This window comes from Kocuria sp. (assembly GCF_030536815.1).
In the GTDB taxonomy this organism is placed as follows: Bacteria; Actinomycetota; Actinomycetes; order Actinomycetales; family Micrococcaceae; genus Kocuria; species Kocuria gwangalliensis.
Window position 1 is genome coordinate 1 of record NZ_JAUNPE010000001.1, and the last position, 55,926, is coordinate 55,926.

Sequence of the window (55,926 nt, forward strand, 5' to 3'; positions counted from 1 at the left end):
TGGACACGTAGAAGTACGTGAACGCCACGATCATCAGGAAGTACGTGACCATGTACACCGGGTGATCACCCGATGTCAGGTACGTGTTAATCCAGGTGACCCAACCCGGCACCGGTGAGCCGTCGCTGGGCATTCCGAACTGCGCGATCATGGACGGCAGCATCAGCATGGACGACGCGAAAATGATGGGGATCACCCCGGCCATGTTGACCTTGAGCGGAATGTACGTGCTGGTGCCACCGATCGTGCGGCGACCCACCATGCGCTTGGCGTACTGCACGGGAATGCGGCGTTGTGACTGCTCCACGAACACCACGCACGTGATGACCACCAGCCCCACGGCACACACCGCCAGGAACAAGCCCCAACCGCGGGTGCGGAGAATGTCACCGAGCGCGGAGGGGAAGGTTGCGGCGATAGACGTGAAGATCAACAAGGACATGCCGTTACCGACGCCCCTGTCGGTGATGCGCTCACCGAGCCACATGATCAAGGTGGTGCCGGCGGTCATCGTGAGGATCATGATGACCAGGATCATCAGCGAGTCGTCGGGAATGATCGGCAGGGGGCAGTCACCCAGCAGAGCACCGGAGCGAGCCAGCGACACCACCGTGGTGGCGTTGAGTGCGGCCAGACCAATGGTCAGATAGCGGGTGTACTGCGTGAGCTTGGTCTGCCCTTGGGCGCCCTCTTCGTGGAGTTCCTGGAAACGAGGAATGACCACGCGCAGCAACTGCACGATGATACTGGCCGTGATGTAAGGCATCACGCCCAACGCGAAGATGGACAGTTGCAGGAGCGCACCGCCGCTGAACAGGTTGACCAGGTCGTACACGCCGCCGCTGGTGTTACCCAAGGCCAGACACTGCTGCACGTTGCCGTAGTCCACGCCAGGCGCGGGGATGAAAGTGCCCAACCTGTAGATCACGATGATCCCGAGGGTGAACAGCAGCTTATTGCGCAGTTCCGGCGTTGTGAACGCCCGTGCGAAAGCACTGAGCACAGGTCCTCCTCCAAAAACTTCAGTGTTGGCCCGGCCGGTCCCGACCCCGGGCAAGTCTAGCGAAGGATGCCGCGCGCTCACGATGGGAGGTGAGCGCCGACACCCCGGTAAAAAGTAGCGGGCCCCGCGCCGACAATACGGCACGGGGCCCGCTTCAGTTCAGGGTTACACCCTACAACCGATTACTGCGTTCGGTCTCACGCGGTCTGCGTGGAACCGCCGGCAGCGGCGATCTTCTCAGCCGCGGAGGCGGAGAACTTGTCCGCGGTGATGTTCAGTGCAACGGAGATCTCTCCGGTGCCCAGAACCTTGACCGGCTGGTTCTTGCGGACTGCACCCTTGGCGACCAGATCGGAGATACCGATCGTGCCTCCTTCGGGGAACAGCTCGCCCAGACGGTCCAGGTTCACGACCTGGTACTCCACCCGGAACGGGTTGGTGAACCCACGCAGCTTGGGCAGACGCATCTGCAACGGCAGCTGACCGCCGGCAAAGCCGGCTTTCACCTGGTAACGCGCCTTGGTGCCCTTGGTACCACGACCGGCAGTCTTACCCTTCGAAGCCTCACCACGACCCACACGGGTCTTGGACTGGTGAGATCCGGGGGCCGGACGCAGGTGGTGAACCTTCAGGGCGTGCTGCTTCTTGCTCCCAATGTTTTCAGCCATGCTCACTCGGCCTCCTCAACCTCTACGAGATGCGACACGGTATTGATCATGCCCGCGGTCGCTGCATCGGCCTTGCGTACCACCACGTTGCCCGGCTTCTTCAAGCCCAGGGAACGCAGGGTGTCACGCATGTTCTGCTTCTGACCGACCATGGAGCGGATCTGCTTGATACGCAGGTTGGCACCGTCGGCCTGAATGCGCTTTCCGTTCATCAGGCACCTGCCTTCTGGATATCGCGCAGCAGCGGAGCCGGAACAACCTCGTCCATGGGCAAGCCACGACGGGCAGCCACGGAAGCGGGCTCTTCGAGCATCCGCAGGGCCTCGATGGTTGCCTGCACGATGTTGATCTGGTTGGACGAACCCAAGGACTTGGACAGCACGTCGTGGATACCCGCGCACTCGAGTACGGCACGCACCGGACCGCCGGCGATAACACCGGTACCCGGGGTGGCCGGACGCAACATCACGACACCGGCAGCGGCTTCGCCCTGCACGCGGTGCGGAATGGTGCGATCTTCCACGCGAGGAACCCGGAAGAAGTTCTTCTTGGCTTCCTCCACGCCCTTGGAAATAGCGGCGGGAACTTCCTTGGCCTTGCCGTAACCCACGCCGACCATGCCGTTGCCATCGCCAACCACCACGAGGGCGGTGAAGCTGAAGCGGCGGCCACCCTTGACCACCTTGGACACACGGTTGATGGTCACGACGCGCTCGAGGAACTTGTCCTTCTCCTCGTCACGACCGCCACGGCCACCACGGCCGCCGCGTTCGTTACGACCGCCGCGTTCGCCACGGCCACCACGCTCGTTGCGGTTGCCGCGACCGCCGCGGCCACCGCGGTTGTCGTCAGCTCCCTGCTGAGCCTCGGTAGCTTCGTTGGAAGCGTTGGTGGCTTCGCTCACCTTGGTTTCCTTCTCATTGTTCTGCTCGCTCACAGCGCCAGACCTCCTTCACGGGCACCATCGGCCACCGCGGCCACACGGCCGTGGTACTTGTTACCGCCACGGTCGAAAACCACAGTTTCGATTCCGGCAGCCTTGGCGCGTTCGGCAACGAGCTCGCCCACGCGCTTGGCCTTGGCGGTCTTGTCGTCCGAGGCGGACCGCAGGTCAGCTTCCATGGTGGAAGCGGACGCCAGGGTGACACCCTTGTCGTCGTCGATCACCTGAGCGACCATGTGACGCGCGGAACGGGTCACTACGAGACGGGGACGCACAGCGCTGCCGGCAACGTACTTGCGTACGCGGCGGTGACGGCGTGCACGCTGAGCGGACTTCGACTTGCCCTTGATTACGAGAGCCATGATTACTTACCAGCCTTTCCGGCCTTGCGGCGGATCTGCTCGCCGGCGTAACGCACGCCCTTGCCCTTGTAGGGGTCGGGCAGACGCAGCTTGCGGATCTTCGCGGCAACCTGGCCAACCTGCTGCTTGTCGATGCCGGCGACGGTGACCTTGTTCGAGCCTTCGACGGACAGCGTGATGCCGTCCGGAGCCTCGAACGGGACAGGGTGGCTGTAGCCCAGAGCGAACTCCAGGTTGGCGCCCTTGGCCTGCACACGGTAACCGGTTCCGACGATTTCCAGCTGCTTGCTGTAACCCTCGGAGACACCCTGGACCATGTTGGCGATCAGGGTACGAGTCAAACCGTGCAGAGCGCGGGATTCACGCTCGTCGTTGGGGCGGGACACCTGAACGGTGCCGTCTTCCACAACCACGGTGATGGGAGCGGCCACGGTTTGAGTCAATGCGCCCTTGGGGCCATTGACCTTCACCACGGAACCGTCCACAGCGACCTCCACACCGGCGGGCACAGAGATCGGGAGACGTCCAATACGTGACATGTTCTCTTCCTTTCTTGTTCTGTGCTACCGATTACCAGACGTACGCGAGGACTTCCCCGCCCACGCCCTTCTTGCCGGCCTGCTTGTCAGTCAGCAGACCCGAAGAGGTGGAGAGGATCGCGATGCCCATACCGCCGAGAACCTTCGGCAAGTTGGTGGACTTCGCGTACACGCGCAAACCCGGCTTGGAGATGCGGCGAACGCCCGCAATGGAGCGCTCACGGTTGGGGCCGAACTTCAGGGACAGAACGAGGGTTTTTCCGACCTTGGCCGGCTCCTCGTTCCAGTCCGCAATGTAACCCTCGGCCTTAAGGATGTCCGCAACCCGAGCCTTCAGCTTGGAGTACGGCATGCTCACGGTGTCGTGGTATGCGGAGTTCGCATTACGCAGACGCGTCAGCATGTCTGCGACAGGATCTGTCATTGTCATGTTTGGGCACATGCCCTTCCTCGTCACGGTTTCCCGGCCGGTTACAGCCAGTCGGGACCTCTGACGTCGCGGGAATTAGTTGGTCTTGAACGGGAAGCCGAGCGCCTTGAGCAGCGCGCGACCTTCGTCGTCAGTCTTGGCGGAGGTCACCACGGTGATATCCATACCGCGCACGCGGTCGATCCGGTCCTGGTCGATTTCGTGGAACATGGACTGTTCCGTCAAACCGAAGGTGTAGTTGCCGTTACCGTCGAAGTGACGATCGGACAAACCACGGAAGTCACGGATACGCGGCAGGGCCAGGGTCACCAGACGGTCCAGGAATTCCCACATGCGATCGCCACGCATGGTGACGTGAGCGCCAATGGGCATACCTTCGCGCAGCTTGAACTGTGCAATGGACTTCTTGGCGCGGTTGACCACGGGCTTCTGGCCGGTGATGGCCGTCAGGTCCTTGATGGCGGAATCCACCAGCTTGGAGTCCTTGGCTGCCTCGCCCAGACCCATGTTCACGACGACCTTGGTGATGCGGGGCAGCTGCATGACGTTCGTGAAACCGAACTCTTCCTGCAGTGCCGGCGCAACGGTCTCGTGGTACTTGGTCTTGAACCGCGGTGTCATCTTGGTTTCGGTCGTTTCGCTCATCACAGATCCTTGCCGGTGCTCTTGGACACGCGAACGCGGACGGTCTTCTGCTTGCCGTCACGCTCCACGGTCTCGGTGCGGTAGCCCACGCGGGTCGGCTTGCCGGTCTCCGGGTCCACGAGCATCACGTTGGAGATGTGAATGGGAGCCTCGGTCTTGACGATGCCACCGGCTTCGCCCTGGGCGCTGGCACGCTTGTGCTTGGTCATCACGTTGACACCCTCGACCACCACGCGGGAGGTTTCGGTGTTCACGCGCAGGACCTTGCCCTGCTTGCCCTTGTTCTGCTTGCTGCCGGAAATGACCTGAACCAGGTCTCCGGTCTTAATCTTGAATTTCGCCATGTCAGAGCACCTCCGGAGCCAGCGAGATGATCTTCATGAACTTCTTGTCGCGCAGCTCGCGACCCACGGGGCCGAAGATGCGCGTGCCACGGGGATCCCCGTCGGTCTTCAAGATCACTGCGGCGTTCTCGTCGAAACGAATGTAGGAGCCGTCGGAACGGCGCCTCTGCTTCTTGGTACGGACCACAACGGCCTTGACAACGTCGCCCTTCTTGACGTTGCCACCGGGGATTGCGTCCTTTACGGTGGCGACAATAACGTCGCCAATGCCTGCGTAACGGCGTCCGGATCCACCGAGTACACGGATGGTGAGGATTTCCTTCGCACCCGTGTTATCGGCGACCCTAAGCCGCGACTCCTGCTGAATCACTGATTTCTCCTGTCGTCGCGCCGGTTCTCATCCATATCTGGACGATGTCGAGCCTTGCGGAACGGTAGATATTTGAACGCTTCGCTGCACGGTGCTCCCCGTGACCGTAGGAGGGGTCCGAGGCGTTTTCACAAAGCACGTACGCGCTGGGTTTGTGGCGTGAGTGGTTCGAAGTGACTCAGACGAACGGGTCATCTGCTTCGCTGCCCCACTGAGGATCGGTCTGCGCAACCAGAATCCGTGAACGGGCAGCGGAGGCGCGGTGATCATCGCTTGACGATGCCGCGCGCTGTTTCGCGTGTCGGAACGCGCGAATACGCTGGTTCGTGCCCCGCTTTCTCTTCCGAGAATGTGGACCGCCAGGCGGTTCCAGGGGCATTGAGGATTCTGACTCAGCAGTGTCGAAGTCAGTGATGTGGGCACACGTGTGCCACACGCGTACTGACCCACTCTACAGCTCAGGCACCCTCGGGTCCAACTGACCACTGCGGCACAGCAACGGGCCCCCATCCGAGGATGGGGGCCCGTTGGTCGGCTCGAAGCCGGCCTGCTGTATTGCTCGAAAGGACCTTACTTGGCCTTCTCGATGATCTCCACGATGCGCCAGTTCTTGCTGGCGGACAGCGGACGGGTCTCGGCGATCCGGACAAGGTCACCGATACCGGCGGCGTTCTCCTCGTCGTGAGCCTTGACGCGCTTGGACTTGCGCATGACCTTGCCGTAGAGGGCGTGCTTCACACGATCCTCGACCTGCACGACCACGGTCTTGTCCATCTTGTCGGAGACTACGTAGCCGCGACGGGTCTTACGGTCACCGCGCTCGGCCGTGGCCTCGTTGTTAACCTGCTCGCTCACTTGGCATCATCCTCAGACTTGGCGGCCTTCTTGCTTGCCTTGGCTGCCTTCTTGTCGGTCTCTACAGCAGTCGCCTCGACCTCTTCGCGGATGCCCAGCTCGCGCTCACGGAGCACGGTGTAGATGCGGGCGATGTCACGCTTGACGGACTTCAGGCGACCGTTGCTCTCGAGCTGACCGGTTGCGGACTGGAAGCGCAGATTGAACAGCTCTTCCTTGGACTTGCGCAACTGCTCGGTCAGAGCACCGTTGTCGAGTGCCGCGAGGTTTTCCATGTTCAGATCCTTAGATCCAATAGCCATTGATCATTCACCACCTTCGCGACGCACGATACGTGCCTTCATCGGGAGCTTGTGGATTGCCAAACGAAGCGCCTCGCGGGCGACTTCCTCGGTCACACCGGAGATCTCGAACATGATGCGTCCGGGCTTGACGTTGGCGACCCACCATTCGGGCGAACCCTTACCGGAACCCATGCGGGTTTCGGCAGGCTTCTTGGTCAGGGGACGGTCCGGATAAATGTTGATCCAGACCTTACCGCCACGCTTGATGTGACGGGTCATTGCGATACGCGCGGCTTCGATCTGACGGTTGGTGACATAGGCCGGGCTCAATGCCTGGATGCCCCACTCGCCGAACGATACCTGGGTTCCGCCCTTGGCCTGACCCCGTCGCTTGGGGTGGTGCTGCTTGCGGAACTTCACACGACGTGGGATAAGCATTACTTACCACCCTCTGCGTTGGACGCCTCCGCAGCGTTGTTCTGCTGCGGGGCTGCGGCGGAGTCGTTACGCTCACGGCGTCCGCCACGGTCGTTACGGTCATTGCCACCACGACGACGACGCTCGCCGCCACCGGCACCACCGGCGCCACCGCGACGGTCGTTGCGTCCGCGCGAAGACGGAGCAGCGGCCTGCTGTGCTGCCAGTTCCTTGGAGGTCAGGTCGCCCTTGTAGATCCAGACCTTCACGCCGATGCGGCCGAAGGTGGTCTTGGCCTCGAAGAAGCCGTAGTCGATGTTCGCGCGCAGGGTGTGCAGGGGCACACGGCCTTCGCGGTAGAACTCCGAGCGGGACATTTCAGCACCACCGAGGCGGCCGGCGCACTGGATACGAATACCCTTGGCGCCCGCACGCTGTGCGGACTGAATGGCCTTCTTCATGGCGCGGCGGAAAGCCACGCGAGAAGCGAGCTGCTCGGCGACACCCTGAGCGACCAACTGCGCGTCGATCTCGGGGTTCTTGACTTCCAGGATGTTCAGCTGGATCTGCTTGCCGGTCAGCTTCTCGAGCTCACCGCGAATGCGGTCAGCTTCGGCGCCGCGGCGGCCGATCACGATACCCGGGCGAGCGGTGTGGATGTCCACACGCACACGGTCACGGGTACGTTCGATCTCGACCTTGGAGATACCTGCCCGCTCCATGCCCTTGGACATCAGCTCGCGGATCTTCACATCCTCGCGGATGTAGTCCTTGTAGCGCTGACCCGGCTGGTTGGAGTCGGCGTACCAGTGCGAGATGTGGTCGGTGGTGATACCCAGACGGAATCCGTTGGGGTTAATTTTCTGTCCCACTTAGCGGACCTCCTCCTTCTCCGGGGTCGCCACGACCACGGTCACGTGGCTCGTGCGCTTGTTGATGCGGTACGCACGGCCCTGGGCGCGCGGCTGGAACCGCTTCATGGTGGGTCCCTCATCCACGTAAGCAGCGGAGACAACGAGGTCTTCCTGCTTGAACGCGAGGCCATCACGCTCGGCCGTCTGCCGGGCGTTGGCCACGGCGGATTCGAGAACCTTGAACACCGGCTCGGAAGCTGCCTGGGGGGCAAACTTCAGAATCGCCAATGCCTCATTCGCCTGCTGGCCACGAATCAGGTTGACGACGCGCCGGGCCTTCATAGGCGTCACGCGGATATAGCGCGCAGATGCCTTGGCTTCCATTGCTTTCCTTCTCTCGTCTTGTCGAAGAAGTGCTACGTGCTAACCCGTAGGTCAGCGACGCTTGCCCTTCTTGTCGTCCTTCACATGGCCGCGGAACGTGCGGGTGGGAGCGAATTCGCCGAGCTTGTGCCCGACCATCGACTCCGTGATGAACACCGGGATGTGCTTGCGTCCGTCGTGCACGGCAATCGTGTGTCCGAGCATGTCGGGCACGATCATCGAGCGGCGGGACCACGTCTTGATGACGTTCTTGGTACCCTTCTCGTTCTCCTTGGCGACCTTCAGGTAGAGGTGCTGATCAACGAAAGGGCCCTTCTTGAGGCTGCGTGGCATTAGTCAGGCTCCTTAGCGCTTGTTCTTGCCGGTACGACGACGACGGACGATGAGCTTGTCGCTTTCCTTGTTGGGGCGACGGGTGCGTCCCTCGGGCTTGCCGTTCGGGTTGACCGGGTGGCGTCCACCGGAGGTCTTGCCCTCACCACCACCGTGCGGGTGGTCAACGGGGTTCATGACGACACCGCGGACGGTCGGGCGGATGCCCTTCCAGCGGTTACGTCCGGCCTTGCCCCAGTTGATGTTGGACTGCTCGGCGTTGCCGACCTCGCCCACGGTTGCGCGGCAGCGAACGTCGACGTTGCGGATTTCACCGGAGGGCAGACGGAGCTGGCCGTACTTGCCTTCCTTGGCGACGAGCTGCACGGACGCACCGGCCGAACGGGCCAGCTTGGCACCGCCGCCCGGACGCAGCTCCACGGCGTGGAGCACGGTGCCCACGGGGATGTTGCGCAGCGGCAGGTTGTTACCGGGCTTGATATCGGCGGACGGACCGGACTCGACAACATCGCCCTGCTTGAGCTTGTTGGGGGCCACGATGTAGCGCTTGGTGCCGTCGACGTAATGCAGCAGCGCAATGCGCGCCGTGCGGTTGGGGTCGTACTCGATGTGAGCGACCTTGGCGTCGACGCCGTCCTTGTCGTGACGACGGAAGTCGATGACACGGTACTGGCGCTTGTGCCCACCGCCCTTGTGACGGGTGGTGATACGACCGGTGTTGTTGCGACCGCCCTTCTTGGGCAGCGGACGCACCAGCGACTTTTCGGGCGTATTACGCGTGATTTCTACGAAGTCGGCAACCGACGAGCCACGACGGCCCGGGGTTGTCGGCTTGTGCTTACGGATAGCCATAATTGATATTCCTCGTTAAAGTGGTCTCCGCTCAGGCGAGCGGACCGCCGAAGATGTCGATGGAACCTTCCCGAAGGGACACGATGGCACGCTTGGTGGCCTTACGCTGTCCCCAGCCGAAGCGAGTGCGCTTGCGCTTACCGGGACGATTGAGGGTGTTGACGGACTCGACCTTGACGCCGAAGATCGTCTCCACGGCGTACTTGATTTCGGTCTTGTTGGCCGAGGGGGCCACCTGGAAGGTGTACTTACCCTCGTCGATCAGTCCGTAGGACTTCTCGGAGACGACCGGGCGAATGATCACATCGCGCGGGTCCTTGTTGTAGATCGCGCTCACTTGGCGTCCTCCTGGTTCTTACCCGTAGCGGACGCAGCAGCAACGAACGACTCGTAAGCGGCCTTGGTGAAGATCACGTCGTCCGAGACGAGCACGTCGTACGTGTTGAGCTGGTCTGCGTACACGGCGTGCGTGTTGACCAGGTTGCGCACGGACAATGCAGTGACATCATCACGGCGGTCCAGAACAACCAGCACGTTCTTGCGCTCGGTGATCGAACGCAGTGCAACCTTGGCGGCCTTGGTGGACGGCTCAGCGCCGGTCACCAGATCGGCAACCACGTGGATGCGGTTGTTGCGAGCCCGGTCCGAGAGGGCACCGCGCAGGGCGGCTGCCTTCATCTTCTTGGGCGTGCGCTGCGAGTAGTCACGCGGAGTCGGACCGTGGACAACGCCACCGCCGGTCATGTGAGGTGCGCGGATGGAGCCCTGACGGGCGCGACCCGTGCCCTTCTGCTTGAACGGCTTGCGACCTGCGCCAGAAACTTCGGCGCGGGTCTTGGTCTTGTGCGTGCCCTGGCGTGCTGCGGCCAACTGAGCGACGACGACCTGGTGAAGCAGTGCCACGTTGGTCTGCGCGTCGAAGATCTCAGCGGGCAGCTCGACGTTTACGGTTTCAGTTGCCATGGCTTATCAGGCTCCCTTCACTGCGGTTCGGACGAGGACGACCGATCCCTTGGGGCCCGGCAGGGCGCCCTTGATGAGCAGCAGGGAGTTGTCGGCGTCGACAGCGTGAACGGTCAGGTTCATGGTGGTGTGACGGACGTTGCCCATCCGGCCGGCCATCTTCATGCCCTTGAAAACACGTGCGGGGTAAGACGCGCCGCCGATGGATCCCGGCTTGCGGTGGTTCTTGTGTGCACCGTGGGAGGCGCCGACGCCGGAGAAGCCGTGACGCTTCATAACACCGGCGGTGCCCTTGCCCTTGGTGGTGCCGACGACATCGACCTTGGTCCCGGCGTCGAAGATTTCGACGGACAGTTCCTGGCCGAGCTCGTAGTCAGCGGAATCGGAAGTACGAAGTTCGACGACGTGGCGGCGCGGGGTTACTCCGGCGGCGGCGAAGTGGCCAGCCAGCGGCTTAGAAACCTTGCGGGGATCGATCGCACCGAAGCCGATCTGAACGGCGTTGTAACCGTCGTTGTCCTCGTTGCGCAGCTGCGTCACGACGTTGGAGTCGGCCTTGACCACGGTCACCGGCACGAACTTCCCGTTCTCGTCCCAGACCTGGGTCATGCCGAGCTTGGTGCCCAGCAGGCCCTTAACCTGGCGTTCGAAAGTGGTAGTCATTGGGGTGCGATCCTTTTTACAGCTTGATTTCGATGTTCACGTCAGCCGGCAGGTCGAGACGCATGAGCGAGTCGACAGCCTTGGGCGTGGGGTCGATGATGTCGATCAGCCGCTTGTGTGTGCGCATTTCGAAGTGCTCACGGCTGTCCTTGTACTTGTGCGGCGAGCGGATCACGCAGTAGACGTTCTTCTCCGTGGGCAGCGGGACGGGTCCCACCACCGTGGCGCCTGCGCGCGTAACCGTCTCAACGATTTTCCGGGCCGAGACGTCAATGACCTCGTGGTCATAGGACTTCAGCCGGATGCGGATTTTTTGTCCCGCCATGGCGTCGTGACTCTCTTTCTTCAAGTACTTCCCTGTGTGGAGCGTCAGCTCCTTGTGTTCGGCGTTTTTAACGCCACTTCACACAGACTGAATCCGGTGTAACCGGGTTCCTCACCCTGCTGAAGCACCGACACCCGAACTCGGGCGTGTCGCATAAAACGCAAACACGAGTTCGCACAAATAATTTCTATGGTGCCGGTTGGATGGTTGTTCACGTGGTCCCATGGAAACCATGGCTCGTTGCGGCTGCTTCGGTGTACCGGTTCGCCCGACGCGGTCGGGACCTTTTTACGGGCACACGCCGACACGTGAACAACAGCGACCATTCTGCCAGAAATTTGCACACCTTTGCAAACGCGGGGCGCTCTTGCGTTGCCGAGCGGCCCGAAAGGCCTGCCGACGCCGTGTGGTTGGCTCGGCGCGGCGTCGTCGTAGCGTCGGTGCGGGAACGCGTAAGACCCCGCCGGTACGAAACTGGCGGGGTCTTACGTGGCATGCCGGACTAGCCGGCGATCAGCCGAGTAACCGAATGATTACTTGTTGATCTTGGTCACCTTACCGGAACCAACGGTGCGGCCACCCTCACGGATAGCGAAGCCGAGGCCGTCCTCCATGGCGATGGGCTGGATCAGCTCAACGCTCATTTCGGTGTTGTCGCCGGGCATGACCATCTCGGTGCCCTCGGGCAGCGTGATGACGCCGGTGACGTCGGTGGTGCGGAAGTAGAACTGCGGACGGTAGTTCGAGTAGAACGGGTTGTGACGGCCACCCTCGTCCTTGGACAGGATGTAGACGTTGGCCTCGAAGTCGGTGTGCGGGGTGATGGAACCCGGCTTGCACACGACCTGGCCACGCTCGACATCGTCGCGCTTGAGGCCACGCAGCAGCAGACCACAGTTCTCGCCCGCGAGGGCTTCGTCCATCTGCTTGTGGAACATCTCGATACCGGTCACGGTGGTCTTCTGGATCGGGCGGATGCCGACGATCTCGATTTCCGAGTTGATCGGCAGGGTGCCACGCTCGGCACGGCCGGTCACCACGGTGCCACGACCGGTGATCGTGAAGACGTCCTCAACGGGCATCAGGAACGGCTTGTCGGTGTCGCGCACCGGCTCGGGGACGTTCTCGTCCACGGCCTCCATGAGCTCCTCGACGGACTTGACCCACTGGGCGTCGCCCTCGAGAGCCTTCAGAGCGGACACGCGCACCACGGGTGCGTTGTCGCCGTCGAAGCCCTGGTCGGACAGCAGTTCGCGAACTTCCATCTCGACGAGGTCCAACAGTTCCTCGTCGTCGACCATGTCGGACTTGTTCAGCGCGACCAACAGGTAGGGAACGCCCACCTGGCGGGCGAGCAGAACGTGCTCGCGGGTCTGAGCCATGGGGCCGTCAGTAGCGGCAACCACGAGGATTGCGCCGTCCATCTGAGCAGCACCGGTGATCATGTTCTTCACGTAGTCCGCGTGACCGGGGGCGTCAACGTGTGCGTAGTGACGCTTCTCGGTCTGGTACTCGATGTGAGAGATGTTGATGGTGATGCCGCGCTGCTTCTCCTCCGGAGCGGAGTCGATGGCACCGAAGTCGCGCTGCTCGTTGATGTCCGGGTACTTGTCAGCAAGCACCTTGGAGATAGCAGCGGTGAGCGTGGTCTTGCCGTGGTCAACGTGGCCGATGGTGCCGATGTTGAGGTGCGGCTTGGTGCGCTCGAACTTGGCCTTCGCCATGATGTGTTCCTCCTAGAACATTGAGGTGAGACTTACTCGACTGCTCCGAAGACTCGGAGCCTACTATCACAGCGCAGGGCACTGCTGCAGTCGAAACCTGTGCAAGTCTACTTTGGCTTTAGTGGTTTATCGAAATTCGGGGACTGGTCCCCGGTGGGCTTACTCGCCGCGATTCTTCTGGATGATCTCGTCGGCAACAGCCTTCGGAACCTCCGAGTAGCTGTCGAACTGCATCGAGTACACGGCGCGACCCTGGGTCTTGGACCGGAGGTCACCGATGTAGCCGAACATTTCGGACAGCGGCACGAGGGCCTTCACCAGCTTGACGCCGGTGACGTCCTCCATGGACTGGATCTGACCGCGACGGGAGTTCAGGTCGCCGATCACGTCGCCCATGTACTCCTCGGGGGTGCGAACCTCCACGGACATCAGCGGCTCCAGGAGCACAGGGTTGGCGCGACGAACGCCTTCCTTGAACACCATGGAACCGGCGATCTTGAATGCCATTTCGGACGAGTCGACGTCGTGGTAGGCACCGTCGAGCAGGGTGGCCTTCACGCCGACCATGGGGTAGCCGGCGAGAACACCCAACTGCATGGCGTCCTGGATACCGGAATCCACGGAAGGAATGTACTCGCGAGGAACGCGGCCACCGGTCACCTTGTTGGCGAACTCGTAGAGTTCCTCGGAGTCCAGCGGGAGCGGCTCGAAAGCAACCTGCACCTTGGCGAACTGGCCGGACCCACCGGTCTGCTTCTTGTGGGTGTAGTCGACCTTGTCCACGGCCTTCTTGATGGTCTCGCGGTAAGCCACCTGCGGCTTGCCCACGTTGGCTTCCACCTTGAATTCGCGCTTCATGCGGTCCACCAGGATGTCCAGGTGGAGCTCGCCCATGCCGCCGATTTCGGTCTGGCCGGTCTCATCGTTGAGGGACACCGTGAAGGTGGGGTCCTCAGCGGAGAGCTTCTGAATCGCGGTCGAGAGCTTTTCCTGGTCGCCCTTGGTCTTGGGCTCGATGGCCACGAAGATCACGGGCTCGGGGAAGCTCATGGACTCCAGCACGATGGGGTTCTGCGCATCGCACAGGGTGTCACCGGTGGTGGTGTCCTTGAGACCGATGGCCGCGTAGATGTGACCGGCGGAGATCTCGTCCACCGGGTTCTCCTTGTTGGAGTGCATCTGGAACAGCTTGCCGATGCGCTCCTTCTTGCCCTTGGTGGAGTTGAGCACCTGCTCGCCGGCCTTGGCCTTACCGGAGTACACGCGAATGTAGGTGAGCTGACCGTAGAACGGGTGGGAAGCGACCTTGAACGCCAGCGCGGCGAACGGTGCGTCCGCGTCTGCCGGACGGGTCATGACCTCTTCCTCGTCCTTCACGGAGTGACCCTGCACGGAGAGCACGTCCAACGGAGTGGGGAGGTAATCCACCACTGCGTCGAGCATGGGCTGCACGCCGCGGTTCTTGAACGCGGAACCACACAGCACCGGGTAGGCCTTGGAGTTGATCGTCAGTTCGCGGATACCGTGCTTGATCTCGTCCTGAGTGAGCTCTTCACCGTTGAGGTACTTCTCCATGAGTGCGTCATCGGCTTCGGCCACGGACTCGACCAGCTGGTTGCGGTACTCCTCGGCACGCTCCTGCAGATCCTCGGGGATCTCGCGGATCTCGTACTTGGCACCCAGGGACACGTCACCCTTGGAGTCGCCTTCCCAGACGAATGCCTTCATGGTGAGCAGGTCGACAACGCCCACGAAGTCGTTCTCGGCGCCGATGGGCAGCTGCAGAACGAGCGGGGTTGCGCCCAGACGGGACTTGATGGTGTCCACGGTGAAGTAGAAGTCCGCACCGAGCTTGTCCATCTTGTTGACAAAGCAGATACGCGGAACTTCGTACTTGTCAGCTTGACGCCACACGGTCTCGGACTGCGGCTCAACACCCTCCTTGCCATCGAAGACGGCCACGGCGCCGTCGAGCACACGCAGGGAGCGCTCGACCTCGACCGTGAAGTCCACGTGACCCGGGGTGTCGATGATGTTGATCTGGTTGTCGTGCCAGTAGCACGAGGTCGCGGCGGAGGTAATGGTGATGCCGCGTTCCTGCTCCTGCGCCATCCAGTCCATCGTGGATGCACCGTCGTGCGTCTCGCCGAGCTTGTGGTTGATGCCCGTGTAGAACAGGATTCGTTCGGTGGTCGTGGTCTTACCGGCATCGATGTGAGCCATGATGCCGATATTGCGGACCTTGTTCAGGTCGGTAAGCACGTCAAGTGCCACGATGGTTCCCTTCGTAAAGGTTGGTGCCGGGCCCATGGTCGGCCCCGCTGTTCACGGGGCCGACACGACTATCGGATTTTACCAGCGATAGTGGGCGAAGGCCTTGTTGGACTCAGCCATCTTGTGGGTATCCTCGCGGCGCTTGACAGCGGCACCCAGGCCGTTGGAGGCGTCGAGGATCTCGTTCTGGAGACGCTCAGTCATGGTGTTTTCGCGGCGGACCTTGGCGTAGCCAACGAGCCAACGCAGGGACAGCGCGGTGGCGCGGCCTGCCTTGACCTCGACCGGGACCTGGTAGGTGGCGCCACCGACACGACGGGAGCGGACCTCAAGGGCCGGCTTGACGTTGTCGAGGGCCTTCTTCAGGGTGACAACCGGGTCTGCGTTGGTCTTGTTACGAACGCCTTCAAGGGCACCGTAGACAATGCGCTCTGCGGTGGACTTCTTGCCGTCCTGCAGAACCTTGTTGATCAACTGGGTGACGACGGGAGAGCCGTAGACGGGATCTACGACGAGGGGGCGCTTGGGAGCGGGACCTTTACGAGGCATTACTTCTTCTCCTTCTTGGCGCCGTAGCGGGAACGGGCCTGCTGGCGACCCTTGACACCCTGGGTGTCGAGTGCGCCGCGCACGATCTTGTAGCGAACACCCGGCAGGTCCTTCACACGACCGCCGCGCACCAGCACGATGGAGTGTTCCTGCAGGTTGTGTCCCTCACCGGGGATGTACGCGGTAACTTCCACGCCGCCGTTGAGCTTGACACGGGCCACCTTACGCAGAGCCGAGTTCGGCTTCTTGGGGGTGGTGGTGAACACACGGGTGCACACGCCGCGCTTCATGGGGTTGCCCTTGAGCGCGGGGGCTTTGGTCTTGATGACCTTGGACGTCCGGCCCTTACGGACCAGCTGCTGAATAGTTGGCACAGTGCCTCCTGTTTGGGCAGACCTTGCGTTCATCGGATGAACGGTCTGCTGACTGCGGATTGGTGAGTCACGGAAGCAGGCACGACAAAAAATGGCATCTTGGTACAAGGTGCGTACCAATGGACAGGGTCCAATGTGCCATTGAATCGAAAATGCGCGCGCTCGTGACCGAGCAATTCCTAGCCAGTGTAGCAGTTACCGCCCACCGTCGCGAACCGCGGGGTACGGAAGCCGGCCCACCGAGGACAGGAGTTCAGCGACCCGACGCCGCGAGGTCCTGGGAAATGGCGCCCGCGCACGCGAGCAGCTCCGGAATCACCTGGGTCTCGGGGTGATCGGTGTCCACGCCGGGCATCCCCACGCGCATGGAGACGTTGATCGCGGCCACCGTGCGGCCGGTGAGGTCCCTGACCGGAACCGCGGCCGAGCGCAGCCCCACTTCCAGTTCTTGATCCACGACGGCGTAGCCCAGCTCGCGCACACGGTGCAGCTGTTGCGCCAGGGCCACGCGTTCGGTGGTGGTCCGCCGGGTCAGCGGTGACAGCTGCGCGGCGGAGAGGTACTCCCCCAGTTCTTTGTCACCGAGGCCCGCGAGCAGCACTCGACCCATGGAGGTGGCGTAGGCCGGGAAGCGGGTTCCCACGGCAATGGCCACGGTCATGATGCGGTGGGTGGCCACGCGGGCGACGTACACGATGTCCTGCCCGTCGAGCACGGACATGGAGGTGGATTCTTGCAAGGTGTCCGAGAGCCGCTTCAAATGCGGGCTCGCAATCTGCGGCAGCGACAGCGCCGAGAGATACGAGTAGCCCAGTTGCAGCACCTTGGGCGTGAGTTCGAACATCCGCCCATCGGAGCGGACGTAACCCAGTGATTCGAGAGTGAGAAGGAACCGGCGCGCGGTGGCGCGCGTCAAACCCGTGTGACGTGCAACGTCGGAGAGCGTCATGACGGGCTGAGCGGCGTCGAAAGCGGCAATCACGGACAGTCCGCGCGCGAGCGACTGAACGTACTGGCTCTTGTCGGCAGAGTCTGCTTCAGCGCTCACGGGGGGCTCCACATCACACGGGTCGAATACTGGGTTTGCCGAGAGGCGGGGGTGGAACCGGGTCGACTCCACCCCCGCGCCCACGTCAGCCTGCGGGCTTGAGTTCGATGTCGATCAACTCGGCGAGTTCATCGAAACCGATACCGAAGGTCTCTCTCACACGGACGCCGTCCTCCTCGATGAGGAACACGGCCTTGTCCGTGTAGATGCGGGACACGCAACCCACACCGGTCAGCGGCATGTCGCACTCCGCCACCAGCTTGGACTGGCCCTTCTTGGTCTGCAGCGTCATCATAACGAACGTCTGCTTGGCGCCGGTGGCCAGGTCCATGGCACCGCCCACGGCGGGGATGGCGCCGGGTTTGCCGGTGTGCCAGTTGGCCAGGTTGCCCTTCTGGTCCACTTGGAAGGCCCCCAGGACACAGCAGTCCAGGTGACCGCCGCGCATCATTGCGAAAGAGTCCGCGTGGTGGAAGTAGGAGCAGCCCTCGGTCTCGACCACGGGAATCTTGCCCGCGTTGATGAGGTCGGGGTCGACCTCGTCGTCCTTGGCCTCCGCGCCCATGCCCAGCATGCCGTTCTCGGTGTGCAGGGTGACGTCGTCCTCGGGGGACAGGTAGTTGGAGACCAGCGTGGGTTGGCCGATGCCCAGGTTGACGTAGGCGCCCGCGGGAATGTCGCGGGCCACAACCTCTGCGAGCTCTTCGGGGCTCAGGGCGTGATCACTGTTCTGCGGGGCGCTCATGCCGCACCGTCCTCTCGCGGGTCTGCCTGCTGGGGAGCTTCGAGCTTGACCACGGTGTCCACGTAGATACCGGGGGTCACCACGACCTCGGGGTCGATCTGACCGCGCTCCACGATCTCGCTCACCTGCACGATGGAGCGCTGGGCGGCGGCCGCCATGATGGGACCGAAGTTGCGGGCGGTCTTGCGGTAGACCAGGTTGCCCGCGGTGTCCGCGGTGTGTGCCTTGGTCAGGGAGAAGTCCGCGTGAATCGGGTATTCGAGCACCTGATGCTTGCCGTCCAGTTCACGCACTTCCTTACCCTCCGCCAACGGGGTGCCGTAGCCGGTGGGAGTGTAGAACGCGCCGATACCCGCACCGGCCGCGCGGATGCGCTCGGCCAGGTTGCCCTGCGGTACGACCTCGAGTTCGATCTCGCCGGCGTGGTACTTCTCGTCGAAGTGCCACGAGTCCGCCTGGCGCGGGAAGGAGCAAATGATCTTCTTCACGCGACCGAGCTGGATGAGCTTGGCCAGTCCCACGTCTCCGTTACCGGCGTTGTTGTTGACCACGGTGAGGTCCTTGGCGCCGTTCTCGATGAGCGCGTCAATGAGCTCAACGGGCTGCCCGGCAACACCGAAGCCACCGATCATCACGCAGGCGCCGTCGTGGATGGGCTCCACGGCCGCGGCCACGCTGTCTGCAATGTTCAGCATGAGCTGTATGCCTTTCTTCGTTTGGTCTGGGGTTGGGTTACTCAGCCCTTGGCGTTCTCGTTCTCGAGCACCACGGCGAGGCCCTGGCCCACGCCGATGCACAGGCTGGCCACGCCCCAGCGTTCACCGGACTCTTCGAGACGGCGCGCCAGGGTGCCGAGTACGCGTGTACCGGAGGCACCGAGCGGGTGGCCGATCGCGATGGCACCGCCCCACGTGTTCACGATGCTCTGGTCCACGCCCCATTGGCGCAGGCACGCGAGCGACTGCGCGGCGAAAGCTTCGTTGAGTTCCACGGCGGCGATGTCGTCCCAGGTGATCCCCGCGCGTTTGAGTGCGAGGTTGGCAGCCTCAACGGGTGCCTCACCGAAGTACTGCGGCTCGTTGGCCGCGGCACCGCGGCCGGCGATGCGGGCAATGGGTGCGATACCCAGCAGGTCCGCGCCCTTCGCACTGCCCAACCACGCGGCGGAGGCGCCGTCATTCATGGGCGATGCATTACCGGCGGTCACAGAGGCGTCCTCACCCGTGCGGAACACGGTGCGCAGGCCGGAGAGGGTCTCCGCGGTGGAATCCGCACGAACCGTCTCGTCGCGGGTGAGTTCCACACCGCGCTTGGTGTTGGGTTTCACGCTCACGGTGAGGTTGTCGTACTTGCCCTCGTCCCAGGCCTTGGCGGCGAGCTGATGCGAACGAGCGGCGAACTCATCCTGATCCTCACGGGAAATGTTGTGCTTTTCGCGCAGCAGCTCGGTGGCCTCGCCCAGCGAGACGGTCCAGGCATCCGGCATTTCGGGGTTGACCAAGCGCCAACCCAGGGTGGTGTTGGCGAGCTTGAGATCCTGCATGGGGAAAGCGCGCTCGGTCTTGGGCAGCACCCAGGGGGCACGGGACATGGATTCCACGCCACCCACGAGCAGCAGGTCACCCTCGCCCACTTCGATCTGACGCGACGCCATCATGGCGGCATCCAGGGAGGAACCGCACAGGCGGTTGATCGTGGATCCGGGAACGGAGGTGGGCAGTCCCGCGAGCAGGGTGGCCATGCGGGCCACGTTGCGGTTTTCTTCGCCGGCGCCGTTGGCATTGCCGAAATAAACCTCGTCGATGGCGGAGGCGTCCAGCTGGGGAGCGCGCTCCACCATGGTCTTGACCACGAGGGCGGCCAGATCATCGGGGCGGTGGCTGGACAACGCACCACCCACCTTGCCGAACGGGGTGCGGACTGCGTCGTACACGTAAGCGTGGTTCATGTGAATCCTCACGGGTTGGGCTCACCCGGTCTCCCGGGGCGACACCGTCTCCGTTGACCGACGACGCCGCGTTGCGTGGGTCCAGAATACCCCAATGTGCGCGCCATGTGAACACTTGTACGCATAGCGAACATACTTAACGCACTGTTGCGCCGCCGAAACGTTGCGCTGCGGGCTACTCCCCCAGCGCCCCTAGATCCGACAGCACCTTTTGGGCGTGCTTGAACGCGTTGTTCGCGGAGGGCACCGACAAGTAAATGGCCGATTGGAGGAGGATCTCCTTGATCTCGTCCGGAGACAGTCCGTTGCCGATGGCCGCGCGCACGTGCATCTCGAACTCTTCCCAGTGCCCGGCCGCGATCAGTGCCGTGAGCACGCACGCGCTGCGCATGCGGCGGTCCAGTCCCGGCCGGGTCCAGATCTCACCCCACGCGTAGCGCGTGATGAAGTCCTGGAACTCCTCGGTGAACTCCGTCTTGCCGGCCTCCGCGCGATCCACGTGCGCGTCGGAAAGTACCTCGCGGCGCACGGTCATGCCGTCCTGGTGGGCCTGGGACTGGGTGCGTTCTGAACGATCGGTCATGATGTCCTTTCTGCTCAGCGGTGGGCCGAGATGAATCGGGTGATGTGTTCGGCGGTGGCTTCCGGTGCCTCCGCGGCCAACAGATGAGACGTACCCGCTATCGTTTCGTGGCGGGCGCCCAACTTGTCGGCCAGTGCCTGCACGGTCTCGGGCCCGGTAACGACGTCGCTCGGTCCGGACAGCGCCAGAACGGGCACCTTTGTTGCGGGCTGGGTTTCACGCAGGTCGAAGCCGGCCAGCGAGCGGCACGCGGCCGCGTAGCTGCCCCGATCCGCGTTCTGGAGATCGTGCAGCAGGGCGGTGCCGACCTCCGCGTGGTGTGCCAGGAAGTCCGGGGCGAACCACAACTTGGCGGAGTTGATCACCTGCGTGGGCGTTCCTGCCCGGTCCACGAGCTCCGCGCGCTCGTGCCAGCCGTGCGGGTCCGGGAAATAGTCGGTCGTGGCAATCAGTGTCAGAGAGGCCAGCCGGTCCGGGTGATCCGCAAGCAGTTGCTGCCCCACGGCGCCGCCAATGGATGTGCCCACGTAGTGGAAGGGCTCGGAGAAGAGCTGTCCGGCAACCGCATTCAGAACACCCTGAGCGAGTTCCGCCACCGTGAAGTCATGCGTTGGTCCACTCACACCGTGGCCCGGCAGGTCCCAGCCGACCACGTGCGTGTTCCCGGATAACTGCGCCGCCAGACGGCCGTAGAGATGGGTCACTGACGTGCCGATGCCGGGACCCAGCACCACCAGGGATGCGTTATCGGCAAGTTGTTCCGGGTTCGAGAGCTCCACGAGTCCAAGTTCGGGCACGCTCATGAAATCAACCTTTCTCGGTGGTTTTCCACGGCTCTGGCGCACAGGTGCGGTGTGGCTCCCAGGTAGCCGCGGGGATCCAGCAGTTGCCGTAGCCACGCGCCCACGCTGGCCCGTTCCCGCGGGTTCACACCGTCCGGCAACGACGGGGAGTCCTCGCCCTCGATCAGGTCGGTGAGGTGATCCGCGAGCGCCTCGGCGTCGAGGGGATGCTCGCGCACGGCGGCCTGCACCCGCTGTTTGGCTGTGGACCCGTCGGATCCGGCCAGCACCGGCGTCAGAGCGGCACCGAGACGTTCGGCCATCACCCCGGTGCCTGCCTGGCGCAGGTTCTCCGCCATGCGTTGCGAGTTCACCGTCAGACCTTCGGTGAGTTCCGCAGCGTGCGACGCCGCCGCGGTGGCCGCTACCGCGAGGTCGCGCAGTGCGGGCCATTCCGCATGCCACCCGCCGTCCGGGCGCTCGTCCACGGCCGCCGCAGCTCCGGAGTGGACCTGGCTCAGAAGGTGGGGCGCGGCCAACGCCGTGCGCTTGAGCAACACGCTCAACACGGGATTCTGTTTTTGTGGCATCGCGGACGAGACCCCGCGACCCTCGGCGGTGGGTTCGCGCACTTCGCCCACCTCGGGCCGGGACAGCAACAGGACGTCGTTGGCCATACGGCCCAGGGCCGCGGTCGTTTCAGCGAGCACTCCGGCAACTCGCAGGACCGGAACGCGATCGGTGTGCCACACCTGATCCGGTACCGCCAGTGCGAGTTCCTCGGCCCAGTACCCGATGAGGGTGAAAAGCCTGTCAGCGGTCTGCTCGGCGCTTCCCCCCTGATCGCACAGGGCCATGCCCGCCGCCAAGGTTCCGGCGGCTCCCCCGTAGGACACGGGAAGGTGGGCGCGATCGAGGACGTCGCGCGCGGCGTCGTCGACCCCCGCAAGCCACGACGCCGCCTTGAGGCCGAAGGACATGGGCAGCGCGTGCTGGGTGAGGGTGCGCCCGACCATCACGGTGTCCGCGTGCGTCCGCACCAGCTCCGCGAGGGCGTCACCCGTGCGGGTCAGATCCGACACCAGGCTGTCCCGGGCGGCCTTCAGCACCAGCGCGAGCGCGGTGTCCATGACGTCCTGACTCGTGAGCGATGCGTGCACCGCGCCGACCGGAGATCCGTGTATTTCGGTGACCGCCGCGCGGTAGTCGGCAAGCAAGGGAATCACCGGATTTCCGCCGCCCTCGGAAGCAACCGCCAACCGGTTCAACGCAGCCTCAGCCACGTCGACATGGTCCACGGCGTCACGAGCAATCTCAGCGATGCGTTCCGGAACCAGCCCCAGACGCGACTGGGCCGTGACCCACGCGGCCTCCGTGAGGAGGATCGCGCGGGCCACGGCACGGTCGTCGAGCAGCTCGGCTGCCCGGTGGCTTCCCGGTGTGAGAAGACCCGTGATGATCATTCAAGCCCCGGGTAGGCCAGGAACAAGGTCTCGCCGTCACCCTGCAGGTGCACGTCGAAACGCAACGAGCCGTCCGCTTCGCGGGTGGCCACCAGGGTGGCGCGCTCGCTGTCCGACAGGCCCGACAGCAGCGGGTCTTTGGCGAGCGCCTCGGTGTCCTCGGGCAGGTAAATGCGCGTGAACAGCCGATTGAGCAGGCCGCGGGCGAACACGGTCAGGCAGATGAACGGTGCCTTGCCGGCCTCGGTGGGGCCGGGGTTGACCGTGGTGAAGGTGTAGTGGCCCTCGTTGTCCACGGCCACGCGACCAAAACCGGTGAACGTGTAACCGTCCCGGACCAGCGAGCCGGTCTCCTGGGAGACGTTGCCGTCCTCGTCCGCCTGCCAGATCTCGAGCATGGAATCCGGCACGGGAACGCCGTGGCCGTCGTAGACGGTGCCGTGCAGGCGCACGGCACCGGGACGGGATCGGTCCACCAGATTCTCACCGTTCTCGTACGGCAGTGCGTACCCGTAGAACGGGCCAATGGTTTGGCCCGGGGTGGGTACCAGGCGTTGGGTGTTCTCAGACATTGCTGTCGTCCTCCGTCCAGGTCCGGTTGGAACCGCTCAACACGATGTCCCACTTGTAGCCCAGCAGCCACTCGTGCTCGGACACGTTGTGGTCGTAGTCGGCCACGAGGCGATCACGGGCCTCGGTGTCCACGATCGACTGATAAATGGGATCCAACGCGAACAGTGGATCGCCCGGGAAGTACATCTGGGTGATCATGCGCTGGGTGAAGTCCGTACCGAACAGCGAGAAATGCACGTGCGCCGGACGCCATGCGTTCTGGTGGTTCTTCCACGGATACGGTCCGGGCTTGATCGTCACGAACGAATAGGACCCGTCGTCACCGGTGAGGCAACGGCCCACGCCCGTGAAATTCGGGTCGATGGGTGCGGGGTGCTGATCGCGCTTGTGGATGTAACGACCGGCCGCGTTGGCCTGCCAGATCTCCACGAGCTGATTGCGCACGGGGCGGCCGGCACCGTCCAGCACTCGACCGTTGATACGGATGCGCTCACCGATCGGTTCGCCGCCGTCCTGAATGGTCAAGTCCGACTCGAGCTTGTGCACATCACGCTCGCCGAAGGCCGGAGCGTAGAGCTCTATGGTCTCCGGATCCGTGTGGCGCAGGTCCTTGGTCGGGTGGCGCAGGATCGAGCTGCGGTAAGGCGCGTAGTCCAGCCGTGGCTGGGTTTCCGTGCGACCGGATTCTTCGTACTGCTTGGTGATCTCGGCCATCTCGTTGTCGAGCTGGTCCTGGCTGTCAGCGGCGTCGTCGGCGCCCTTGGCCGTGAGTGGTTCGAAGGTGTCTTCTGGATTCTCAGCTGCCATGATTCATCTCCTTAGAGGACAGAGCTGCGGTGGGTAGTGCGTGGCTCATTGATCCGGCCAACCGGTGTAGCACTCGGCGAAGTAGGCGGAACCGCGGTCGGATCCGGTGATGGACGCGAACTCGCCGCGGCGACGCTTCTGGTTGAACGGGTTCTCGCCGGGTTGGATGTGCATGAGGTTGGTGGCCCAGTACGAGAAGTTCTGAGCCTTCCAAATGCGTTCCAGGGCCTTGGCCGAATACTCCGCCAGACCGCTGTCATCACCCTTGTCGAAGAAGTCGATGATGGCCGGGGCCAACACGCGGACATCGCAGAACGCCAGGTTGAGGCCCTTGGCACCGGTGGGCGGAACCGTGTGGCCGGCGTCCCCGACCAGGAACATGTTCCCGTAACGCAGCGGTTCACAAACATAGGAACGGAACGGCAGGACGGTCTTGTCGAAAATCTTGCCGCGCTGCAACTGCAGACCGTCCGGACCGTCGATGCGACGTTGCAACTCCGCCCAGATGCGCTCATCGTCCCAGTCCGCCACATTTTCATTGGGGTCGCACTGGAAATACATGCGCTGGACCGTGTCACTGCGCTGGGAGATCAGGGCAAAACCGTGCTCCGAGTTCGCGTAAATCAACTCGGGCGCGGAGGCCGGGGCCTCGCACAGGATGCCGAACCACGCGAACGGGTACTCGATGAAGTTGTCCGTGCGAACCTCCGCCGGGATCTGACGTTTGGAAATGCCCTTGGAGCCATCCGCGCCGACCAGGATGCCGCAGCGGATCTCGAGCGCTTCGCCCTCGGCCGTAGTGCTCAGGATCTTGGGCTGCTCTGAGGTGAGGTCGCTGATCTGGGTGTCGGTGACCTCGTAACGGACGTCGCCGCCGTCGCGCTTTCGCGCCGCGGCAAGATCGACGAACACCTCGTTCTGCGGGTAGAGCCACACGGACTCGCCCACGAGTTTCTGGAAATCGATGCGATGGCTGACACCTTCGAAACGCAAGGTAGTGCCTTCGTGCTCGTGACCTTCGGTCAGTACCCGACCGTCCACTCCGGATTCCGCCAACATCCTGACGGTGCCGGCCTCAAGAATGCCGGCGCGGTGGGTGTTGGCGATCTCGTTGTGGGAGCGGGCCTCCACCACAACGTTGTCGATACCCGCCTTGTACAGCAGGTGGGAGAGCATCAGTCCGGCGGGGCCTGCACCCACGATCCCCACCTGGGTCTCCACAATTGTTCGCTCTTTGACCATGTGTCCTCCTTGCGCACGTGTGACTCACATTATGCTGGGCGACCATGGCCCGCATCACAGTTGTTCCGTTCAATGGAAACCTGCGGAAGTATGACCACCGAAGACCTCCTTCAGCGCCGGGACATCGAAACAACTGATTGACGTTGTTAGAGGGCACCCAGGGCGCGAGAGATTCCATGCGAGGCAACCCGTAGGGTTTGTACAATGCCGGGCACCTCTGCGGCAGCCATGTCCTCCAGCGCCATGACCACGCCCAGGGCCACCGGGCGGTGAGCCTGCGGGACCCGAACCGGAACCGAAATACCGCCGGTACCCTCATCGATTCGACCACGTTGCAGGGCATAACCGCGCTGGGCGAAACGCCGCAGGTCGCTCATCAGGCGCTCGGCGGGGATCCCCTCGGGGAAGCTGCTGTCCCGCACTCTTTCGCAATACTCTCTGACAAATGATTCGGGGTACTGGGACAGTAGAACCAGTCCCGCCGCTGACTGGTGGAGGGGTAATCGACCGGCCACGTTGGAGCGCAGCGGCACATCCGATTTCTTGCCGAGGATGCGTTCGGCGAACAGGACATCGTCGCCTTCCACCACGCCCACGTGTACGTGCTGACGCAGCACCGCGTGCACGTCCGACATGAACGGAATGGCCACGGACGCTAGATCTTCCGCCAGTGCGGCCCTTGAGGCCAATTCCCACAATCGGGTTCCCACCCGGTAGCCCTGGCCGCCGGTGGGCTCGATCCACCCGATCTGTTTCATGTCGGCCACCAACCGATGCGCGGTGGACGTGGGGAGTCGGGCGGAACGGGCAATGTCCCTGAGCTGGAGCACCGGGGTGTCGGAACCGAACGCGGCCAGGATCCGTTCCACGCGGGCGAGGACCGAATCCCCCGACGTCGAATTTGCCACCTCAGCCTCCTCCCCTGCCACAGCCATCGATACGACCACCGGCATGCATTGTTCTCAGCGTAGTCTCCCGGGGAACGCCGAAGGCCGGCCCCCACACGTGTGGGGGCCGGCCTTCGGTCGGACGGCTACGGCAGCTCAGCTACCGAAGCAAACGATCAGTTGGTGCCGAAGTCGTAGTCATCCAACGGGATGGCCTGGAACTCCGAACCCAACGCACCCGAGTTCTCCTCGGCGTAGCTGAAGTCAGCGAACGCGGAAGGATCGGTGAACATGGAAGCCTTGGCCTCCTCGGTGGGTTCGACGTCCACGTTGTTGTAACGTGCCAGGCCGGTGCCGGCCGGGATGAGCTTACCGATGATCACGTTCTCCTTCAGACCCAGCAGCGGATCCGACTTACCTTCCATGGCCGCCTGCGTCAGGACGCGGGTGGTTTCCTGGAAGGACGCGGCGGACAGCCACGAGTCGGTTGCCAGCGAAGCCTTGGTGATACCCATCAGCTCCGGACGGCCCGCAGCGGGACGCTTACCCTCGGACACCGCACCGCGGTTGGCCTCGAGGAAGCGCACACTGTCCACCAATTCACCCGGCAGCAACGCGGTGTCGCCGGACTCGATGATGGTCACGCGACGCAGCATCTGGCGGACGATGACCTCCACGTGCTTGTCGTGGATGCCCACACCCTGGGAGCGGTACACGCGCTGAACCTCGTCCACCAGGTGCTTCTGAGCCTCACGGGGACCGCGAATACGCAGCACCTCCTTGGGATCGACCGCACCGGTCACGAGCTGCTGACCGACCACCACTGAATCGCCATCGTGCACGAGCAGCTTGGCGCGGCGCAGCACCGGGTAGGCAAATTCCTCGTCGCCGTTGTCCGGGACAATGACGATCTTGAGGGACTTGTCGGTGTCCTCGATGCGCACGCGGCCCGCCACCTCGGAGATCGGGGCGACACCCTTGGGGGTACGCGCCTCGAAGAGCTCCTGAATACGAGGCAGACCCTGGGTGATGTCACCGTCCGAGGACGCAACACCGCCGGTGTGGAAGGTACGCATGGTCAGCTGAGTACCGGGCTCACCGATGGACTGCGCAGCCACGATGCCCACGGCCTCTCCGATGTCCACCAACTGGTTGGTGGCCAGGGAGCGACCGTAGCAAGCGGCACACACACCCACGGCGGATTCACACGTGAGCACGGAGCGCACACGAACCTCGTCGATCCCGGCGGTGAACAGCTTGTTGATCAGGGCGTCGGACATGTCCTGCCCTGCATCGGCCACGATCTCGCCGTTCGCATCGACCACGTCGGTGGCGAGCACACGTCCGTGCACGGTGTTCTCGACATCCTCGTGCAACGAACGCACGCCGGACTCATCGACATCCGACACGGGCAGCACCAGACCGCGACGGGTCTGGCAGTCGGCCTCGCGAACAATGACGTCCTGGGAGACGTCCACCAGACGGCGGGTCAGGTAACCCGAGTTGGCGGTACGCAATGCGGTATCGGCCAGGCCCTTACGAGCACCGTGGGTGGCGATGAAGTACTCCAGCACCGACAGGCCCTCGCGGTAGGAGGACTTGATCGGGCGGGGCATGATCTCGCCCTTGGGGTTGGCCACCAGGCCACGGATACCCGCGATCTGACGAACCTGCATCCAGTTACCACGCGCACCGGAGGACACCATGCGGTTAATGGTGTTGCTCGCGGTCAGGTTCTTACGCATGGCCTCGGCGACCTCGTCGGTTGCCTTGGACCAGATGTCGATCAATTCGGAACGGCGCTCGTCGTCGTCGATCAGGCCCTTGTCGTACTGGCCCTGGATCTTCGCGGCCTGCGCCTCGTAACCCTCCATGATGGCGGGCTTCTCCGGCGGAGTCGCGATATCCGAGATGGCCACGGTGACACCCGAGCGGGATGCCCAGTGGAAACCGGCGTCCTTGAGCAGATCCAGGGTGTGTGCCACCTGGGTCATCGGGTAACGCTCTGCCAGATCGTTCACCAACGACGACAAGTGCTTCTTGTCGGCGACGTTCTCGTCCCACGGGTAGTCCTCGGGCAGCGTCTCGTTGAAGAGCACGCGACCCAGGGTGGTTTCCACGATGGCGGACTGGCCGGGTTCCCAACCTTCGGGAGCCTCCCAGCCGGCGTACGGCACGAAGTCGTCCAGCTCGATCTTGCACTTGGAGTTCAGGTGCAGCTCGCCGGAGTCGTGAGCCATGATGGCCTCGGCCACGGACGAGTAGCTGTTGCCCTCACCGGCAGAGCCGTCACGAACGGTGGTCAAGTGGTACAGACCGATGATCATGTCCTGCGAAGGCAGGGCAATCGGCTTACCGTCCGAGGGCTTCAAGATGTTGTTCGAGGACAACATCAGGACGCGGGCCTCGGCCTGGGCCTCCGGGGACAGCGGCAGGTGCACTGCCATCTGGTCACCGTCGAAGTCGGCGTTGAACGCACCACACACGAGCGGGTGCAGCTGAATGGCCTTACCTTCGACCAGCTGCGGCTCGAACGCCTGGATACCCAGACGGTGCAGGGTGGGAGCACGGTTCAACAGAACCGGGTGCTCGGTGATGACCTCTTCGAGGACATCCCACACCTGCGGGCGGTAACGCTCCACCATGCGCTTGGCGGACTTGATGTTCTGAGCGTGGTTGAGATCCACCAGACGCTTCATCACAAAGGGCTTGAACAGTTCCAGAGCCATCTGCTTGGGCAGGCCGCACTGGTGCAGCTTCAACTGCGGGCCCACCACGATGACCGAACGGCCCGAGTAGTCCACGCGCTTACCCAGCAGGTTCTGACGGAAACGACCCTGCTTACCCTTGAGCATGTCGGACAGCGACTTGAGTGCGCGGTTACCGGGCCCGGTGACCGGGCGGCCGCGGCGGCCGTTGTCGAACAGGGAGTCAACAGCTTCCTGGAGCATGCGCTTCTCGTTGTTCACGATGATCTCGGGAGCACCCAGATCCAGCAGACGCTTCAAGCGGTTGTTGCGGTTGATCACGCGACGGTACAGGTCGTTGAGGTCCGAGGTGGCGAAACGGCCACCGTCGAGCTGGACCATGGGGCGCAGCTCCGGCGGGATCACCGGGACGGCATCCAGAACCATACCCAGCGGCGAGTTGTCCGTGGTCAGGAACGCGTTGACGACCTTGAGGCGCTTCAGGGCGCGGGTCTTACGCTGGCCCTTGCCCGTGGCAATGGTTTCCTTGAGCGACTCGGACTCGGCCTGCAGGTCGAAGGTCTCCAAGCGCTTCTTGATCGCTTCGGCGCCCATGGAGCCCTCGAAGTACATGCCGTAGCGGTCCACCATCTGGCGGTACAGGGCCTCGTCACCCTCGAGGTCGTTGACCTTGAGGTTCTTGAAACGGTCCCACACCTTGTCGATGTGATCGATTTCGCGATCGGCGCGCTTACGCACGTTGGCCATCTGGCGATCCGCGGAGTCACGCAGCTTGCGCTTCTCAGCGGCCTTGCCGCCTTCTTCCTCCACGCGCGCCAGCTCGTTCTCGAGGTCACGAGCGATCGCAGCGATATCCGCGTCGCGGGTGTCCTCCAATTGCTTCTTCTCACGGTCGATCGCGGCCTGCAGGTTGGGCAGGTCGTCGTGACGAGCCTGCTCGTCCACGGACGTGATCATGTACGCGGCGAAGTAAATGACCTTCTCGAGGTCCTTGGGCGCCAGGTCCAGCAGGTAGCCCAGGCGTGACGGAACGCCCTTGAAGTACCAAATGTGAGTCACGGAGGCGGCCAGTTCAATGTGCCCCATCCGCTCACGACGCACCTTGGCGCGAGTCACCTCGACACCGCAGCGCTCACAAATGATGCCCTTGTAGCGCACACGCTTGTACTTACCGCAGTAGCACTCCCAGTCCCGAGTGGGGCCGAAGATCTTTTCGCAGAACAAGCCGTCCTTCTCGGGCTTGAGCGTGCGGTAGTTGATGGTTTCGGGCTTCTTGACCTCGCCGTACGACCAGCTACGAATCTGGTCCGCAGTGGCCAGGCCAATACGCATGAGGCCTAGTGAAGAATCGTTGGACATAAGGTCCTGTCCCTCTTTCTAAAAATCCTGAAGTGGTTCGTGCTTACCGGTTACGAGTTGGGAATCAGACCTCTTCGACCGAGCTGGGCTCGGAGTGCGAGAGGTCAATGCCGAGCTCGTCGGCTGCACGGAAGCTGTCATCTTCGGAGTCACGCATCTCCACCGCGTTACCGTCCGCCGAGAGAACCTCGACGTTCAGGCACAGGGACTGCATTTCCTTGATGAGCACCTTGAAGGATTCGGGTACACCCGGCTCCGGGATGTTCTCGCCCTTGACGATGGCTTCGTACACCTTCACGCGACCGTGGACGTCATCGGACTTCACGGTGAGCAGTTCCTGAAGGGTGTATGCGGCGCCGTACGCTTCCAGCGCCCACACCTCCATCTCACCGAAACGCTGACCACCGAACTGGGCCTTACCGCCCAACGGCTGCTGGGTGATCATGGAGTACGGGCCGGTGGAACGGGCGTGAATCTTGTCATCCACCAAGTGGTGGAGCTTCAAGATGTACTGGTAACCAACGGACACGGGGTCCGGGAACGGCTGACCCGAACGACCGTCGAACAACAGGGCCTTACCGCTGCGGTCGATCAGACGATCGCCGTCACGGGTGGGGTTCGTGTGGTCCAGCAGGTCGAAGATCTCGTCCTCACGAGCGCCGTCGAACACCGGGGTGGCCACGTTGGTGGGGCCGGAGCTCCTCGGGAAGTTGGACAGGCGGTCCAACCACTCGGGGTTGCCCTCGATGTTCCAACCCTGCTTGGCGAGCCAACCGGTGTGAACCTCGAGCACCTGACCCAAGTTCATCCGGCCGGGCACACCCAGCGGGTTCAGGATCACGTCCACGGGGGTACCGTCCGCGAGGAACGGCATGTCCTCCATGGGCAGGATCTTGGAAATCACGCCCTTGTTACCGTGCCGGCCCGCGAGCTTGTCACCGTCGGTGATCTTGCGCTTCTGCGCAACGTACACGCGAACCACCTGGTTCACGCCGGCGGGCAGGTCGTCGTCCTCGTCGTCGCGGTCGAACACGCGCACGCCGATCACCGTACCGGACTCGCCGTGGGGCACCTTCAGGGAGGTGTCACGCACTTCGCGGGACTTCTCACCGAAAATGGCACGCAGCAAGCGCTCCTCGGGGGTCAATTCGGTCTCACCCTTGGGGGTCACCTTGCCCACCAGGATGTCACCGGCCTGAACCTCGGCACCGATGTAGATGATGCCGCGCTCGTCCAGAGCGGAGAGCACTTCCTCGGACACGTTGGGGATGTCACGGGTGATTTCCTCGGCACCGAGCTTGGTGTCGCGGGCGTCGATCTCGTGCTCCTCGATGTGGATCGAGGTCAGGACGTCCTCGGAAACCATCCGCTGGGAAAGGATGATCGCGTCCTCGTAGTTGAGGCCTTCCCAGGACATGTAGGCAACCAGCAGGTTCTTACCCAGCGCCAGCTCACCCTGATCGGTCGACGGGCCGTCTGCGATGACCGTGCGGTCTTCGATGCGCTCACCCTCGGAGACGATCACGCGCTGATTGTAGGTGTTACCCGGGTTCGAACGAACGAACTTGTTGATCGGGTAGAGCTTGGTGGTGCCGTCGTCGTTGAGGACCTTCACCTGATCGGCGGAGACCTCCTCGACCACACCGGGCTTGATCGCCAACACGGAATCACCGGCGTCCATAGCGGCGTAGCGCTCCATGCCGGTACCGACCAGCGGTGCTTCCGAGACCAGCAGCGGCACAGCCTGACGCTGCATGTTGGCACCCATCAACGCGCGGTTGGCGTCGTCGTGCTCGAGGTACGGGATCAGGGCGGTGGCCACCGACACCATCTGGCGCGGGGACACGTCCATGAACTCGACGTCGGAGGGTTCCACCAGCACGGCTTCACCGGAACCGTCGGCGGCACGCGCCAGAACGGCGTCCTCGGCGAAGTGGCCGTCTTCGGTCAACGGGGCGTTGGCCTGCGCAATGGTTACACCGCGCTCGTCGTCCGCGGTGAGGTAGCTGACCTCGTCGGTGACGACTCCGTTGACGACCTTGCGGTACGGGGTCTCGATGAAACCGAAGGGGTTGATGCGCGCGTAGGTCGCCAACGAACCGATCAGGCCGATGTTGGAACCCTCAGGGGTTTCAATCGGGCACATGCGGCCGTAGTGCGAGGGGTGCACGTCACGGACTTCCATGCCGGCGCGGTCACGGGACAGACCACCCGGGCCCAGCGCGGAGAGACGGCGCTTGTGCGTCAAACCGGCCAGCGGGTTGTTCTGGTCCATGAACTGCGACAGCTGGGACGTTCCGAAGAACTCCTTGATCGCGGCGACCACGGGGCGGATGTTGATCAGGGTCTGCGGCGTGATGGCCTCGACGTCCTGGGTGGTCATCCGCTCACGGACCACACGCTCCATCCGGGACAGACCGGTGCGGATCTGGTTCTCGATCAGCTCGCCCACCGCGCGGATACGGCGGTTACCGAAGTGGTCGATGTCGTCGACGTCAACGTGGATCTCGCGGGGTTCACCGTCACGCACGCCCTGCATGGTGGAACCACCGGCGTGCAGGGTGACCAGGTAACGGATCATGGCCACGATGTCGTCCACGGACAGCACGGAAGCGTCCGCGTCGGTGAAGGCCTTGTCCAGACCCAGCTTGCGGTTGATCTTGTAGCGACCCACCTTGGCCAGGTCGTAACGCTTGGGGTTGAAGTACATGTTGTCCAGCAGGGACTGGGCAGCATCAACCGTGGGCGGCTCTCCCGGACGCAGCTTGCGGTAAATGTCCAGCAAGGCTTCTTCGCGGGTCTCGGTGGTGTCCTTCTCGAGGGTGGCGCGGATCGAGTCGTACTCGCCGAACTCTTCAAGAATCTTGGACTCGGTCCAGCCGAGAGCCTTGAGCAGCACGGTCACGGACTGCTTACGCTTACGGTCCAGACGGACGCCCACCTGATCGCGCTTGTCGATCTCGAGCTCGAACCAGGCACCGCGGGACGGAATGATCTTCGCGGAGAAGATGTCCTTGTCCGACGTGCGGTCCTGACCCTTCTCGAAGTAGGCACCGGGGGAACGCACCAGCTGCGAGACGACCACGCGCTCGGAACCATTGATGACAAAGGTTCCCTTTTCGGTCATGAGCGGGAAGTCGCCCATGAACACGGTCTGCTGCTTGATCTCGCCGGTGGTGTTGTTCATGAACTCGGCCTTGACGTACAACGGCGCCGAGTAAGTGGCGTCGCGGTCCTTGCACTCATCCATGGTGTATTTGGGGTCGTAGAACTCCGGTTCGGAGAACGACAGGGACATGGTCCCCTGGAAATCCTCAATGGGAGAGATTTCCTCGAAGATGTCCGACAGCCCGGACGTGGTGGCCACCCCGGTCTCGCCGGTCTCTTGGGCCTGCGCAAGGCGGGCCTGCCAACGCTCGTTGCCCACCAGACGGTCGAAGCTGTCCGTCTGGAGTGCCAGCAGGTTGGGGACGTCCAGCGGCTCATGGATCTTTGCGAAAGAAATACGACGAGGAATATTATCGCTCGTGGGGTGATTGGCGGTGACGTTCGAATCGGTGCTCGAGGCGACCAAGATGTGATCCTTCCACAGACATGCAGTGAATTCGCGAGGTTCCCGAGATGAGAATTGGGGGCTGGTGTCGGCTGTGCGCGCAACCCGCCCCGGTGGCGCCCACCGCTATATGAAGGCACGCATGTATAAGGGACAACGCAAGCTACTAGCTTAGGGTTTTTTCGGGTCGTTGTCCACACCATTAGTGGACGGACTGGACAACTCGTCGTAAGATGCCCCGCCACCGAGCCACGGGCTCGCTAAGCAGCACCCGTGCGGCGCGCCTCGTCGGCCGCCCGACCCACCCCGTGCAGCCACGGATCCCCGTGCCCCGGAAGCACCACGGTGGCGCCGGTCTGCGCCAAGGCGTGGAGGGACTCAATGGCCATGGCACTGTCCGCGGTGGCCGCCTTCGCGACGATCCGCGGTCCGGTGAGACCGGTGTACGGATCGAGCGTGACGAGTGCATCCCCGGTGATCAGGGCGTCGGATTGGGGCAGGTGCAGGGCACAGTGTCCGTATGTGTGGCCGGCCGAGAGGACCACCCTGGGGCGGCCCGGAACCGGAACCTCCTGCCCCGCCTCGAGTCGTCGGGAGACCGTCACCCCCTTCACCGCTGCGGCACCACCGAGCACCATGGACAGCAGCACCGGGATGGCCCGGGGATGCTGCACCGGGTATGCGGCGACCGGATTCTCATGCGCGTAACGGTAGGGGTGGGCGGCCAGGGTCACTTCTTCGTGGTGGGCATACACCGGAATACCGAGTTGCTCAACGAGTTTCGCGGCCACTCCCACGTGGTCGAAGTGCGCGTGGGTCAGCACCAGCGCCTTGAGGTCTGCGGGTGCTCGCCCGAGTTCGCGGATCGCGTGCCCCAGTTCGGTCCAGACCCTCGGGAGACCCGCGTCCACCAGGGTGAGTCCCTGGTCATCCTCGAGCAAGTAGCAATTGACGTTATGGCTCTGGATCAGATGGATCCCGGGGGCCACATTTTTCAAGAACATGATTTTTCCCTCCCGGCCCGTAACCCGTGAACGGGCAGACCCGCCCGGAGCAAGGTTCGGACCACATACTGTCGGTGGACGACCCGACCCAAGCTAAGCCGCCTTATAATAGATTACGGTCCGTCATCTGCGGTGTCACGCATGGTGGACCACACTGTTGGGTCCATGTAAATGCATGGGACGCTGTGAGTGACAGAAAGTTGAGACCGGTGACCACATTGACGGTAAGAACCGAGGCTCCCACCGCCCGAGGGCCCGTTAGCTCGGCGCTGATCGCCGTATTGACCGAGGGGCAGCAATCCCCCGATGCGAAGCTCGGACTGAGTGCCGCAGTCGAACAGGCCGTGGACGAGTGCCACGACATCCTGGGTGATGAGGACCTACAGCTCACCCTGTTCCTGCTGTACCTGTTGCACTACGGTCCCGTCGATTTCGTGCGTGGCGAGTGGGAATGGGACCCGGAGCTGATCCGGTTACGGTCCCTCGTCGAGGAACGCTTCGAAGCGCACGTGCGCGCGCACGTGGTTCTGCCCTCGCCGTTGCCCCGCGACGGCAAGCACGCCGCGGAGGCTCTCTTCGAGATGACCCAGCCCGCGGCCAAGCCGGGCACCGCCATGTGGCTGGCCAAGAACGCCACCGAGGAGCTACTGCGTGAGTTCCTCATTCAGCGATCCATCTACACGCTGCGCGAAGCGGATCCGCACACGTGGTCCATTCCCAAGCTCCAGGGACGCGCCAAGGCAGCCATGGTCGAGATCCAGGCCGACGAATACGGTGGCGGCCACCCGGACAAGGTGCATTCCGAAATCTTTGCTCGCACCATGCGCAACTTCGGCCTGGACGACACCCCCGATGCCTATCTGGATCTGGTGCCGGCCAGCACCCTGGCATCGACCAACCTCATCAGCATGTTCGGTCTGCACCGCCGCTTGCGCGGTGCCAACGTGGGCCACCTGGCGGCCTTCGAGATGACCTCGACCATCCCCAACAAGCACTACGGCAACGCGTTCCGCAAGAACGGTTACGGTCAGGACGTCACCTGGTACTTCGATGAGCACGTCGAGGCCGACGCCGTGCATGAACAGTTGGCCGCGCGAGATCTCGTGGGAAACCTCGTCGATGACGAACCCCAACTGACCGAGGACATCTTCTTCGGAGCGGCCGCGTGCCTCTACGTGGACGGACGCGCGGGCGATCACATGCGTGATGCGTGGTCCTCGGGCCGGTCCTCACTGCGCACCGCGGAACCCCGTGCATGAGCGCTGACTTCTCCGAGAACGCGGCATCCTCCGACGATGCGGTCGAACAGGAAGAGATCGAACTTCCCGACGCACCCGCCCCGCGGGTGCCGGCCTCCGCAGAGGACCCCACGGTCATCACCGTGTGCCCCAGGGGTCCACTGCTGGTTCGCGGAGATTTCCTGCTGGTATCAGAGCCCGGCGCCGAACCGCTGCCTCCCGAACGCGCGGTGATTGCCCTGTGCCGCTGCGGGATGACCAGCATAGCCCCGCACTGCGACGGTTCTCACAAGCTGGCCAAGGTGCGAGCGTTCATGGACCGTAAGGACCGGGACTGAGTAGCCGAACCCGGACGTTCCCGCGTTCTGCCGGCCGATCACGTGCCTGGGACGCGTACTCCGAAAGACACCACGGGTCGGACACCTCGAACGAGGTATCCGACCCGTGGTCGTGTCAGCCGTTGCTGAATGGTGTACCTGAGGTGCCGATCAGCCGCGCTTGTAGAACGGCAGCTCCGTCTGCTTGACCTCGATCGCACGGCCGCGGGCGTCCTGAACGCTCACATCGCCGTGCGCGATCCGGGACAGCGCGGCGGTGGCCACCAGCGCCATGGCAATGGGCTTACCGAGCGTGGGCGAGGGAAGACCGCTGGTCACCACGCCCACCGTCTCGCCCCCCGAGATCACGGTGTAGTCGGCCCGGATCGGCTTGCGACCCACGCCTTCCAGGCCCACCAGGGTGCGCTGCGGGTCGGATTCGGTCAGGGTCGTGAGCGCCTCACGGCCCACGGTGTCCGTTCCCGCCTCGCCCTTCTTGCGCAGGGCGACCTCCACGAGCTTGCCCAGGCCGGCCTCGGCCGGGGTGATCTCGGTGGAGAGCTCGTGCCCGTACAACGGCATGCCCGCCTCCAGACGAAGTGAGTCACGCGCGGCCAGTCCCGCCGCGGACACCGGCGCGTCCTCGGTGGACAGCTCCTGCGCCGTTGCCAGCAGCGCGGCCCACAGGTGCGGGGCGTCCTGATTGCCGCAGTACAGCTCGAATCCGTCCTCACCGGTGTAACCGGTACGCGCGATCAACACGTCAACGCCCGCGCAACGCCCCGGCGCGGCGGCGTAGTACTTGAGGTTTTCGACGACGTCGCTGGGGTCCAGGTCCGTGGCCTTGAGCACCTCGAGCGCTCGGGGCCCCTGAACGGCGATCAGGGACGTCTCGGCCCCCCGGTCGGTCACGGCGACGTCGAAACCCTCGGCCCGAGCGGTGAGCTCGCGCACGACGACTTCTTGATTGCCCGCGTTGGGCACCACCAGGAAGCGGTCATCCCCGAGCCGGTAGGTGATCAGGTCGTCCAGCACACGGCCCTCGGAATCCACAATCACCGAGTACTTGGCGCGACCCACGGAGACCGCGGACAGCACGCCCACCAGAGCGAAGTCCAGGAAGGCACCCGCCTGTGGACCCGAGACCTCGACCTCACCCATGTGCGAGAGGTCGAAAATTCCGGCACCGCGCCGCACGGCATGGTGCTCGGCGGTGTCGCTGGCATAGCGCACCGGCATGGACCAACCACCGAAATCGGTGAACCGGGCCCCCAGTTCCTCGTGGGCGGCGTACAGGGCCGTTTTCTTCTCGCTCATCAGTTCTCCTCCCCCGCCGCAGCGGCATAAGCGGCGTCGAACGCCTCGATCGGCGGGCACGAACACACCAGGTTGCGGTCACCGGCCGCGTTGTCCACGCGGCCCACGGGCGCCCAGTACTTGGTCCGCCTCAACGACGGCACGGGGTACGCGGCCTGCGAGCGCGGGTACGAACGGTCCCATTCATCCGCGGTGAGCACCCGGGCGGTGTGCGGGGCGTTGCGGATCACGGAATCGGCGAGCGCGATCTGGCCGTCTGAGATCTCCTGCATTTCGGCGTGAATGGTGCGCATGGCCTCGATGAAGCGGTCCAGTTCCTCCAAGGACTCGGACTCGGTGGGCTCCACCATGAGGGTGCCCGCCACGGGGAACGCCAAGGTGGGGGCGTGGAAGCCGAAGTCGACCAGTCGCTTGCACACGTCCTCCGCGGTGACTCCGGACGCCTTGGTCATGGGACGCAGGTCCAGGATGCACTCGTGGGCCACCAGTCCCCCGTCGCCGGAGTACAGCGTGGGGAACACGTCGGAGAGCGCCTTGGAAATGTAGTTGGCGCTCAAAACCGCCGTGCGGGTGGACTCGGTGAGGCCCTCGGCACCGGTCATGGCAATGTACATCCAGGTGATGGGCAGGACCCCAGCGGAGCCGAAGGGAGCCTGCGACACCGGGAAGCCCGCGCCGCGCTCGTCGAGCTTGGCCTCCACGGCGTTGCCCGGCAAGTAGGGCACCAGGTGTTCGGCCACGGCCACGGGACCCACGCCCGGGCCACCGCCGCCGTGCGGGATGCAGAACGTCTTGTGCAGGTTCAGGTGCGACACGTCCCCGCCGAACCGGCCCGGGCGTGCCAGACCCATCAGCGCATTGAGGTTGGCGCCGTCCACGTACACCTGGCCACCGGCGTCGTGAATTGCCTCGCACACCATGGAAATGTCCGTGTCGTACACGCCGTGGGTCGAGGGGTAGGTGACCATGATGCCCGCGAGTTCATCACCCACGGACTCGATCTTGGCCTTGAGGTCCTCGTGGTCGATCAGGCCGTCCGCCGCCGTGGCGACCACCACGACCTTCAGGTCCGCCAGGACCGCCGACGCCGCATTGGTTCCGTGCGCCGAGGCCGGAATCAGGATGGTCTTACGCTGGGATTCCCCGCGGTCGACCTGGTACCGGCGAATGGCCAACAAACCCGCCAGCTCACCCTGCGAGCCCGCGTTGGGCTGAACGGACACCGCGGCATAGCCGGTGATCTCCGCCAGCCAGGTCTCGAGCTGCTCGATCAACTCGTGCCAGCCCTTCGCCTGGTCCTGCGGGGCCAGCGGGTGGATGTTGGCGAACTCGGGCCAGGAAATGGGCTCCATCTCCGCGGCGGCGTTGAGCTTCATGGTGCACGAGCCCAGCGGAATCATGGTGCGATCCAGCGCCAGATCCTTGTCGGAGAGCTGGCGCAGCCAACGCATCAAGGACGTCTCGGAACGATGGGTGTGGAAGACGGGGTGGGTCATGTACTCGTCCGTGCGGTGCCACTGCTCGGGGATTCCCGCCAGCTCGTTCGAGCTGGGCTCCACGTTCTCGCCGGTGGCGCACGCCTCGCTGACGGCGTCCAGCACGTCCTGCACGTCCTGGTCGGTGTGGGACTCGCCGAAACTCACGCCCACGGTGTCCGCGTCGACACGGCGCAGGTTGATGCCGCGCTGGGCCGCGGCGGCAAGAATGTCGTCAGCCCGGCCCGCCGCGGCGAACGTCACGGTGTCGAAGAACCGCTCGTGGGCCACGGGGATACCGCGCTCGCGCAGCCCTTGCGCGAAGCCGGTGGCCAGTCCGTGCAGTCGTTGGGCCAACTCCCGCAGCTTGGCGGGGCCGTGGTACACCGCGTACGCGGCGGCCACGATGGCCAACAACGCCTGAGCGGTGCAGATGTTCGAGGTCGCCTTCTCGCGGCGGATGTGTTGTTCGCGGGTCTGCAACGCCAGCCGGTAGGCCGGGGCGCCGGAGGAATCCGTGGACACGCCCACGATGCGACCGGGCATGGAACGTTCCACACCCGTGCGGGTGGCCATGAACGCCGCGTGCGGTCCACCGTAGAACAACGGCACCCCGAAGCGCTGGGCCGAACCCACCGCGATATCCGCGCCGACGGAACCGGGGCTCACCAGCGTGGTCAGGGCCAGGAGATCGGTGCTCACGGTTGCGAGTGCGCCGGCTTCGTGGGCGGCGTCAATCACGGACGTGGGATCGATGACGTCGCCGTCGGCTCCGATCTGCGCGACGACCACACCGAAGAAGTCCTCGTTCGAGGCCAGGGTGGCCGCGGCGTCGTCGGCGCCGAGATCCGTGATGACCAGCTCGATGCCGGCGGCGCGAGCCCGACCGGTGAGGATGGCCAGGGTCTGCGGCAACGAACGGCTGTCGACGATCACGCGGGAGCTGCGGGACTTGCGGTTGGCGCGGCGCATCATCAGGACGGCCTCGGCCACGGCGGAGGACTCGTCCAGCAGGGACGCATTGGCGACATCCATGCCGGTCAGGTCGATCACGGCGTTCTGGAAGGTCAGCAGCAGCTCCAGGCGGCCCTGGGAGATCTCCGGCTGGTACGGGGTGTACGAGGTGTAGAACCCCGGGTTCTCCAGGATGTTGCGTCGAATCGGGGCGGGAGTGACCGTGTCGAAGTATCCCTGGCCGATCATTTGGCGCATCACGGTGTTCTGGGCGGCGATCTTTCGCATGGCCGCCAGCGCCTCGGTCTCGTTGAGGGGCTCGGGCAGGTCCAGGGTGTCGCGGAATCGGATGCTCTCGGGGACGGCGCGATCAATGAGTTGATCGAGACTGTCCACGCCCACGGCGCGGAGCATGGTGGTGACGTCTTCGGCGTCGGGGCCGATGTGACGGGGCAGGAAAGACATGTGAGGGTCTCCTGGGTTACTTGAGGGCGTGCTAAGTCCCGGTGAGTTCCTCCCCGCTCTGTACGTCAACCTGAGAGATTTCGCCGGCGCGCACCATGAGCCGTGCGTACCCGCCTGCCCCGTCGGTGTCCGCCCGCGCAACTGTGGCGGGCGAGCTCTTCAGAGTGGCCTGGTGCGGCGGTACGGGTGCCTGAGAGATTCCCGGGGAGGGTTTGCTCCTTCGGCGATGACGCGGTGCGAGCGCACCCGCCATGCTCTCCCGCCGCACTGTGACGGCCAAGATGGTCACTCCTAGTTTCGCACAACCCCGGGCAGCACAAGGCCCCGCACCGAAAAATGATGCGGGGCCTTGTCACGTGATGTCACCGGGCGCGGCCCTGACGGGTCACGCTACGCGGGACGATCTGCGCGCGAAGCGCGGGGACTTACTTGAGGGTGACGGTAGCGCCGGCAGCCTCGAGGGATTCCTTGGCCTTGTCCGCGGCTTCCTTGGTGGCACCTTCCAGGACGGGCTTGGGAGCGCCGTCCACGAGGTCCTTGGCTTCCTTCAGGCCGAGGGAGGTCAGGGCACGAACTTCCTTGATGACCTGGATCTTCTTCTCGCCTGCGGCTTCCAGGACGACGTCGAACTCGGTCTGCTCTTCCTCAGCAGCGGCTTCGCCGCCGGCTGCGGCAGCGCCACCGGCCACGGCCACGGGGGCGGCAGCGGTAACGTCGAAGGTCTCTTCGAAGGCCTTGACGAACTCGGACAGCTCGATGAGGGAGAGCTCCTTGAAAGCCTCGATCAATTCTTCGGTGGTCAGCTTAGCCATGGTGTTGGCTCCTTCTTTTACGTGATTGTCAGTACCCGCGGGTACCGGCGAGGTTTTGCGTGGTGATAGAACACGGGTTTGTCCGGCCGGAACCGGAACCCGAAACCCAGGGGATCCCGTGCGGGATCAGGCGGCGTTCTCGCCCTGTTCCTCGACCTTGGCGCGCAGTGCTTCTGCGGTGCGCACGGTCTTGGACAGCGGGGCCTGGAACAGCGCGGCAGCCTTGGACAGGGACGCCTTGGCAGCGCCTGCAACCTTGGCCAACAGAACCTCGCGGGACTCGAGGTCCGCGAGCTTCTTGATCTCCGCTTCGTCCATTGCGACGCCGTCAAGGTAACCGCCCTTGACGATCAGCTCCGGGTTGTCCTTGGCGAAGTCACGCAAGCTCTTGGCAGCTTCGACGGGGTCACCCGAGATGAACGCGATGGCCGAGGGGCCGTTGAGCTGGCCCTCGAACGCGTCAATGCCGACTTCCTTGGCCGCAATTGCGGTCAGCGTGTTCTTCACCACGGCGTATTCAGCGTTCTCACCGAGCGTGCGGCGCAGCGTCTTCAGCTGAGCCACGGTGAGCCCGCGGTACTCCGTCAGGACGGCAGCGTGCGAGTTGGAGAAGAATTGCCTCAACTCCGCAACCGCGGCAGCCTTTTCAGGATTCGCCATGGTGCTCCTTCCTTGCTTGTGTATGCCGGATTCTCGTGATCCGCTTCGGAACACAAAAAAGCCCCGCGCAGATGCCCGGGGCTCGACCTGATACACATCGCACACGGTGTGCACCGCGAGACGCTGTTGAAAAGATTCGTGCTGGTTCACCTGCGCTGGCCGTTCTCCGTTTCCGGAGAACTCTTCGATCCCGAATGCTTGCGCACGCGTGATGACCGGCGGTCTTAGGTACACATCAATGTACCCGACCGATTCCGGCGGCACCAAATCGGAAACACGGCCCCCGCTCCCGCGGATCCGGCCGCCCGGTGGCGCGGGGCGGTGTTATTGCGTGATCCGCTCCGGGTTTGTGTAGACGTTGCAGGTGCCCCGGCGGTTGAAGCCCACCACGGTCACGCCGTGTTCCCTGCCGTGTTTCACCGCGAGCGCCGAGGGCGCACTGACCGCGGACAGCACCGGGATCCCGGCCATCGCGGCCTTGCTGACCAGTTCGAAGGATGCGCGGGCCGAGACCTGCAGTACGCAGTCGTTGAGCGGTAGCCGGTCATGGTGCATGGCCCACCCGATCACCTTGTCCACCGCGTTGTGCCGGCCCACGTCCTCACGGACCACGAGAGGCTCGGGCGAGGACGCCACAAACAATCCCGCGGCGTGCACTCCCCCGGTGGCCTCGAAGACGCGCTGGTGGGTGCGCAGTTCATCGGGCAACTCCACGAGTCGTCGCGCACCCATGACCGGGCGCACCGGAGGCACGGGGTAGGAACTGGGTTTGACGATCTCCTCCATCGACGACGTCCCACACACCCCGCATGAGGACGAGGTGTACACGTTGCGCGCCGCGGTCCTCGTGGGTCCCGGTGCGCCCGGCGCGAGCCGCACGTCGATCACGTTGTAGGTTCGGTGCCCGTCCTGGTCCACTCCGGAGCTGTAATCCATGCCCGCAATGTGCTCCATGTGTCGGACCACGGCCTCGCTCAGCAGGTAACCGGGAACCAGTTCGAAGTCATGACCGGGGGTCCGCATGGTCACGGTGAACTGCTCACCGTTGAGCCGGATCTCCAGCGGCTCCTCACCCGCGAGTTTGTCCGGGCCGGTGAACTCCTCACCGGCCGCGGACAGTCTCCGCACGCGGGCCGGAACCACGATTCTGCTGACCATGAGAACTTATCCGTCCAGTCCCACCCACGAATGGGTTCCGTCCGTGTACGTCTGTCGCTTCCAAATGGGCACGTGCACCTTGATCCGATCCACCAACGCGTCACACGCGCTGAAGGCCTCCTTGCGGTGGGCCGAGGCCACCGCGGCCTCCAAGGCGCTGTCCCCCACGACCAGGGCACCGATACGGTGTTCGGCCCAGATCCTGACGCCCGGGAACTCCGCGGCGATTTCGTCCGCGACCTGACGCATCACGGTGTCCGCATCCGGGTGGGCACTGTACTCCAGCCCAGTCACCCCGGTGCGACCGCCGTCGTGGTCGCGGATGACTCCGCTGAATCCCACCACGGCACCGCAGTCGGCCGCGGTCACCGCGCCCTGGGCCCGAGCGGCGTCGAGGGGCTCGCTGGTGACTCGTGCATGCACGACTCCCGACGACGCCGCGGGGTCGCGAACCGCGGTCGGTGCGCCGCCGGATGACTCGCTCGGGCCGGTACTGCGATTTTCGCCGTGCCCGTGGACGTCCTCCAACTGAGCGCTGATGTGCTCCAACAGTGGCTCGAGTACCGCCATCCCGTCTTTGACACCGCCCTTCGAGCCGGGCAGGTTCACCACGAACGTCATGCCCGTGTGACCCGCCACCCCGCGGCTCATCACGGCCGTGGGGGTCTTGGCCAAGCCCTTGGTCCACAGCGCGTGCATGATTCCGGGGGATTCCCGTTCCAGGATGCGTGCGGTGGCCTCAGGGGTGACGTCGTCCGAGTTCAACCCGGTGCCACCGCTGGTCACGATGAATCGAGGGCGCTCGGCCCGGGGAGTGTGTTCGGTCAGTTCCCGCAGGGTCGCCTCCACGTCGGGGCCGTCCGCGATCACCTGCACCGGGTCCACGCTCAGCCCCAGGCCCGCCAGCCATTCATGCAGGACGGGCCCGCACAGGTCCTGGGCCGCACCGCGCGCGGCGGAGGAAGACACGATCACCACCACGGCGCGGCGCCCGGACAAATGCAGTCCGTGCGACTCGTCCCGGTGGGATCCGTGGTCCCGGTCCGTGCGCGAGGTGGCCCGGTGCTCACCGGCCGCTGGGTACTCCCGGTTCACGGCCTGCTCCAATCGCCGCTCTTACCACCGGACTTGGCCACGACCTGAACGCCCGTGATCTGGGCAGCCTTGTCCACGGCCTTGATCATGTCGTACAGCGTGAGTCCCGCAACGCTGGCGGCCGTCAGGGCCTCCATCTCCACGCCGGTGACGCCACGCGTCTTGACCGTGGCCGTGATGTTCACCCGGTCCGCGCCCGGGGCCAGGTCCACCGTCACCTTGGACAGCGGCAGCGGGTGGCACAGCGGGATCAGGTCGGGGGTGCGTTTGGCCGCCATGATCCCGGCGATCCGCGCCACGGCCAGAGCGTCACCCTTGGGTAGGTCGCCGGTGGCCAGCAGCTCAATGACGTCCGGTCGGGTGATTACTTGGGCCACGGCCGTGGCCTCGCGGGAGGTCACCGCTTTCTCGCTCACATCCACCATGTGCGCTGTGCCGTCCTTGCGCACATGCGTCAACCGGTCCTGGTTGTTATTCACTGGCCGCCTCCTGTGCGATCGTCCCGCCATGGACGGGCAAAATGTGTACGCGCGTCCCGACCGGGAGCTCATGGTCCCCCGCCGGGATCCGAAGCAACACGTTAGCGCGTGCGGCTGACATCAACAGGTGCGACGACGCTCCCCCCACACAGCGCACGGCCGGATTCCCGGCGGCGCCCTCCGCCCCGGTTTCGAGGACACCCCGCCGGAGCTGGGTGCGGCCGGGCAGGCCCCGAACCGGTTCGGCGAGGACGGCAGAACTCCACAACGGTGGGGCACAACAACCCCACACGTGCGCGAGCGCCGGTCGCAGGAATACTTCGCACGAGACCCAGGTGCTCACGGGGTTTCCCGGCAGACAGATCACCGGTACGCCTCGGTACTGACCGCATCCCTGCGGCCCGCCCGGTTGCATGGCCACGTGTCCGAACCACATCTGCGCCTCGCGTTCAAGGCTCACGCGAACCACTTCGAAGGCACCGGCACTGATCCCTCCGCTCGTGACGATCAGGTGGACGCCAGAGCTCTCCACGCACTCGCGCAGCCGCCGGGAAAACTCGTCCGGGTCGTCGGTGACGCTGAGCGTGGTGACCGAACAAGCTCCCGCGTCCCTGAGCCATGACGAGAGCAGCGGACCGTTGGCGTCATGAATGGCCCCCGGCTTCAGCGGTTCACCGGGCGCGAGGACTTCGTCTCCGCCGGTGATCACCAGCACCGACGGGCCACGCCGCACGGTAACGGTTGTCGTGTCGCCCATTCCCAGGGCCGCACACGCGCCCAGGGCCGCGGGTCCCAGGACGGTCCCCGCGGGTAAGGCCACGGCGCCGCGTGCGACGTCGCTGCCCTCGGCGCGCACGAACGTTCCGGGCACCGAGCCGATGGCAACCGCTGCCGAAATGGCAATGCGATCCGTGTCGAAGGACGGCGGAGTCACTTGTTCCACGGGTATCACCGCATCAGCGCCGCGGGGCAGGGCGGCGCCGGTCATCACGGCCGCGGCGGTCGCGGGCGCGAGCACGGACGGCGCGGACCCGGCGGCCTGCATTCCCGACACGGGCAGGGTGATGGCGGCCTCGGCAGGACCCCCCAACCGAAGATCAGCGGTGCGCACGGCAAAACCGTCCATTTGCGAATTGGTGAACGGCGGCAATGGGATGGGTGCGCTCAGATCCCGTGCGAGAACGCCACCCTGCGCCCGGGCGAGGGGTACCTCCACACTGGCCGCGGCGGCGTCGTACCCGAGCGCGAGCGTCGCTCGGACGGCTGAGGCATGAAGTTCGATGCTGCGGCTCATACCCCTACCCTAAGCGGGGTGGACAAACGCTTTATACTGGTCACATGTCCGTTTTTCTCGGTGTCCCGCAAGCACTACCGGCCAAGGGCGTGCCCGATCACGGCCCCCTGGCGGACCGTTTCGGGCGCGTGGCCACGGATCTGCGTATTTCCATCACGGACAAATGCAATTTGCGGTGCACGTACTGCATGCCTGCGGAGGGCATGGCATGGTTGCCCAAGACGTCCCTCATGACCACGGACGAAATCGTGCGGCTCACCCGCATTGCCGCCCAGGAATTCGGGGTCAAAGAACTTCGCCTCACCGGTGGTGAACCCCTGATCCGACCGGACCTCGAGGACATCGTGGCCGCGGTGACCGAGGCACTGCCCGAGTTTCCCGTGTCCATGACCACCAACGGGATCGGATTGGCCCAACGCGCCCGGGGACTGGTCGCCGCCGGACTGACCCGCGTGAACGTGTCCCTCGACACCCTGTGCGCCGAGACCTACGAAAAACTTGCCCGCCGCAACAAGCTCAGCGAGGCTCTCGACGGCGTCGCGGCGGCACAGGACGCTGGTTTGGCCCCGGTGAAGCTCAATGCCGTGCTCATGCGGGGCGTCAACGATCGCGAGGCACCCGACCTGCTGCGCTGGGCGCTCGATCACCAATGCTCCCTGCGCTTTATTGAACAAATGCCGCTGGATGCGGACCACGGCTGGACCCGCACCAACATGGTCACCGCGGCCGAGATCCGGGAGCAGCTGAGCGAGCATTTCGACCTGAGCCCGGATGAGACCCCCCGCAACGGTGCCCCCGCCGAGAAGATGCTCGTGCGTGAACGCGGCGGTACCGACGTGCTCGGCACCGTGGGCATCATTGCGTCCGTGACCGAACCGTTCTGCGCGGACTGCACCCGAACACGCATCACCGCGGAGGCCCGCGTGCGATCCTGCCTGTTCTCCCACCACGAGACGGACCTCATGCAATTGCTGCGTTCTGATGCAACCGACCAGGACATCGCCCAGCGCTGGCGCGCCGCCATGTGGGTCAAACCCCGGGCCCACGGCATGGACCACGCGGGACTCGACTCCGAGGATTATGTCCAACCCGACCGCAGCATGAGTGCCATTGGAGGCTGACACAGCAGTGCTCGTTCGTTACTTCGCGGCCGCGGCCGCATCCGCCGGTACCGAGCAGGAAGAAGTGGCCGCCCACGCGGCCATGACCCGCTCCGAACTTCAGCAGGTGCTCACCACTCTGCACCCGGTGGCCCCTCCCGGTGAGAAAACCCTCGCCCAGGTGCTGCCGCAGTGCTCCTGGCTGGTCAACGGCGTGCGCCACAAGGATCAGGGAGCGGCCATCGTCCCGGCAGCCACCGTCGACGTGTTGCCGCCCTTCGCCGGTGGCTGAGTCCGCCCCGGTCCCTCATACGACGTGGCGCGGGATCGCCCCGGTCCACCATGCCCGCCGCACTCAGGCGCAGCAACTGGCTTACGAGCTGGGTCGAGCCGTGGCCACCACCCTGCCGCCCAGCACGTCCGTGGGACTCCCCGCGGCGGTGGGGGCCACTCTCGCGCAGGATGTGCGCGCGCTGTGCCCCGTACCGCACTACACATCCAGTGCAATGGACGGCTACGCGGTCCGCGGTTCCGGGCCGTGGCGGGTGGTCGCCGGAGATCCCACCGTTCATGACGCCGCCTCGACCGCTGCCGTCCGCTTGGCTCCCGGGCAGGCCGTTCCCGTGGTCACCGGCGGTGTGATCCCCGCCGGGGCCCAAACCATTATTCGCGACGAGTACGCGGTGCATTCCGGCAATGACCTCCGGTTCGACGAGTCCCGCCCCCGCTCGGAGCTGGCGGGACGGCACATCCGAGCGGCGGGTACCGAGTGCTCCGCCGGTGATGTCGTCCTCACCGCCGGCACCGTGGTGACTCCCGCGGACGTGGCTTTCGCCGCGGTGAGCGGGGTGGACACACTGCCGGTGGTGCCGGTCCCCGACGTGCGCTTGCTCCTCACGGGCTCGGAGGTGCAGGTCTCGGGGATTCCCGCACCGGGGTTCGTCCGGGATGCCTTTTCGCCGTCCTTACCTGCCGTCCTCCAGACCCTGGGAGCCCGCGTGGCTTCCGTGCAGCGCATCCCCGATGAGGCAGCGGCCTTCGCGTCCGCCCTCGATGACGCTGTGGTCCACCACCTGCCCCTGGTGATCACCACCGGCGGCACCGCCCGCTCCCGGGCCGATCACGTGCGGACCCATCTCGAACGGCACGCGATACCGATCATTGACGAGCTGGACCTGCAACCTGGCCACCCCACAGTGTTTGCGGTATGCACGCCCGGCACCGCGGTCCTGGCCCTGCCCGGTAACCCCCTGGCCGCCATGACCGCGCTGACCCTGCTGGCGGTCCCGTTCCTGCACGGTGTCCTGGGTCGACCGGTTCCGGCCAACCCCCACGTGCGGGTGGCACACGACATTGCTGGAGCGCGCCGCGAACAGCTACTCCCCGCGGTTCGAGACGCCGACGGCGCGTGGTCACCGTGTCGGGACACCGGTGCCAACATGCTCGGCGGATTGTCCCGTGCCGATGCCCTGCTGAGCGTGCCCGTGCAGGGCTTGTCGGCGGGTGCTCAGACCACGGCGCTGCCCCTGCCCTGGTAGGGCGGGTCAGTCCGCTCGGAAGTCCCGCAGCCACACGGCTGATTGGCCCGCGTCCTGAAAACCAAGCTGCGCGTTGACCCAATTCATGCGGTCATTACCGGTGTGGGTCCACGAGTACACGGTGTCCACTTCCGGCTGCACCTCGCACAGTTGCTGGAGGTTGGTCATCTTCAACCGCATCCCCAACCGGCGCCCACGATGTTCGCGGATCACCAGGGTTTCATCCTGCAAGGCCAGCGTGGGATGGTGTTGGGCCAGGATGAGCTCGGTCATGCCCACCAGTTCACCGCTGTCGCGGTCCTCGGCCACGGTCATGAGCGAGCGATCGCCGTCCTCCTCGCGCAATTGCTCGGTGCGACGGACGCGCTCTGCGTCCCAGGGATCGGGATCGCTCACAATCGGTTTGACGAAGGAATCACTGGGAAGCCGGGCGTGCAGCCGAGCGAGTGGTTCCAGCAGTTCTTCCGGGGCGGAACCCACCCAGGTGTGCAGCGCGTAGCGTTCCGCGCAGGGAACTTCCCGCAATGAGTTTTCAATGGACTCGACACGGTCCGTGGACAGCGGCAGGTCCAGCAATGCAAAGCTGCTGACGGTCTGCAGCTCATAACCTGCGTGCTGCGCGAAGCGTGTTTGTCGATGGCTTGCGGGCAGTTGGCCGGAGCCGTCGGCGGCGTTGATCCATTGGACGCCCACCCCGTTGCTCTCCCCACCCATGACGCTGCCGTCACCGGGCCCTGACGGGGCCCGCAGCTCGGACGCCGGGTGCTCGGTGATGAGACGGATCACGCGCCGCGATTCACCATGGGCGAGCTGTTCGGCCGCGGACAACAGGGAACGCCCGATGCCCTCGGACAATTCATCCGGGTCCACATCCACCACGATCTGCGCGGTGTCGGTATCGGCGATCAGTGGCATGCGCACCTCGGCGCGGCCGACCAGCCGGCCGTCCATGTAGGCGCACAGAATATTGACGCGCTCGTAGGGGTCCTTGAGGTCCCGGAAAATATCGTGGGCGTCATTGCTGAGCTCCGTGGTACCCCACACGTAACGTCTCGACAGCTGCACCAGGGCCGCCACTTGCCCGAGTTGATCCTGTGCAGCCTGATCGAACCCGTCAGGGATACGCATCAGCTCAATGGTCAGCGCTGATGTCTGACTCACGTGGAACTCCTTCCGCGTTCCGAGCTATTCGGAACGAACCTGCCCTCCAACGATCATGCACCATTGCATTCGACACGAGATAGCAAGTGTACTGCTCAGTTTATCGCGGCCCTCAGTGGTGAGCAGGAAGGGCCCGGCCATAATTGGTCCGAGCCCTTCCGTCACACTACTCAATCGGGCCGTTCACCGGCACGAACGAGGATCACGCCTCGCCGAGCACCTCGGTGGCATTCGGATCCACGGGAACACCCGGGCCGAACGTGGTGGCCACGGTGGCCTTGGTGACGTAACGACCCTTGGAAGCGGAAGGCTTCAAACGAAGCACCTCTTCCAGAGCCGCACCGTAGTTCTCGGCCAACTTCTGGGTGTCGAAGGACGCCTTGCCAATGATGAAGTGCAAGTTGGAGTGCTTGTCGACGCGGAAGTCGATCTTACCGCCCTTGATGTCACCAACAGCCTTGGCGACGTCCATGGTCACGGTGCCGGTCTTGGGGTTCGGCATGAGGTTACGGGGACCCAGAACCTTACCCAGACGGCCAACCTTGCCCATCATGTCCGGGGTGGCCACGGCGGCGTCGAAATCCACCCAGCCGTCCTGGACCCTGGCGATCAGGTCATCGGAACCCACGTAATCGGCGCCGGCTGCCTCGGCAGCCGCAGCCTTGTCACCGGTTGCGAAGACGACCACGCGGGCGGTCTTACCGGTGCCGTGGGGCAGGTTCACGGTGCCGCGAACCATCTGGTCCGCCTTGCGAGGGTCAACGCCCAATCGCATGGCCACCTCAACGGTGGGGTCGGACTTGCTGCCTTCGGCCAATTCCTTGGCCAGGGCGACCGCCTCGGCGGGGGCGTAGAACTTGCCCTCTTCGATCTTGGCGGCAGCCGCCTGGTATGCCTTGCTGCGCTTTGCCATCTGCTTGTTCTCCTTGTGCAGTTGTGGTCTGCGGACCGCGCTCGGCCCTGCCACGGGAAAATGTTTGGTACTGAGAGCTAGCTAGAGCGCTCAGGCAACCTCGATGCCCATGGAACGGGCGGTGCCGGCAATGATCTTGGCAGCAGCCTCGACATCGTTGGCGTTGAGGTCTTCCTTCTTGGTCTCGGCAATTTCACGGACCTGGTCCATGGTGATCTTGCCGACCTTGTTGGTGTGGGGCACACCGGAACCCTTGGCGACGCCTGCAGCCTTCTTGATCAGCTGAGCAGCCGGCGGGGTCTTGGTGACGAAAGTGAACGAACGGTCCTCGTACACGGTGATTTCCACCGGCACAATGTTGCCGCGCTGGGATTCCGTGGCCGCGTTGTAGGCCTTGCAGAATTCCATGATGTTGACGCCGTGCTGACCGAGTGCGGGACCCACGGGAGGAGCCGGGTTAGCGGCACCTGCCTGGATCTGCAGCTTGATCAGGCCTGAGACCTTCTTCTTGGGAGCCATGTGATGGTCCTTTGCTTGCTGTACGTACCGCCGCACAGGAGCGTACGACGGCGGGTGGTCACCGTGGCGCGGTGACCGAACGGAAACGCCCCGGACCAAAGCTCATCCGGGGGTGTCCGAAAACTGAGGGCGCGATCAGATCTTGGTGACCTGGTGGAAGCCCAGGGTGACCGGGGTTTCGCGCTCGAAAATGGACACCAGCACCACGAGCTGCTGGGATTCCACCTTGATCTCGGAAATCGTGGCGGGAAGGGTCTCGAACGGACCCTCCTTCACGATCACGGACTCGCCGACCTCGAAGTCCACGGTGATCGCGGGCTCCGCAGCGCCGGAGGCGGCACCGCCGCCGGCGGTCTCGCCCAGGCCCTTGGCCTTATCCGGGGTTTCGAAGACCGGTGCGAGCATCTCGAACACCTCGTCCATGCGCAGCGGCACGGGGTTGTAGGCGTCCTGGCCCACGAATCCGGTCACGCCCGGGGTGTGCCGGACGGCACCCCACGAGGCGTCGGTGAGGTTCATCCGAACCAGCACGTATCCGGGGATGCGAACGCGGCGCACGGTCTTGCGCTGGGCGTTCTTGATCTCCACGACCTCTTCCATGGGCACCTCGATCTGGAAGATGTCCTCTTCCATGTTGAGGGACTGGATACGGGTCTCCAGGTTGGTCTTCACACGGTTCTCGTAGCCGGCGTAGGTGTGGATCACGAACCAGTCGCCTTCCTGGCGGCGCAGCTGGGACTTGAACTCCTCGACGGGGTCCACCTCGTCCTCGGCGGCCAGGTCCTGAGCGGCCTGGTCCTCTGCGGTCGATTCCTGGGGGAGCGATTCCTCGGGGACCGAGGGTTCTGCCTCATCCGCTTCAGCGGTCTCGTTCTCAGCCGGGGTCTGCGCGACCTCATCGGCAGTGGCGGACACGCTCTCGGCAGCCTCCGACTGCGCAGCGTCCGCGGGGGCGGACTCGGGCTGCGCTGCCTCAGTGGCTTCGTTTTCGAGCTCGTGGTCGGTCACTGGAGATTCCTGCTTTCTGTGGACGGCTAGAAGTTGGTGTGGTCTCAGGCCTGGTCGCCGTTGCCGAAGACCCAGATGGCTACCTGGCCGAAGCCCAGATCCAGAAGGGAGATCAACAACATCATGAAGGCCACGAAGACCAGCACGACCAGAACAAAATTGACGAGTTCGCGACGCGACGGTGCGACGACCTTCTTGAGCTCGCCGATGACCTGTCGAATGAACAACCAGATGCGACCAAAAAAGCCCCGCTGCTGATCTGATCCAGCGGGTTGGTCCGAGGTTTCTCCGGTAACGGTGTGCGACATCGGCTCTCCCCTGCGTGGATTGGTTCCCGGCGGTGGTGTATGTGCCGTTGTAGGTCTGAAGCAGGGCAGACAGGACTCGAACCTGCAACCTGCGGTTTTGGAGACCGCTGCGCTACCAATTGCGCCACTGCCCTTCAGTTTGCGGCTTGTTCACACAAGACCACGAACACGGTGCATGAGCTTAGCACTTTCGCGCGAGTGATCCGGCACGGGTCCGCATCCAGGCGCGCGAAAGTAAACGCACCAACAAATGATCTTACGCGTACGGCCGCCATCGTGCAAAGAACGCGGATGCCCGCCTAAACTGGGTGGCGAGCGCCTTCTGGCTGCGCAGTCAGGGCGGACGCTGTCACCGAACCGAGGAGAGTTGACCACCATGCCCCCAGCTCAGCAGCGAATTTCCCGCAAGATCGGCGCGATTGCCGAGTCCGCGACGCTCGCGGTGGACGCCAAGGCCAAGGCACTCAAGGCCGACGGGCGGCCCGTGATCGGTTTCGGAGCCGGCGAGCCCGACTTCTCGACCCCCGACTACATAGTCGAGGCCGCGGCGCAAGCCCTCGAAGATCCCAAGAACTTCAGATACAGCCCCGCTGCGGGACTTCCCGAGCTGCGCCAGGCCATTGCGGATGCCACCGCCCGCGATTCCGGGTGGCGCGTGGACCCCGCACAGGTGCTGGTCACCAACGGGGGCAAGCAGGCGGTTTACCAGGCCTTCCAGACCGTGGTGGACGAGGGCGACGACGTCTTGTTGCCCGCCCCGTACTGGACCACCTACCCGGAGGCCATCCGGCTGGCCGGCGGCAATCCCGTGGAGGTCTTCGCCGGCGCGGATCAGGACTACAAGGTCACCCCGGAGCAGTTGGAAGCCGCCCACACCGAGAAGACCAAGGCGCTGCTGTTCTGCTCGCCGTCCAACCCGACGGGTGCGGTGTACACCGCCGAGGAGACCAAGGCCGTGGGCGAATGGGCCGCGTCCAAGGGCATCTTTGTGATCAGCGATGAGATCTACCAGCACCTCACCTACGACGGCGTGGAGTTCACCTCCATCGCCCAGGCCGCTCCCGAGCTGAGCGAGCACCTGATTCTGCTCAACGGCGTGGCCAAGACGTACGCCATGACCGGCTGGCGCGTGGGCTGGATGGTCGGCCCCAAGGACGTCATCAAGGCCGCCACCAATCTGCAGTCCCACCTCAGTTCCAATGTGAACAACGTGGCCCAGCGGGCGGCACTGGCCGCCCTGAACGGGCCCACGGAGCAGGTGACCCGCATGCGCGAGGCCTTCGATCGACGTCGGCGGGTGATCGTGGACGGTCTCAATGCCATTGACGGCGTGGTCTGCCCCACTCCCACCGGCGCCTTCTACGCCTACCCCGACGTGACCGGGTTGCTGGGCCGCGATTTCGACGGCGTCATGCCCCGGACCAGCACCGAGCTCGCCGACATGATCCTGGAGCGCGCCGAAGTGGCCGTGGTCCCGGGAGAGGCATTCGGCCCGTCCGGTTATCTACGCCTCTCCTACGCTCTGGGCGACGATGACCTCGCCGAGGGCTTGTCCCGCCTGCAGAAAGTTCTGGGAGCCAAGTAAATGAACCTCAAGGAAACACTGCATTCCGTGGATCAACAGCTGCCCTCCCCCGTGCGGCTGCCCAGCGCGGCCGTGGTGGCCGGCGGTCTGATCGGCGGCTACGCCGTGGCCCGATTGACCAGGGTCCGGGCCCTGGGCGGAGTGGTGCTGCTGGCAAACGGCGTGCTGGCCGGGCGCACCTGGTACACATCGGCCGGACCCGTCACCACCGCGGGACTCAGCGTGGTGTACCTCGCGGGCTTCGGACTGTCCCACCCGCTGGCCAAGAAGATCGGCGCGTGGCCCTCCGTTTTCGGCGTGGCCGCCGTCAACGCCGCGGCGTCCTGGGTCCTGGTGGACCGCCATAATTTCGCCCGAGCCGGGGACGAACGGAACGATATCGCCTGAGCGATCCACAACGAAGGCTGGGCCCCGCACCACGTGGTGCGGGGCCCAGCCTTCGTTCAATGATCGGCAGTCGTCAGTCGTCCACGGCGTCGCGGCCACGACGGACGATCAGCGGGTCCGGCGGGTAGACCACCGAGGTGTCCTTGTCCTCGTAGTCGAACTGGTTGAGGAAGTAGCGCATCGCGTTGAGGCGAGCACGTTTCTTGTCATTGGACTTAATGGTGATCCACGGAGCGTGGTCCGTGTCCGTACGGCGGAAGGTCTCTTCCTTGGCCACGGTGTAGTCCTCCCAGCGGTCCAGGGAAGCCAGGTCCATGGGTGAAAGTTTCCAGCGGCGCACCGGGTCGATCTGGCGGATGGCAAAGCGTGTGCGCTGTTCGTGCTGGGTCACGGAGAACCAGAATTTGGTCAGGTGGATACCGTCGTCCACGAGCATCTTCTCGAACGTGGGGGCCTGCCCCATGAAGCTCTCGTACTCCTCGTCGGTGCAGAAACCCATGACGTGTTCCACGTTGGCCCGGTTGTACCACGAGCGGTCGAACAGCACGATCTCACCGTTGGTGGGCAGGTGCTGGATGTAACGCTGGAAGTACCACTGACCCAGTTCCCGGTCCGAAGGTTTGTTCAGCGCCACGGTGCGCGCGGCACGCGGGTTGAGGTGCTCGGTGAAGCGCTTGATGGTGCCGCCCTTGCCGGCGGCATCGCGGCCCTCGAACACGATCACGTGCTTGAGGTCGTTGTCCTGACCCCAGTACTGGAACTTCAGCAACTCGATTTGCAGCTGATATTTCTCGAGCTCGTAGTCCTCGCGGGACATGCGCTCGTCGTACGGGTAGCCCTCGCGCCACGTCTCCACGGCGCTTCCACCTGGATCAATGAGGTCCGGGTCCGGGGACTGTCCGTCCCGCACCGTGTACCCCTGTTCCACAAGTTTGTCGATGAACTCGCGGAGGTTCTCCCGTGCCGGTTCCTGCTGCGGGGTCATATGTCCTCCTAGTGGCTTGTGCCGCGGGCGGCACCCTGTGTGCGTCTCACCAGCAATTCTAGGTGGCGGGGTTAACGAGTATTGAACACGGCGCGGTTGCACTTCTTATCGACCCCACCCGCGACTCATTAGACTGGTCAGGGAAGGTTCACACTCGATCACCGAGGAGCGCTGAAGCACGCATGAGAATTGGCCTAATGACGAGCGGCGGAGACTGCCCCGGGCTGAACGCCGTAATCCGCGGTGCGGTCCTGCACGGGATCAAGTCCTACGATCATGATTTCGTGGGGTTCCGTGACGG

The 55,926-nt window shown here is 64.3% G+C and carries 61 protein-coding genes, 1 tRNA gene and 1 riboswitch (1 of these 63 only partly in view); of the genes, 8 read left to right on the forward strand and 54 right to left on the reverse strand.

Annotated features, from left to right (window positions below; all coding sequences use genetic code 11):
• The 39 genes from secY to Q4E95_RS00195 all read right to left on the reverse strand — a co-directional run.
• A partial coding sequence (gene secY / locus Q4E95_RS00005; RefSeq protein ID WP_303381377.1) for a preprotein translocase subunit SecY occupies nt 1–1,003 on the reverse strand: 1,003 nt, incomplete at its 3' end.
• Nucleotides 1,004–1,200: 197 nt separating this feature from the next.
• A complete protein-coding gene (rplO, locus tag Q4E95_RS00010) occupies nt 1,201–1,671 on the reverse strand; it encodes a 50S ribosomal protein L15 (RefSeq protein ID WP_190781373.1) in 471 nt (156 codons plus the stop codon).
• 2 nt (nt 1,672–1,673) lie between these two features.
• Nucleotides 1,674–1,883 carry a 50S ribosomal protein L30 gene (gene rpmD / locus Q4E95_RS00015; protein ID WP_190781372.1) on the reverse strand — a complete coding sequence of 70 codons (210 nt, stop codon included), beginning with the start codon at nt 1,881–1,883 and terminating at the stop codon, nt 1,674–1,676.
• Nucleotides 1,883–2,608 carry a 30S ribosomal protein S5 gene (gene rpsE, locus Q4E95_RS00020; RefSeq protein WP_303381378.1) on the reverse strand — a complete coding sequence of 242 codons (726 nt, stop codon included), beginning with the start codon at nt 2,606–2,608 and terminating at the stop codon, nt 1,883–1,885. Before rpsE ends, rpmD begins: the two co-directional genes overlap by 1 nt.
• Nucleotides 2,605–2,976 carry a 50S ribosomal protein L18 gene (rplR, locus tag Q4E95_RS00025; RefSeq protein WP_303381379.1) on the reverse strand — a complete coding sequence of 124 codons (372 nt, stop codon included), beginning with the start codon at nt 2,974–2,976 and terminating at the stop codon, nt 2,605–2,607. Before rplR ends, rpsE begins: the two co-directional genes overlap by 4 nt.
• 2 nt (nt 2,977–2,978) lie before the next feature.
• A complete protein-coding gene (rplF, locus tag Q4E95_RS00030) occupies nt 2,979–3,515 on the reverse strand; it encodes a 50S ribosomal protein L6 (RefSeq protein WP_303381380.1) in 537 nt (178 codons plus the stop codon).
• A 31-nt stretch (nt 3,516–3,546) separates the two neighbouring features.
• Nucleotides 3,547–3,945 (reverse strand): 30S ribosomal protein S8, encoded by a 399-nt coding sequence (rpsH, locus tag Q4E95_RS00035; protein ID WP_190781368.1) that lies wholly within the window; start codon nt 3,943–3,945, stop codon nt 3,547–3,549.
• 75 nt (nt 3,946–4,020) lie between these two features.
• On the reverse strand, nt 4,021–4,590 hold the full coding sequence (rplE, locus tag Q4E95_RS00040) for a 50S ribosomal protein L5 (RefSeq protein ID WP_303381381.1): 570 nt from the start codon (nt 4,588–4,590) through the stop codon (nt 4,021–4,023).
• Nucleotides 4,590–4,934, reverse strand: a complete 345-nt coding sequence (gene rplX / locus Q4E95_RS00045) for a 50S ribosomal protein L24 (RefSeq protein ID WP_303381382.1) — start codon at nt 4,932–4,934, stop codon at nt 4,590–4,592. Before rplX ends, rplE begins: the two co-directional genes overlap by 1 nt.
• Before the next feature lies 1 nt (nt 4,935).
• Complete coding sequence (gene rplN, locus Q4E95_RS00050; protein WP_095796586.1) at nt 4,936–5,304, reverse strand: 50S ribosomal protein L14; 369 nt, start codon at nt 5,302–5,304, stop codon at nt 4,936–4,938.
• Nucleotides 5,305–5,874: 570 nt separating this feature from the next.
• On the reverse strand, nt 5,875–6,159 hold the full coding sequence (rpsQ, locus tag Q4E95_RS00055; RefSeq protein ID WP_303381383.1) for a 30S ribosomal protein S17: 285 nt from the start codon (nt 6,157–6,159) through the stop codon (nt 5,875–5,877).
• Nucleotides 6,156–6,461, reverse strand: coding sequence for a 50S ribosomal protein L29 (rpmC, locus tag Q4E95_RS00060; RefSeq protein ID WP_303381384.1), 306 nt, complete (start codon nt 6,459–6,461; stop codon nt 6,156–6,158). The genes rpsQ and rpmC overlap by 4 nt, the downstream gene beginning before the upstream one ends.
• Nucleotides 6,462–6,464: 3 nt before the next feature.
• Nucleotides 6,465–6,881, reverse strand: coding sequence for a 50S ribosomal protein L16 (gene rplP, locus Q4E95_RS00065; protein WP_190781364.1), 417 nt, complete (start codon nt 6,879–6,881; stop codon nt 6,465–6,467).
• Nucleotides 6,881–7,732, reverse strand: coding sequence for a 30S ribosomal protein S3 (gene rpsC, locus Q4E95_RS00070; protein ID WP_303381385.1), 852 nt, complete (start codon nt 7,730–7,732; stop codon nt 6,881–6,883). The genes rplP and rpsC overlap by 1 nt, the downstream gene beginning before the upstream one ends.
• Complete coding sequence (gene rplV / locus Q4E95_RS00075) at nt 7,733–8,098, reverse strand: 50S ribosomal protein L22 (protein ID WP_303381386.1); 366 nt, start codon at nt 8,096–8,098, stop codon at nt 7,733–7,735.
• A 51-nt stretch (nt 8,099–8,149) separates the two neighbouring features.
• Nucleotides 8,150–8,431 carry a 30S ribosomal protein S19 gene (gene rpsS, locus Q4E95_RS00080; protein ID WP_016997047.1) on the reverse strand — a complete coding sequence of 94 codons (282 nt, stop codon included), beginning with the start codon at nt 8,429–8,431 and terminating at the stop codon, nt 8,150–8,152.
• 12 nt (nt 8,432–8,443) lie between these two features.
• Nucleotides 8,444–9,283, reverse strand: a complete 840-nt coding sequence (gene rplB / locus Q4E95_RS00085; protein WP_303381387.1) for a 50S ribosomal protein L2 — start codon at nt 9,281–9,283, stop codon at nt 8,444–8,446.
• A gap of 31 nt (nt 9,284–9,314) precedes the next feature.
• Nucleotides 9,315–9,620 (reverse strand): 50S ribosomal protein L23, encoded by a 306-nt coding sequence (rplW, locus tag Q4E95_RS00090; RefSeq protein ID WP_190781360.1) that lies wholly within the window; start codon nt 9,618–9,620, stop codon nt 9,315–9,317.
• A complete protein-coding gene (gene rplD / locus Q4E95_RS00095; protein WP_303381388.1) occupies nt 9,617–10,246 on the reverse strand; it encodes a 50S ribosomal protein L4 in 630 nt (209 codons plus the stop codon). The genes rplW and rplD overlap by 4 nt, the downstream gene beginning before the upstream one ends.
• A gap of 6 nt (nt 10,247–10,252) precedes the next feature.
• Entirely contained in the window at nt 10,253–10,909 is a 657-nt protein-coding gene (rplC, locus tag Q4E95_RS00100; protein ID WP_303381389.1) for a 50S ribosomal protein L3, read from the reverse strand.
• 16 nt (nt 10,910–10,925) lie between these two features.
• The gene (rpsJ, locus tag Q4E95_RS00105) at nt 10,926–11,234 is read right to left on the reverse strand and encodes a 30S ribosomal protein S10 (protein WP_003803825.1); all 309 of its coding nucleotides are present in this window, start codon (nt 11,232–11,234) and stop codon (nt 10,926–10,928) included.
• Between the two features lie 533 nt (nt 11,235–11,767).
• A complete protein-coding gene (gene tuf, locus Q4E95_RS00110; protein WP_303381390.1) occupies nt 11,768–12,958 on the reverse strand; it encodes an elongation factor Tu in 1,191 nt (396 codons plus the stop codon).
• Between the two features lie 159 nt (nt 12,959–13,117).
• Entirely contained in the window at nt 13,118–15,232 is a 2,115-nt protein-coding gene (gene fusA, locus Q4E95_RS00115; RefSeq protein ID WP_303381391.1) for an elongation factor G, read from the reverse strand.
• A gap of 78 nt (nt 15,233–15,310) precedes the next feature.
• A complete protein-coding gene (gene rpsG / locus Q4E95_RS00120) occupies nt 15,311–15,781 on the reverse strand; it encodes a 30S ribosomal protein S7 (protein ID WP_303381392.1) in 471 nt (156 codons plus the stop codon).
• Nucleotides 15,781–16,155 (reverse strand): 30S ribosomal protein S12, encoded by a 375-nt coding sequence (gene rpsL, locus Q4E95_RS00125; RefSeq protein WP_303381393.1) that lies wholly within the window; start codon nt 16,153–16,155, stop codon nt 15,781–15,783. The genes rpsG and rpsL overlap by 1 nt, the downstream gene beginning before the upstream one ends.
• Before the next feature lie 253 nt (nt 16,156–16,408).
• Nucleotides 16,409–17,203, reverse strand: coding sequence for an IclR family transcriptional regulator C-terminal domain-containing protein (locus Q4E95_RS00130; protein WP_303381394.1), 795 nt, complete (start codon nt 17,201–17,203; stop codon nt 16,409–16,411).
• Between the two features lie 85 nt (nt 17,204–17,288).
• Nucleotides 17,289–17,948, reverse strand: coding sequence for a 3-oxoacid CoA-transferase subunit B (locus tag Q4E95_RS00135; RefSeq protein WP_303381395.1), 660 nt, complete (start codon nt 17,946–17,948; stop codon nt 17,289–17,291).
• Nucleotides 17,945–18,643, reverse strand: coding sequence for a 3-oxoacid CoA-transferase subunit A (locus tag Q4E95_RS00140; protein WP_303381396.1), 699 nt, complete (start codon nt 18,641–18,643; stop codon nt 17,945–17,947). The genes Q4E95_RS00135 and Q4E95_RS00140 overlap by 4 nt, the downstream gene beginning before the upstream one ends.
• Before the next feature lie 41 nt (nt 18,644–18,684).
• Nucleotides 18,685–19,896 carry a thiolase family protein gene (locus Q4E95_RS00145; RefSeq protein WP_303381397.1) on the reverse strand — a complete coding sequence of 404 codons (1,212 nt, stop codon included), beginning with the start codon at nt 19,894–19,896 and terminating at the stop codon, nt 18,685–18,687.
• A gap of 175 nt (nt 19,897–20,071) precedes the next feature.
• A complete protein-coding gene (pcaC, locus tag Q4E95_RS00150) occupies nt 20,072–20,479 on the reverse strand; it encodes a 4-carboxymuconolactone decarboxylase (RefSeq protein ID WP_303381398.1) in 408 nt (135 codons plus the stop codon).
• Nucleotides 20,480–20,493: 14 nt separating this feature from the next.
• On the reverse strand, nt 20,494–21,282 hold the full coding sequence (locus tag Q4E95_RS00155; protein WP_303381399.1) for an alpha/beta fold hydrolase: 789 nt from the start codon (nt 21,280–21,282) through the stop codon (nt 20,494–20,496).
• A complete protein-coding gene (locus Q4E95_RS00160; RefSeq protein ID WP_303381400.1) occupies nt 21,279–22,724 on the reverse strand; it encodes a lyase family protein in 1,446 nt (481 codons plus the stop codon). The genes Q4E95_RS00155 and Q4E95_RS00160 overlap by 4 nt, the downstream gene beginning before the upstream one ends.
• Entirely contained in the window at nt 22,721–23,296 is a 576-nt protein-coding gene (gene pcaG / locus Q4E95_RS00165; protein WP_303381401.1) for a protocatechuate 3,4-dioxygenase subunit alpha, read from the reverse strand. Before pcaG ends, Q4E95_RS00160 begins: the two co-directional genes overlap by 4 nt.
• Complete coding sequence (pcaH, locus tag Q4E95_RS00170) at nt 23,289–24,104, reverse strand: protocatechuate 3,4-dioxygenase subunit beta (RefSeq protein WP_303381402.1); 816 nt, start codon at nt 24,102–24,104, stop codon at nt 23,289–23,291. The genes pcaG and pcaH overlap by 8 nt, the downstream gene beginning before the upstream one ends.
• A gap of 45 nt (nt 24,105–24,149) precedes the next feature.
• Nucleotides 24,150–25,346: a 4-hydroxybenzoate 3-monooxygenase gene (locus tag Q4E95_RS00175; protein WP_303381403.1), complete on the reverse strand. Its 1,197-nt coding sequence runs from the start codon at nt 25,344–25,346 to the stop codon at nt 24,150–24,152.
• 146 nt (nt 25,347–25,492) lie between these two features.
• Complete coding sequence (locus Q4E95_RS00180) at nt 25,493–26,254, reverse strand: IclR family transcriptional regulator (RefSeq protein WP_303381404.1); 762 nt, start codon at nt 26,252–26,254, stop codon at nt 25,493–25,495.
• 155 nt (nt 26,255–26,409) lie between these two features.
• Complete coding sequence (locus Q4E95_RS00185; RefSeq protein ID WP_303381405.1) at nt 26,410–30,300, reverse strand: DNA-directed RNA polymerase subunit beta'; 3,891 nt, start codon at nt 30,298–30,300, stop codon at nt 26,410–26,412.
• Nucleotides 30,301–30,364: 64 nt separating this feature from the next.
• The gene (gene rpoB, locus Q4E95_RS00190) at nt 30,365–33,874 is read right to left on the reverse strand and encodes a DNA-directed RNA polymerase subunit beta (RefSeq protein WP_303381406.1); all 3,510 of its coding nucleotides are present in this window, start codon (nt 33,872–33,874) and stop codon (nt 30,365–30,367) included.
• Between the two features lie 239 nt (nt 33,875–34,113).
• On the reverse strand, nt 34,114–34,857 hold the full coding sequence (locus Q4E95_RS00195) for an MBL fold metallo-hydrolase (RefSeq protein ID WP_303381407.1): 744 nt from the start codon (nt 34,855–34,857) through the stop codon (nt 34,114–34,116).
• A 209-nt stretch (nt 34,858–35,066) separates the two neighbouring features.
• Between Q4E95_RS00195 and Q4E95_RS00200 the strand changes: the two genes are divergently transcribed.
• Nucleotides 35,067–36,116 (forward strand): iron-containing redox enzyme family protein, encoded by a 1,050-nt coding sequence (locus tag Q4E95_RS00200; RefSeq protein ID WP_303381408.1) that lies wholly within the window; start codon nt 35,067–35,069, stop codon nt 36,114–36,116.
• Nucleotides 36,113–36,433 (forward strand): CDGSH iron-sulfur domain-containing protein, encoded by a 321-nt coding sequence (locus tag Q4E95_RS00205; protein ID WP_303381409.1) that lies wholly within the window; start codon nt 36,113–36,115, stop codon nt 36,431–36,433. Before Q4E95_RS00200 ends, Q4E95_RS00205 begins: the two co-directional genes overlap by 4 nt.
• A gap of 150 nt (nt 36,434–36,583) precedes the next feature.
• Here the strand turns inward: Q4E95_RS00205 and gcvT are convergent, their stop codons facing one another.
• The 8 genes from gcvT to glp form a co-directional block, all read right to left on the reverse strand.
• Entirely contained in the window at nt 36,584–37,729 is a 1,146-nt protein-coding gene (gene gcvT, locus Q4E95_RS00210; protein WP_303381410.1) for a glycine cleavage system aminomethyltransferase GcvT, read from the reverse strand.
• Nucleotides 37,729–40,623 (reverse strand): aminomethyl-transferring glycine dehydrogenase, encoded by a 2,895-nt coding sequence (gene gcvP / locus Q4E95_RS00215; protein ID WP_303381411.1) that lies wholly within the window; start codon nt 40,621–40,623, stop codon nt 37,729–37,731. Before gcvP ends, gcvT begins: the two co-directional genes overlap by 1 nt.
• Before the next feature lie 168 nt (nt 40,624–40,791).
• A riboswitch (glycine riboswitch) is annotated at nt 40,792–40,895 on the reverse strand.
• Between the two features lie 153 nt (nt 40,896–41,048).
• A complete protein-coding gene (gene rplL / locus Q4E95_RS00220) occupies nt 41,049–41,435 on the reverse strand; it encodes a 50S ribosomal protein L7/L12 (RefSeq protein ID WP_303381412.1) in 387 nt (128 codons plus the stop codon).
• A 126-nt stretch (nt 41,436–41,561) separates the two neighbouring features.
• Nucleotides 41,562–42,095 carry a 50S ribosomal protein L10 gene (gene rplJ, locus Q4E95_RS00225; protein WP_303381413.1) on the reverse strand — a complete coding sequence of 178 codons (534 nt, stop codon included), beginning with the start codon at nt 42,093–42,095 and terminating at the stop codon, nt 41,562–41,564.
• A gap of 324 nt (nt 42,096–42,419) precedes the next feature.
• Entirely contained in the window at nt 42,420–43,253 is an 834-nt protein-coding gene (gene fdhD, locus Q4E95_RS00230) for a formate dehydrogenase accessory sulfurtransferase FdhD (protein WP_303381414.1), read from the reverse strand.
• 6 nt (nt 43,254–43,259) lie between these two features.
• Nucleotides 43,260–44,348 (reverse strand): molybdenum cofactor biosynthesis protein MoaE, encoded by a 1,089-nt coding sequence (locus tag Q4E95_RS00235; protein ID WP_303381415.1) that lies wholly within the window; start codon nt 44,346–44,348, stop codon nt 43,260–43,262.
• The gene (moaC, locus tag Q4E95_RS00240; protein ID WP_303381416.1) at nt 44,345–44,827 is read right to left on the reverse strand and encodes a cyclic pyranopterin monophosphate synthase MoaC; all 483 of its coding nucleotides are present in this window, start codon (nt 44,825–44,827) and stop codon (nt 44,345–44,347) included. Before moaC ends, Q4E95_RS00235 begins: the two co-directional genes overlap by 4 nt.
• A complete protein-coding gene (gene glp, locus Q4E95_RS00245) occupies nt 44,820–46,121 on the reverse strand; it encodes a gephyrin-like molybdotransferase Glp (RefSeq protein WP_303381417.1) in 1,302 nt (433 codons plus the stop codon). The genes moaC and glp overlap by 8 nt, the downstream gene beginning before the upstream one ends.
• A gap of 44 nt (nt 46,122–46,165) precedes the next feature.
• Here glp and moaA point away from each other — a divergent pair, with 44 nt between their 5' ends.
• From moaA to Q4E95_RS00260, 3 genes are read left to right on the forward strand one after another with little or no spacing between them, the layout of a single operon-like run.
• A complete protein-coding gene (gene moaA, locus Q4E95_RS00250; protein WP_303381418.1) occupies nt 46,166–47,242 on the forward strand; it encodes a GTP 3',8-cyclase MoaA in 1,077 nt (358 codons plus the stop codon).
• A gap of 7 nt (nt 47,243–47,249) precedes the next feature.
• Nucleotides 47,250–47,513, forward strand: coding sequence for a MoaD/ThiS family protein (locus Q4E95_RS00255; RefSeq protein ID WP_303381419.1), 264 nt, complete (start codon nt 47,250–47,252; stop codon nt 47,511–47,513).
• A complete protein-coding gene (locus Q4E95_RS00260; protein ID WP_303381420.1) occupies nt 47,506–48,759 on the forward strand; it encodes a molybdopterin molybdotransferase MoeA in 1,254 nt (417 codons plus the stop codon). The genes Q4E95_RS00255 and Q4E95_RS00260 overlap by 8 nt, the downstream gene beginning before the upstream one ends.
• Nucleotides 48,760–48,765: 6 nt before the next feature.
• Here Q4E95_RS00260 and Q4E95_RS00265 read toward each other — a convergent pair whose 3' ends face one another.
• The 6 genes from Q4E95_RS00265 to Q4E95_RS00290 all read right to left on the reverse strand — a co-directional run bounded on the left by Q4E95_RS00265 (nt 48,766) and on the right by Q4E95_RS00290 (nt 52,802).
• A complete protein-coding gene (locus tag Q4E95_RS00265; RefSeq protein ID WP_303381421.1) occupies nt 48,766–49,920 on the reverse strand; it encodes a GNAT family N-acetyltransferase in 1,155 nt (384 codons plus the stop codon).
• Between the two features lie 202 nt (nt 49,921–50,122).
• The gene (gene rplA, locus Q4E95_RS00270) at nt 50,123–50,833 is read right to left on the reverse strand and encodes a 50S ribosomal protein L1 (RefSeq protein WP_303381422.1); all 711 of its coding nucleotides are present in this window, start codon (nt 50,831–50,833) and stop codon (nt 50,123–50,125) included.
• 90 nt (nt 50,834–50,923) lie between these two features.
• Nucleotides 50,924–51,352 (reverse strand): 50S ribosomal protein L11, encoded by a 429-nt coding sequence (gene rplK, locus Q4E95_RS00275; protein WP_303381423.1) that lies wholly within the window; start codon nt 51,350–51,352, stop codon nt 50,924–50,926.
• Nucleotides 51,353–51,487: 135 nt separating this feature from the next.
• On the reverse strand, nt 51,488–52,360 hold the full coding sequence (gene nusG / locus Q4E95_RS00280) for a transcription termination/antitermination protein NusG (protein ID WP_303381424.1): 873 nt from the start codon (nt 52,358–52,360) through the stop codon (nt 51,488–51,490).
• Nucleotides 52,361–52,404: 44 nt separating this feature from the next.
• Nucleotides 52,405–52,668 (reverse strand): preprotein translocase subunit SecE, encoded by a 264-nt coding sequence (secE, locus tag Q4E95_RS00285; protein ID WP_303381425.1) that lies wholly within the window; start codon nt 52,666–52,668, stop codon nt 52,405–52,407.
• Between the two features lie 61 nt (nt 52,669–52,729).
• A tRNA-Trp gene (locus Q4E95_RS00290) sits at nt 52,730–52,802 on the reverse strand.
• Nucleotides 52,803–53,044: 242 nt separating this feature from the next.
• Here Q4E95_RS00290 and Q4E95_RS00295 point away from each other — a divergent pair.
• Together Q4E95_RS00295 and Q4E95_RS00300 are read left to right on the forward strand one after the other, a co-directional pair.
• Nucleotides 53,045–54,253, forward strand: coding sequence for a pyridoxal phosphate-dependent aminotransferase (locus Q4E95_RS00295; RefSeq protein WP_303381426.1), 1,209 nt, complete (start codon nt 53,045–53,047; stop codon nt 54,251–54,253).
• Nucleotides 54,254–54,640, forward strand: coding sequence for a hypothetical protein (locus Q4E95_RS00300; RefSeq protein WP_303381427.1), 387 nt, complete (start codon nt 54,254–54,256; stop codon nt 54,638–54,640).
• A 73-nt stretch (nt 54,641–54,713) separates the two neighbouring features.
• Here Q4E95_RS00300 and ppk2 read toward each other — a convergent pair whose 3' ends face one another.
• On the reverse strand, nt 54,714–55,625 hold the full coding sequence (gene ppk2, locus Q4E95_RS00305) for a polyphosphate kinase 2 (protein ID WP_303381428.1): 912 nt from the start codon (nt 55,623–55,625) through the stop codon (nt 54,714–54,716).
• Between the two features lie 182 nt (nt 55,626–55,807).
• Between ppk2 and Q4E95_RS00310 the strand changes: the two genes are divergently transcribed.
• Nucleotides 55,808–55,926 carry the beginning of an ATP-dependent 6-phosphofructokinase gene (locus Q4E95_RS00310; RefSeq protein WP_303381429.1) on the forward strand. Its footprint extends 913 nt past the window's final position, so the window shows 119 of its 1,032 coding nt (coding positions 1–119); it begins with the start codon at nt 55,808–55,810; its stop codon lies off the right edge, out of view.

What these genes read in the sequence shown, in the direction of transcription:
- Q4E95_RS00140 (WP_303381396.1), bottom strand. Translation starts at nt 18,643, where the DNA reads ATGCTGAACATTGCAGACAGCGTGGCCGCGGCCGTGGAGCCCATCCAC.
- rplC (WP_303381389.1), bottom strand. Translation starts at nt 10,909, where the DNA reads ATGACTACCACTTTCGAACGCCAGGTTAAGGGCCTGCTGGGCACCAAG.
- tuf (WP_303381390.1), bottom strand. Translation starts at nt 12,958, where the DNA reads ATGGCGAAGGCCAAGTTCGAGCGCACCAAGCCGCACCTCAACATCGGC.
- Q4E95_RS00195 (WP_303381407.1), bottom strand. Translation starts at nt 34,857, where the DNA reads ATGTTCTTGAAAAATGTGGCCCCCGGGATCCATCTGATCCAGAGCCAT.
- rplA (WP_303381422.1), bottom strand. Translation starts at nt 50,833, where the DNA reads ATGGCAAAGCGCAGCAAGGCATACCAGGCGGCTGCCGCCAAGATCGAA.
- Q4E95_RS00155 (WP_303381399.1), bottom strand. Translation starts at nt 21,282, where the DNA reads ATGAGCGTGCCCGAACTTGGACTCGTGGAGCTCTCGAACCCGGAACAA.
- Q4E95_RS00135 (WP_303381395.1), bottom strand. Translation starts at nt 17,948, where the DNA reads ATGAGCGCCCCGCAGAACAGTGATCACGCCCTGAGCCCCGAAGAGCTC.
- rplF (WP_303381380.1), bottom strand. Translation starts at nt 3,515, where the DNA reads ATGTCACGTATTGGACGTCTCCCGATCTCTGTGCCCGCCGGTGTGGAG.
- rpsJ (WP_003803825.1), bottom strand. Translation starts at nt 11,234, where the DNA reads ATGGCGGGACAAAAAATCCGCATCCGGCTGAAGTCCTATGACCACGAG.
- rplK (WP_303381423.1), bottom strand. Translation starts at nt 51,352, where the DNA reads ATGGCTCCCAAGAAGAAGGTCTCAGGCCTGATCAAGCTGCAGATCCAG.
- rplP (WP_190781364.1), bottom strand. Translation starts at nt 6,881, where the DNA reads ATGCTTATCCCACGTCGTGTGAAGTTCCGCAAGCAGCACCACCCCAAG.
- glp (WP_303381417.1), bottom strand. Translation starts at nt 46,121, where the DNA reads ATGAGCCGCAGCATCGAACTTCATGCCTCAGCCGTCCGAGCGACGCTC.
- rplR (WP_303381379.1), bottom strand. Translation starts at nt 2,976, where the DNA reads ATGGCTCTCGTAATCAAGGGCAAGTCGAAGTCCGCTCAGCGTGCACGC.
- rpmC (WP_303381384.1), bottom strand. Translation starts at nt 6,461, where the DNA reads ATGGCTATTGGATCTAAGGATCTGAACATGGAAAACCTCGCGGCACTC.
- rplD (WP_303381388.1), bottom strand. Translation starts at nt 10,246, where the DNA reads ATGGCAACTGAAACCGTAAACGTCGAGCTGCCCGCTGAGATCTTCGAC.
- Q4E95_RS00295 (WP_303381426.1), top strand. Translation starts at nt 53,045, where the DNA reads ATGCCCCCAGCTCAGCAGCGAATTTCCCGCAAGATCGGCGCGATTGCC.
- rpmD (WP_190781372.1), bottom strand. Translation starts at nt 1,883, where the DNA reads ATGAACGGAAAGCGCATTCAGGCCGACGGTGCCAACCTGCGTATCAAG.
- moaA (WP_303381418.1), top strand. Translation starts at nt 46,166, where the DNA reads ATGTCCGTTTTTCTCGGTGTCCCGCAAGCACTACCGGCCAAGGGCGTG.
- gcvT (WP_303381410.1), bottom strand. Translation starts at nt 37,729, where the DNA reads ATGAGCGAGAAGAAAACGGCCCTGTACGCCGCCCACGAGGAACTGGGG.
- pcaG (WP_303381401.1), bottom strand. Translation starts at nt 23,296, where the DNA reads ATGTCTGAGAACACCCAACGCCTGGTACCCACCCCGGGCCAAACCATT.
- rplB (WP_303381387.1), bottom strand. Translation starts at nt 9,283, where the DNA reads ATGGCTATCCGTAAGCACAAGCCGACAACCCCGGGCCGTCGTGGCTCG.
- rplL (WP_303381412.1), bottom strand. Translation starts at nt 41,435, where the DNA reads ATGGCTAAGCTGACCACCGAAGAATTGATCGAGGCTTTCAAGGAGCTC.
- secE (WP_303381425.1), bottom strand. Translation starts at nt 52,668, where the DNA reads ATGTCGCACACCGTTACCGGAGAAACCTCGGACCAACCCGCTGGATCA.
- rplX (WP_303381382.1), bottom strand. Translation starts at nt 4,934, where the DNA reads ATGGCGAAATTCAAGATTAAGACCGGAGACCTGGTTCAGGTCATTTCC.
- pcaH (WP_303381402.1), bottom strand. Translation starts at nt 24,104, where the DNA reads ATGGCAGCTGAGAATCCAGAAGACACCTTCGAACCACTCACGGCCAAG.
- Q4E95_RS00205 (WP_303381409.1), top strand. Translation starts at nt 36,113, where the DNA reads ATGAGCGCTGACTTCTCCGAGAACGCGGCATCCTCCGACGATGCGGTC.
- Q4E95_RS00160 (WP_303381400.1), bottom strand. Translation starts at nt 22,724, where the DNA reads ATGATCATCACGGGTCTTCTCACACCGGGAAGCCACCGGGCAGCCGAG.
- rplJ (WP_303381413.1), bottom strand. Translation starts at nt 42,095, where the DNA reads ATGGCGAATCCTGAAAAGGCTGCCGCGGTTGCGGAGTTGAGGCAATTC.
- pcaC (WP_303381398.1), bottom strand. Translation starts at nt 20,479, where the DNA reads ATGACCGATCGTTCAGAACGCACCCAGTCCCAGGCCCACCAGGACGGC.
- rpsS (WP_016997047.1), bottom strand. Translation starts at nt 8,431, where the DNA reads ATGCCACGCAGCCTCAAGAAGGGCCCTTTCGTTGATCAGCACCTCTAC.
- rplO (WP_190781373.1), bottom strand. Translation starts at nt 1,671, where the DNA reads ATGGCTGAAAACATTGGGAGCAAGAAGCAGCACGCCCTGAAGGTTCAC.
- gcvP (WP_303381411.1), bottom strand. Translation starts at nt 40,623, where the DNA reads ATGTCTTTCCTGCCCCGTCACATCGGCCCCGACGCCGAAGACGTCACC.
- fdhD (WP_303381414.1), bottom strand. Translation starts at nt 43,253, where the DNA reads ATGGTCAGCAGAATCGTGGTTCCGGCCCGCGTGCGGAGACTGTCCGCG.
- Q4E95_RS00145 (WP_303381397.1), bottom strand. Translation starts at nt 19,896, where the DNA reads ATGAACCACGCTTACGTGTACGACGCAGTCCGCACCCCGTTCGGCAAG.
- Q4E95_RS00300 (WP_303381427.1), top strand. Translation starts at nt 54,254, where the DNA reads ATGAACCTCAAGGAAACACTGCATTCCGTGGATCAACAGCTGCCCTCC.
- Q4E95_RS00185 (WP_303381405.1), bottom strand. Translation starts at nt 30,300, where the DNA reads ATGTCCAACGATTCTTCACTAGGCCTCATGCGTATTGGCCTGGCCACT.
- rpsG (WP_303381392.1), bottom strand. Translation starts at nt 15,781, where the DNA reads ATGCCTCGTAAAGGTCCCGCTCCCAAGCGCCCCCTCGTCGTAGATCCC.
- ppk2 (WP_303381428.1), bottom strand. Translation starts at nt 55,625, where the DNA reads ATGACCCCGCAGCAGGAACCGGCACGGGAGAACCTCCGCGAGTTCATC.
- rplE (WP_303381381.1), bottom strand. Translation starts at nt 4,590, where the DNA reads ATGAGCGAAACGACCGAAACCAAGATGACACCGCGGTTCAAGACCAAG.
- rplV (WP_303381386.1), bottom strand. Translation starts at nt 8,098, where the DNA reads ATGGAAGCCAAGGCATCTGCGCGCTATATCCGCGTGACGCCTATGAAG.
- rpsH (WP_190781368.1), bottom strand. Translation starts at nt 3,945, where the DNA reads ATGACAATGACAGATCCTGTCGCAGACATGCTGACGCGTCTGCGTAAT.
- Q4E95_RS00175 (WP_303381403.1), bottom strand. Translation starts at nt 25,346, where the DNA reads ATGGTCAAAGAGCGAACAATTGTGGAGACCCAGGTGGGGATCGTGGGT.